Consider the following 56,709-nt stretch of genomic DNA (forward strand, 5'->3'; position numbering starts at 1 on the left):
CCCCCCCCCCCCCCCCCCCCCCCCCCCCCCCCCCCCCCCCCCCCCCCCCCCCCCCCCCCCCCCCCGCTCCCACAGGGTTTCTTTGCACTATTGCAAGCCCGGGCGGTCGTATTCTCACAGGGTCGCCATTCTTGTGGAGATGCAATGAGCCAGGACGTCCTGAGCACTGAAACCAATCGTCGCCAGTTGCAGCAGATCATCGCCGGTCTGTCCGACGGGGTGATTCTGCTCGACCCCGACCAGAGCATCCTGTGGGCCAACGAGGCGGCACTGGCCATGCACGGTGTTTCGCAAGTCAGTGACCTGGGTGCCACGGCCGCGGCGTATGCGAAACGTTTCGCCTTGCGCTATCGCAACAAGCACGGGGTGGCAGTCGAGAGCTACCCGATCAGCCGGGTCGCGCGGGGCGAAACGTTCAGCGATGTGCTGGTGGAAGTGACGCCAGCGGCGGACGAAGCGCGTACCTGGGTCCATCGCGTGCGCAGCTTGGTATTGGCTGACAGCCGTGGCGACCCGGAATCTCTGGTGTTGATCATGGACGATGTCACCGAGTGGGCCAGCGCCGAGCAGCGTTTTGAAAAAACTTTCGCGGCCAATCCGGCACCGGCGGTGATTTGTCGGCTCAGTGATTTGCGCTACATCAAGGTCAACCCGGGGTTCCTCGAAATGACCGGCTATGCCCGTGACCAGGTGATCGGCACTTCGACCTATGAGCTGGACGTGCTGGACCAGGCCGAGCACAAGGAACTGGCCAGGCAGCGTCTGTGCGAAGGGGCGACCATTCCCCAGATGCAGGCCGAGTTGCGCCTGGCCGACGGTGGCAGCAAGCAAGTGATCGTGGCCGGCCAGCCGCTGGAGCTCAACGACGAAGCCTGCATGCTGTTTTCCTTTGTCGACATGGAGCCCCGGCACAAGGCTGAAATCGCCCTGCGCCAAAGCGAAGAACGTTTCGCCAAGGCCTTTCGCCTGTCGCCGGTGCCGATACTGGTATGCGGCGCGGCGGATCAGTTGGTGCTGGATGTCAACGAAGCGTTCTTGGATGCCCTGGGTTATTCCGGTGAAGAGGTGCGCGGGATCGGCATAACGCAGATCGACTTCTTCGAAGACCGGCACGCACGTATCCAGCTGTTCGCCGCCCTGGAAAAAACCGGCAGCCTGGACCGCATCGATGTGCGTGTGCGCAGAAAAGACGCCGGGCTGATCGATTGCACAGTGTCGGCGGACACCGTGAACATTCAGGACACACCCTGTTATCTGCTGGTGTTGATGGACATCACCGAGCGCAAGCGCACCGAGCTGGAGCTGGTGGCGGCCATCGAGGAAGTGATGAAGGACGCCTCCTGGTTCAGCCGTACGCTGATCGAAAAACTGGCCAACGTAAAAAGCGTGAATTCGCCGAAGTTGCCCAGTGCGGCCTTCACCGAGCTGACCGCCCGTGAGCGCGATGTGCTGGGCCTGATTTGCGAAGGCCTGGCCGACAAGGAAATCGCCGCGCGCCTGAAGCTGGCGCCGAACACGGTGCGCAACCATGTGGCTGCGGTGTATTCCAAGCTCGCTATACACAGTCGCAGCGAGGCGATTGTCTGGGCGCGGGAGCGGGGACTGTTCTCCAGCGAGTGGCGGCCCAAGGGGCAGCGTTAAGGTGCAATTGCACTAAGGCGCAGGGTGCAAATTCATGTGTCGACCCGCTGTGATGGCTCTTAGGCTGGTGATGCAGCAGGCGACTTGAAGTCACCTGCGCGCGCCCTGCGTAAACCGCCAACAGGAATAGCCCCATGAGCCCGTTACACCCTGCATCAAGCCGCCAGGGCCCCTCGCAATGATTACGCTGGCGCAGCTGAGGATGCTGATCGAACGCAGTTTTTCACCCTTGGCCTGTGAGTGCAGTATCACCGGCGACCACTGGCTGACCGTGAAGCTCTATCACCCGGTGTCGGGTCAGGTGGACCTGGTGGTCAGTGGCCTGAACATGAGCACGCTGCAAACAGCAGAATCGGTCGCCTCGCTGGTCGAAGAATTGCGCTATGAACTGCAGTGCAATTCCCTGCAACGCCCTGACCCGGTGATGTAAGAACTGCCAGCTTTTACTGGCATTGGCCACTGGCTGGGCTATAAGTGATTCGCAGATATTTATTTTTGTGACAGGTGTATGGATTTTGCGCGCCGGTTTTGTTGTCACAAAAATGTGTCGATCACTTATCGCGGGTCAACCTATGAAAACTCTTGGGAAACGCGTTATCTCACCTTTGTCGCTGGCATTGTGCGTAGCGATTCTCGGCGGCTGTTCCAGCCCGCCACCCCCTCCAGCGGTCACGCCACCCCCACCTGTACGCACCTGCCAGGCCATGGATAAAACCGATGTACTGGGCGATGTGCGGGCTGAAAACGGCGAGGTGACCCGAGTCACCACCACGACTCGCTGTGTTACGCAGTAAACCCGGGCGCGGCTTTCGTTGAACCCCCTGTGTCGAGAGCACCGTACTGATCGCCGACCTTGCCCGCACGGCGGTATTCGCCATTGAAGGGGCGATCAGCACGATGCGCAGCAACCTCGACCTGCCCGGGGTGATGGTGATTGCCTTCATCGTCGCCTTGGGCGACGGGGTGATCTGGAACTCTGACCGGCGCTAGAGCCTCCCGATGCCGTGGCCGACTCGATGCCTCTCTGGCGAGTTACAGCTCCAACCCGGTCACTTCAAGAAACTTGAATGATTTGTAGGCTGTCAGCCGTTTTTATCGCAATTTGTTCTAATTGGTCTAGCATTTGTGGCAGTTTTCGGTATATCGATTTTTCCTGATAGTTCGCGCACTGTTTTTTATGTCCATCGCTGAAAAGGAAATGTTGTCATGACCGACGAACTAAAAGCCGTAACCGTTGCGCCAAGCCCTTGGGAACAAGCCACATTATTGATCAACGGCAAGAAAGTGGAATGGGGGGCGGAACCCGTTTTGCTCCGCGGGCAGGAAAACGTTGTAGAGGTGGAGGCCCCACCCGAAGTCGCCAAGGCACTCAACCTGGGGCTGCCTCAGAATGGCGGTTTGAACATCGTTGCATCGCCAAATTTTGACGATTGGGTTGATCCCGTCAACCGCAAGTTCAATTGGAAGATTACACCGGAGGCTGGCAAGAGCGGTCGTATCACCCTGGTTTTTTTCAGCAGGGAAGTGGAGGAAACGTGGGAGCACCGAAGCCTGGTGATTTCGAGTAACTTGGCTGATGAAGTTGATGTAAAAATTGATGATAAAGATGCTTCAGATGCTCATATCGCTTTTCTTAGAACGAATCGTCGCAACATTAAATTGGTGGCAAAACAAAATAGTCCAGTAGTTGGGCTTGCATTCATTATGCGGTATGAAGTTTTAGGTGAGCAACTCCCTGAGACGGTCGAAAGTGTTCCAGCTATTGGTGATGAGACATTTGATCTTGAGTGGAATGTTGGCTGTGTTGCTGCTGGACGTGGTTTTTTCAGGTTGGAGTTGTACTGTCCGATTCTTGAAAATTCAATTTATATTGGGTGTAAACAAATTGATGTTAACTATAGTGTGGCTGGCAAGAAAGTTGAAATGATTGATGGTGTTGGTCAGGCGGATATTGGGGATTGGGGTAAGCATATTTTTTTAGTTAGTGTGTCTCCAGAAATGGAAGGAGATACTGTTGCGGTTGAAGGCGGTGGGTTTTTAAACGTTCGGCCGACGCCTCCATTTAGTTACACTGTTGGTCCCGGTTCAATGGTGAGTAGAATGGATATAGCAAAGAATTTGCACCCCTGGTCGAGTAAGTTTATGTTTAAGTTTTCAGGTGTTGGCGACCATGTTGATGTCATCAATATCCATATCAGAGACAGATAGATGTGAGTTTGCCTTGTATGAGAAAGGCAGCTACCGCTGCCTTTTTTTCATCAAACTATCGAATCAGGACAAGAACCCACCGTCCACATTCAACGCAACTCCTGTCGTGTAACTCGAAGCATCACTCGCCAAATACAGCGCCGCCCCCGCCATCTCACTCGGGTCCGCCACGCGCTTCAACGGAATCTGCTGCAGCGCTGTATTCAAGATCGCCTACGCAAATTTAGAGTTTTATAGCGTTTTTTTCTATATATACTGTCATTTATGACAGTTATAAACTTGTCGAGTTTTCCTGATAGTTAACGGACCCTGTTTTTTAGTGTCCCCTACTGAGAAGGAATGCGTCGTCATGACCAGCAAATTAAAAACTGCAACCGCCGAATTGAACCCTTGGGAAAAAGCCACGTTGTCGATCAACGGTAATAAAGTGGAATGGGGTATGGCACCTGTTTTGCTTCGCGGGCAGGAAAACGTTGTAACAGTGGAGGCCCCGTCCGACGTCGCCGAGGAACTCAACGTGGGGCTGCCTCAGAATGGCGGTTTGAACATCGTTGCATCGCCGGATTTTGGCGACTGGAATGTTGGCGACGGGGTTGATCCCGACAACCGCAAGTTCGAATGGAAGATTACGCCGGACGCTGGCAAGAGCGGTCGTATTACCCTGGAGTTTTTCAGCAGGGAAGTGGATGAGACGTGGGAGCATCGAAGCCTGGTGATTTCAAGCAACCTGGCTGATGAGGTGGAGGTCAAGATTGGAGGGCAAAGCGTTCCTCCCGGTGGCAGCGTATTCTTCAGGGGCCAAGCTAAAGAGGTGGAGTTGATCCCGAAGTCCGGCAGCCCAATCGCGGGGTACCCGATAGCGCTGGAACGTACGGCCACCAGTCCGCTTCTGCCGACTGATTTGAGCAGTGCACCGGCATTTGATGCACCTCAACCAACCCATAAATGGCGTGTCACCGGGGCGAACAACAAAAGCGGCATCTTTCAATTGCAGCTGACGGCTCAGGGCATGGCCAGGATTAACGTAACGGCCAATAAGTTGCTATCGAGCAACCTGGCCGATGAAGTCGAGGTCAAGATCGGAGGGCAAAGCGTTCCTGCCGGTGGCAGCGTGTTCTTCAGGGGGCAGGCTAAAGACGTGGAGTTGGTCCCCAAGTCCGGCAGCCCAATCGCGGGGTACCCGATAGCGCTGAAACGTACGGCCACCAGTCCTCTTTTGCCGACTGATCTGAGCAGTGCACCGCCATTTGATGACCCTCAACCAACCCATAAATGGCGTGTCACCGGGGCGAACAACAAAAGCGGCATCTTTCAATTGCAGCTGACTGCTGAGGGCATGACCACACCGATTAACGTAACAGCCAATAAATTGCTGTCGACCAATTTGGCCGATGAGTTCACACCGATGATTAATGCTAGCCCGTTTATTGCCAGTCATCGCACTATTGAAGGACAAGCATTTTATCTTTCACTGCGTCAAAAAAATAGTGTGGCTGGAATTCCTGTCATGTTGGAGTGGGTGAGTGGCACGGGAATAAGTAAGGATAATGTTGTTTCTCATCCGGTTTTTGACTCCAGTACGACGGATCCGAATTGGGAGATTTTCACGAATCGGTCTGGGCCAGCCATCGCCAAGTTACTATTCAGGTCATCATTGACCGGGATTACGGGATCACTGGTGTTACCTGAGATAAATATAAGTACTCGACCGAAGCTGTTTGTCGATGGTGTTCCATATTGGCAAAATGGTATGCCGCAGGTGAAAGTAGGTCATCCTTGTAGAATCCGGTTAGAGGTCGGAGACAGTTTTTTTAAAGGGTTAGATATGAAAGTGCAACGGTCTTTTAACGGGTCAAGTTACGGGGTGCTTACCCCGGATTACGAAGTTTGGAGGGGCCTGGAAAATACGCTGGAATGGACGTTTGTTGCTAATGCTAATGCTGTAGGGGAAAATATCGGGTTCAGTATTTATAGTAATGCTTCACGTTATCCGATTACTGTTACTATTGCTGTGATTAATTAGTAGATGGGTAGGTTGTTATTTTTTTTGGTACGGTTACAGGTTGCTTTGCTGTTAATGGTTGCCGGTATATGCATTATGTGCTTGGGACTTATTTGGGGGTTATGTTGTTGGATAAGCACGAAGTGAATTGTGTGCGGGCTAACTTGCGTTTTTAGGGCTCAAATTTTTCCGAGCAGCTGTCTCGCGCAGAGTATTGGACCGATTAGTGTTGACCGCGAAAGCAGAAAGGTAGCCAGACGGCTACCTTTTTTCTATCCAAACTACCCAGTCATGAAAGGAACCCACCATCCACATTCAACGAAACCCCAGTCGTATAACTGGAAGCATCACTCGCCAGATACAGCACCGCCCCCGCCATCTCACTCGGATCCGCCACTCGCTTCAACGGGATCTGCTGCAGCGCAGTGTTCAAGATCGCCTCATTCTTCACCAGCGCCGAAGCAAACTTGGTGTCGGTCAACCCCGGCAGCAGGGCATTGCAACGGATCCCGAACTGCGCGCATTCCTTGGCGAACACCTTGGTCATGTTGATCACCGCGGCCTTGGTCACCGAGTAGATGCCCTGGAAAATTCCCGGCGAAACGCCGTTGATCGAGGCGACGTTGATGATGCTGCCACCGCCGTTTTCGCGCATCAGCTTGCCGGCTTCGACCGACATGAAGAAGTAGCCGCGAATGTTTACGTCGACGGTTTTCTGGAAGGCGCTGAGGTCGGTGTCCAGGACGTTGCAGAACTGCGGGTTGGTCGCGGCGTTGTTGACCAGAATGTCGAGACGGCCGAACTGTTCCTTGATGCCGGCGAAGACCTGGCTGATCTGTTCCATTTCGCCGATGTGGCAGGCGATGGCGGTGGCTTTGCCGCCGGCGGCGATGATCGCGTCGGCGACGTGTTGGCAGCCTTCAAGCTTGCGGCTGGAGACGATCACGTGGGCGCCTTGCTGGGCCAGCAGTTTGGCGATGGCTTCACCGATGCCACGGCTGGCGCCGGAGACGAAAGCGATCTTGCCGTCGAGGTCGAACAACTGAGTCTTGGACATGGGATTCCCTTATGAAAAGTCTTGTTATCGAGTCAAATGCCGTGTGCGGCCAATGCTGTTCAGTTGAAGTCGGTCAGTGCGCGTTATCGTTCACGATCATCGCGAGCAGGCTCGCTCCCACAGGGATCGCGTACGGTCACAGGCTGGATTTCTGAATGACCTGCAGGCTCATCTGCTCCAGCAGCTTGTTCATGTGAATGAACTGGGCGAAGCGTTTGTCCTGGGTCTGGCCGTGGTAGAAGCGGTAGTAGATCTGCTGCACGATGCCGGCCAGGCGGAACAGGCCGTAGGTGTAGTAGAAGTCGAAATTGTCGATCTGGATGCCCGAGCGTTGGGCGTAGTAATCGACGAACTCGCGGCGGGTCAACATGCCCGGCGCGTGGCTTGGCTGGCGGCGCATCATCTGCACCGGTGCCGGATCATCGGCTTCGATCCAGTAGGCGAGGGTGTTGCCCAGGTCCATCAGCGGATCGCCCAGGGTGGTCAGCTCCCAGTCGAGCACGCCGATGATCTGCATCGGGTTGGCCGGGTCGAGGATGACGTTGTCGAAGCGGTAGTCGTTGTGCACGATGCTGGAGGTCGGGTGGTCGGCCGGCATCTTGTCGTTGAGCCAGGCTTTCACCGTTTGCCATTGTGGCGCATCGGGGGTCAGGGCCTTCTCGTAGCGATCGCTCCAGCCTTTGATCTGGCGCGCCACGTAGCCTTCGGGTTTGCCGAGGTCACCCAGGCCGTAGGCGTTGTAGTCGACCTGGTGCAGTTCGACGAACTTGTCGATGAAGCTCTTGCACAGGGCTTCGGTTTTCGCCGAATCCAGCCCCAGCTCCGGCGGCAGGTCGGAGCGCAGGATGATGCCGTTGACCCGTTCCATCACGTAGAACTCGGCACCGATCACCGATTCGTCAGTGCAGTGCACGTAGGCTTTCGGGCAGTACGGAAATCCGTCGCGCAGTTGATTGAGGATGCGGAATTCACGGCCCATGTCGTGAGCCGACTTGGCCTTGTGGCCAAAGGGCGGGCGACGCAGGACGAATTCCTGTTCGGGGTATTCCAGCAAGTAGGTGAGGTTTGAAGCGCCGCCCGGAAACTGGCTGATCGTCGGCAAACCGCTGAGCCCCGGAATATGGGCCTTGAGGTATGGATCGATCAGGCTGGCATCGAGCTCTTCGCCGGTGCGGATACGGGTGGACTGGTCAGTAAGCGCCATGCTTATCCCTTCTGCTTATTCTGGAGGCCTGAAACTATTGGCTAATCTAATGCGCACACACCGCACCCACAACCGCGATCGGCTCTTATAGGTGAGCGTGTTGCCGGCCAATCATTGTTTTTGATACAGCTGTTTGAATTGCCATCAATGAACGACCCGGCTCATGGCTGGCGGCAAGTCGATCGGCGTCAGCACCGGTTGGCTGGAGAAAAACGCCACGAGGTTCTGGCCCACCAGTTCGACGGTGCCCTGGGTGGCTTCCGGGGACAGTCCGGCGACATGGGGCGTGAGGATCACGTTGCTCAGGGGCTTGAGCGCATCCGGCACCTTCGGTTCGGCGTCGAACACATCCAGCGCGGCGCCGGCGATCCGGCGTTGCTCCAGGGCGGTGATCAGGTCGGCGGTGGCAATCACGCTGGCCCGGGCGATGTTGACGATAAAGCCCTTGGGGCCCAAGGCGTCGAGCACCTGGCGATTGATCAGGTGCTTGGTGCCCAGGCCGCCGGGCGTGGCGATGATCAGGAAGTCCGAGGCGCGCGCCAGTTCGGTCGGGGTCGAGCAGAACGTGTAGGGCACATCGCTGCGACGTTGACGGTTGTGATAGCAGATGCTCATGTCGAAGCCGGCACCGGCACGTTTGGCGATGGCCATGCCGACCGCGCCGAGGCCGAGGATGCCCAGGCGTTTGCCGGCGAGGGAAGGGCGCATGATCTTCGGCCACTCGCCGCGCCGAACGGCGGCATCACAGCGGGGCACGTCGCGGACCAGCGACAGCAGCAGCGCCATGGCATGGTCGGCGACGGACGAGGCGTTGACCCCGGCACCATTGGTGACGGTGATGCCCCGGTCGGCGGCGGCCTGCAGGTCGACGTGTTCATAGCCGGCGCCGATCACGCAGATGATCTTGAGTTTGGGCAGCGCGGCGATTTCATCGGCATACAGCCCCAATGGTCCGCGGGTCAGGACGGCGTCGATCTGCCCGGCGTGGCGGGCGATGGCTTCGGCACGCTCGGCGGGCGTCGGGGCCAGGATCAGGTGGAAGCCCTGATGTTCGAGGATAGGCAGGTAATCATTGATGGTTTCAACCAGTACCAGAACGGTTACAGGCATGCTTGGCTCCCTGTGGGCATCGAAAAGTCGGCTCGAACGTCGCTTGAGATTGCTGATTTCAGGATAGCTTGGCAACCGCCGGCGATCGCGGCCTGCGCCATTTCATGCACAGCTGCGTGTGTAGGAACTGGCGAAGCCTGCGATGGTCGTTAACGATAACGCGTGTGAACCGGATAAACGCGGCGCGCTGGAGTCCATCGCCAGCAAGCTGGCTCCTACAGTTTCAGCGTGGGCGCGGTCCCTTGTGGGAGCTGGCTTGCCTGCGATGGTCGTTAACGATAACGCGGGTGAACTGGATGAACGCGGCGTACTTGAGTCAATCGCCAGCAGGAGGGTTCCTGCAGTTTCCCGGGATTGCGTGAAGAACTTTTTATTTCGAAGCCGCGAGTGCTGCCCGGGCAGCCTCGAGGATCTCATCCGAAAGTGGATCGCCGCGGGTCGCCCGGGACAACATCAGCGCGCCGAACATCAGCGAATACTGCACCAGCGCCTGCTGCCGTTTGTCGGCTTCGTCTTCGGTGTCGAGCAGTGAGCCCAGGGAGGCGAGCAGGTTGTTCAGGCCCTGCAGATAGGTTTGACGCAAACCGCTCTCGGCGGCCTCGTGGCACATGTCCCCGGCAAAGGCCACCACCGGGCAGCTGTCACCCGGATTGTCCCGGCTTTCGCTGGACAGGTACGTTCCGATCACGGCGCGACGTGCGGTGTCCTTGCTCTCCTGATCGGCCACCCGTGCCTGCCAGCGTTGCGCAGCCTGCTCGAAGGCCCGACCACTGGCTTCTTGCGCCAGGGCTTCGCGGGATTCGAAGTGGCCGTAGAAGCCGCCGTGGGTCAGGCCCGCGGCGGCCATTACATCGACCACGCTGATCCCGTGCAAACCGCGTTCGCGGAACAGCCGCGTGGCGGCGTCGACGATGGTTTCGCGGTTGAGGTCGGCTTGTTTGCGGGAAACACGGGGCATGGGTCACTCTCGGGTCTGGAGGTTGAACATCAGAGGGCGTATTGGGCAATTCCGTTGCCGAACGACCAGTTCTCTTTTTTGACTTCCACCAGATTGATGAATACATCCTCCAGGCGCACGGCCAGCTCTGTGTGGAGGCTTTCGGCGATGGTTTTGTAGAGGCGTTTTTTCTGCTCGACGGTTCGCCCCTCGCTCATGGTGATCTGGATCACCACCAACTGGTCCGTGCGGTCGATACCCAGGTAACCGGGATCAAAGATGAAATGCTGCTCATCGTGTTCGGCGAGTATCTGGAAATTATCATTCTCCGGCACGCCGATGGTGCTGTGCATGGCGGCGTAGATCAGTTGGCCGATGCGTTTGGCGTGGGTGGGGTCCTGATGTTTTTTGATGTCGACGCGAACCAGTGGCATGGGAAGACTCCAGGAGGAATGCAGGTTGTTTAAAAATACATGATGGTAGACCTTTATCAAGTGCGGACTGCTATTTGGCGATGAAGCACAGGTACCCGACAGATCCTTGTGGGAGCGAGCCTGCTCGCGATGGCTGCGGCACATCCGGCATATTCTTAGGCGGACCCACCGCTATCGCGAGCAGGCTCGCTCCCACAAGGGATTTTCGTCAATCTGGTACCACCGTTCCTCACCTAAGTCTTTGCTTCTGTTCACTAATCCTCCAGAATCGCGCCCCTGTTCCAGTCAGGGCGCTGCCTGTCGGGTATTCCGACGCGTTCTGACCGGGTGGCAAGTGACCGGAATGTGGAGATCCCACCGGATGAATGATCAGGCCAATAGCGTCAACAAACGCTATGTAGCAGCAACACCCGCAACGCTTTCGAGCTGGAATCGCCAGGACACCACGTGGATGCTGGGCCTGTTTGGCACGGCGATTGGTGCGGGCACCCTGTTTTTGCCGATCAATGCGGGCCTCGGCGGATTCTGGCCGCTGCTGATCCTGGCGTTGCTGGCGTTCCCGATGACGTTCTACGCGCACCGCGGGCTGACCCGTTTTGTGTTGTCCGGTCGCGAAGGCGCCGACATCACTGAAGTGGTGGAAGAGCATTTCGGCATCAAGGCCGGCGCGCTGATCACTTTGCTGTACTTCTTCGCCATATTCCCGATCCTGCTGATCTACAGCGTGGCCCTGACCAACACCGTGGGCAGCTTCCTCGAGCATCAACTGCACATCACGCCGCCGCCGCGCGCCGTGCTGTCGCTGGTGCTGATCCTCGGCCTGCTGGCGGTGGTGCGTTGCGGCGAGCAACTGATCGTCAAGGCCATGAGCCTGATGGTCTATCCGTTCATCGTCGCCCTGCTGTTCCTGGCGGTGTACCTGGTTCCGCACTGGAACGGCGGCATCCTGACCACCGCCAGCAGCGTGCCGGCACCGTCGGCGCTGTTGCACACCCTGTGGCTGGCGATTCCGGTGATGGTGTTCTCGTTCAACCATTCACCGATCATCTCGGCGTTCGCCGTGGACCAGAAGCGTCGCTACGGCGATCACGCCGAGGAGCGCAGCTCGCAGATCCTGTCCAGGGCGCACCTGTTGATGGTGGTGATGGTGCTGTTCTTCGTCTTCAGTTGCGTGCTGACCCTGTCGCCAGCGCAACTGGCTGAAGCCAAGGCGCAGAACCTGTCGATCCTGTCGTACCTGGCCAACCACTTCAGCAACCCGACCATCGCCTTCGCGGCGCCGTTGATTGCCTTCGTGGCCATCTCCAAGTCGTTCCTGGGGCACTACATCGGTGCCAGCGAAGGTCTCAAGGGGCTGATCGTCAAGAGCGGCAAGCGTCCGTCCGCCAAGGCCCTGGACCGCATGACCGCCGCGTTCATGCTGGTGGTGTGCTGGATCGTCGCCACGTTGAACCCGAGCATCCTGGGCATGATCGAAACCCTCGGTGGCCCGGTGATCGCGGCGATCCTGTTCCTGATGCCGATGTACGCCATTCGCAAGGTGCCGGCGATGGCACGCTATCGCGGTCAGGCGTCCAACGTCTTCGTGACGGCGGTGGGCCTGGTGGCGATTACTGCGTTGATTTATTCGTTGAGCGCGTAAGATCAAGAGATCGCAGCCTGCGGCAGCTCCTACGGGCTGCAATCTTTTGATTTTCAGCTACAGTGGCCGCTGCACGTGACACGTGCAGCGGTTTTTTTACGCCTGGAGACATTGGGTTGTCGAGCGCCTCATCCCAGCCGAAGGCGGTTAAACCCCTGAGCCAATACGGCAGGCCCAGGTACTAGGTGTTTCAAGTCATTCTTGGTCTAGATCAAGGTGATGGGTACAATCGCGCATCACAGCCGCCTTGCGCCCCAGGTATTGGCTGAAGACTTCCTGCGCAGCGGACTTGACCACCGCGATATCCATGGCATCGACGAACTCCTCTATTGCTGCGACTGCGTGGGCGAAGTGGTTGCTTTCAGTGCCGCCGGTGTGCACGGTTACCCAGGCCACGGTCGCCCGCACTTTATCGGCTGGCATCCCCATGTCGCGCTCGAACCATTGCTTGAACAGCGAGTGGATGAACTCCACTTCACCATGGGTGTAGACCTCGTGAACCAGGGTGGTCAACAGCCCCTGCAACAGGTCGCGGTTACGCAAGCGCTGCGCATCTGTCCAGTCTTTGAATTCCTGCGCCGAAGCCAGGCAGTTTTCTTTTAGCAGCCATTGATCATCGCCGCAGAGCGGCGTAGCCATGTTGTAGAAAAGCTCGGAATGCAGCGTGTTGCCTAGTGCGCCTAAGTCCTCATCCGTGATTCGTTGCAGGCTGCCGCAGACCCGGTAGAGCCGTTGCGCCGTTTCTCCCGTCGGTTCGGAGCGCGCCAGCAGGGTAATCCGGTTGGCCAGGCCGGACACACTGCCGGCCGAGTTGTTGGTTTTTGACCAACTGGCAAAGAATGTACGCAGATACCGTGCACCATGGGGGCGCGAGGTCAGTGTCCGAAAGGAATCTTCGATGTCCGTCAGTGCTGCTTCCTGGCTGCGAAACGAATCGATCAGGGCTTGCTTGAGAACACCGGCAGGCATCAGGTGGAGTACCGGTTCTATCACGTTCAATAACTGGCATTGGGTCGGCATGGTGCTCACGGTCATCTTGTCTTTCCTTGTTGGATGATGAATCACGTGATTTATAAGGTGAATTGACGAAAGGGGCCAATCTCCATTTCTTACCAAATGATGCCCAAGGATGAGGATGATCGACGGCCGTCGACTGCTCTGGCCAAAGCCGATGATTGATTCCACACGAGCCTATCGCAGCCATAAAAAAACGCCGCTCATCTCACGATGGGCGGCGTTTTTCATTGCGTTGCAGCGTTAGGCTTGAACGACCGGGATGTTGGCGTTCGCAGCAGCTTCACGGAACTCGGCGATCTGGTCGAAGGACAGGTAGCGGTAGACATCGGCCGCCATGCTGTCGATCTTGCCAGCGTATTCCATGTACTCCTCGACGGTCGGCAGGCGACCCAGGATGGAAGCCACGGACGCCAGCTCGGCCGAAGCCAGGTAGACGTTCGCGCCGTCACCCAGACGGTTCGGGAAGTTACGGGTCGAAGTCGACACAACGGTCGAGTTCGGCTCTACACGTGCCTGGTTACCCATGCATAGCGAGCAGCCCGGCATTTCCATGCGCGCGCCGGCCTTGCCGTAGATGCCGTAGTAGCCTTCTTCGGTCAGCTGGTGAGCGTCCATCTTGGTCGGCGGCGACAGCCACAGACGGGTTGGCAGCTGACCCTTGACCTGTTCCAGCAACTTGCCGGCAGCGCGGAAGTGACCGATGTTGGTCATGCACGAACCGATGAACACTTCGTCGATCTTCTCGCCAGCAACGCTGGAGAGCAGGCGAGCGTCGTCCGGGTCGTTCGGAGCGCACAGTACAGGCTCCTTGATGTCGGCCAGGTCGATCTCGATGACTTCGGCGTACTCGGCGTCCTTGTCCGCTTCCATCAGCTCAGGGTTGGCCAGCCAGGCTTCCATCGCCTGGGCACGACGCTCCAGGGTACGGGCATCGCCGTAGCCTTCGCCGATCATCCAGCGCAGCAGGGTGATGTTGGACTGCAGGTATTCAGCGATCGACTCTTTGGACAGCTGGATGGTGCAACCGGCAGCCGAACGTTCAGCCGAGGCGTCGGACAGTTCGAACGCTTGCTCGACGGTCAGCTTAGGCAGGCCTTCGATCTCCAGGATGCGACCGGAGAAGGCGTTCTTCTTGCCTTTCTTCTCTACGGTCAGCAGGCCAGCCTGGATCGCGTAGTAAGGAATGGCGTGAACCAAGTCACGCAGGGTGACACCTGGCTGCAGTTCGCCCTTGAAGCGAACCAGGACCGACTCAGGCATGTCCAGTGGCATGACGCCAGTGGCTGCGGCGAACGCGACCAGACCGGAACCGGCCGGGAACGAGATGCCGATCGGGAAACGGGTGTGGGAGTCACCACCGGTACCGACGGTGTCTGGCAGCAGCATGCGGTTCAGCCACGAGTGGATGATGCCGTCGCCCGGACGCAGGGAAACACCGCCGCGGGTCATGATGAAGTCAGGCAGGGTGTGGTGGGTGGTCACGTCGATCGGCTTTGGATAAGCCGCGGTGTGGCAGAAGGACTGCATCACCAGATCGGTCGAGAAGCCCAGGCACGCCAGGTCTTTCAGTTCGTCACGGGTCATTGGACCGGTGGTGTCCTGGGAACCCACGGTGGTCATCTTCGGTTCGCAGTAGGTGCCCGGACGCACGCCGGTCACGCCGCAAGCCTTGCCGACCATTTTCTGCGCCAGGGTGAAACCCTTGGTGCTTTGAGCCGGAGCTTCAGGCTTCTTGAACAGGGTCGAAGGTGGCAGGCCCAGCTCAGTGCGAGCCTTCTCGGTCAGGCCTCGGCCGATGATCAGCGGAATACGGCCGCCGGCACGAACTTCGTCCAACAGGACAGGGGTCTTCATTTCGAAGGTGGTCAGGACTTCGTCGGTGCCGTGTTTGCAGACTTTGCCAGCATGCGGGTACAGGTCGATCACGTCGCCCATGTTCATGTTGGAAACGTCGAATTCGATTGGCAGTGCGCCAGCATCTTCCATAGTGTTGTAGAAGATCGGAGCGATCTTGTTGCCGAAGCAGAAACCGCCGGCACGCTTGTTCGGCACGTAAGGAACGTCGTCGCCGAAGAACCACAGCACCGAGTTGGTCGCCGATTTACGCGAAGAACCGGTACCGACCACGTCGCCGACGTAGGCGATCGGGAAGCCGGCGTTGCGCATTTCTTCGATCTGCTTCATCGGACCGGTGACGCCTTGTGCGTCCGGCACGATGCCGTCGCGCGCCATTTTCAGCATGGCCAGGGCGTGCAGCGGGATGTCCGGGCGGGACCAGGCATCCGGAGCAGGGGACAGGTCGTCGGTGTTGGTTTCGCCGGAGACCTTGAACACGCGCAGGCTGATCTTGTCGGCCAGGGTAGGGCGCTTGACGAACCACTCGCCGTCAGCCCAGGACTGCAGCACGCCTTTGGCGTGAACGTTGCCGTTCTTGGCTTTTTCCGCGACGTCGTGGAAGGCATCGAACATCAGCAGGGTGTGCTTGAGTTCTTCGGCGGCTACTGGCGCCAGTTCGGCGTCGTCCAGCAGGTTCACCAGGGTCACGATGTTGTAGCCGCCCTGCATGGTGCCGAGCAGTTCAACAGCGCGCTTCTTGTCGATCAGGGGGGAGTTGGCTTCGCCTTTGGCGATGGCGGACAGGAAGCCGGCCTTGACATAGGCTGCTTCGTCCACTCCAGGCGGAACGCGATTGGTGATCAGGTCAACGAGGAATGCTTCTTCGCCAGCCGGGGGATTTTTCAGCAGCTCGACCAGGCCTGCAGTTTGTTCGGCGTTTAGCGGCTGGGGAACGATACCCAGTGCTGCGCGCTCTTCGATATGTTTGCGGTAGGCTTCAAGCACAGTTATTACCCTCATCAGTGGTCCCAAATGGGTGTCCGGGACGCTCATCCCGAAATTGCCGTACTCATGCGCTGCATGGCGTTGTGAGCCACTTAGCCAGAATTACCGACAATTCCTTACAGAAGCTGCTTTCAAAGTTTTACGCCTGCAGAACGGGAGCTGATGAGGGTTGGCGTTGGGCTTTTCCCCGCTGGAAAAACCCCTCGCCAACACCGCTCTGAAGGAACGACTGTGCTCGTGACGCTTTGAAAACAGCTTCTAACGGACATTGGCGCCTAAAAAGGCAGGCTGATTCTACGGCAAAAAAAAATTTAAGGTAAGTCAGCTTTTATTGGACTTTGGTGGCGGCCGCTAAACGCCGATTTAGCCATGGCCCTGAACTTTGAGGGGTGATCAATGGTGGACAAAGGTCTAACATGCCGGCCTGTTCTGCTTTTTCGCGTTTTGCCTACCTATGCCCAATCAGACCATCAAGACGCCGTGCGTCGGCCTTTGCTCCACTGTTTACGGTGACCTGGTGTGCCGTGGCTGCAAGCGTTTCCACCACGAAGTCATCCACTGGAACGGTTACAACGAGGAGGAAAAGCGCGCTGTATGGCTGCGTCTTGAGCAATTGCTGTCGCAAGTGATGGCCGCCAAGGTGGAAATTTTCGATCCGGCGCAGCTGCGAATGCAGCTGGAGCAACGCAAGATCCGTTTCGTGCCCCATCAGTCGGAATATTGCTGGGCCTACCAGTTGATCGCCCGGGGCGCGCGGGTGATCAACAACCTGGAAGCCTACGGGATGGTGTTGCTGCCGGAGTTTCGCGACTGGAACCTGCCGGAGTTGCGCGATGCCATTGATCGGGAATTTTTCCTGCTCTCCGAGGCGCATTACCAGCGCTACATTGCGCCGGGGTTCCTGAAAGACGCCTTTGGCGGCTGAAAAGATCGCAGCCTGCGGCAGCTCCTACATTGACGGTGTTTTTCTGTAGGAGCTGCCGCAGGCTGCGATCCTTTGATCTGCCCTCACTGCTTGCCGGCAATTTCCTCAAGATGATCCTCGATCTCCTGCGGCTTGAGCACCAATACGTCACTTTCAACCGAATCGAGCACCACTTCCGCCGTATTGCCGATCAACGCGCCTGACAACCCGCTACGCGCCACGGTGCCGATGACGGTCACGGCCGCCTGCAGCTTGTGCACCATGAACGGAATCAGCACGTCCGCCGGGCCTTCCTCGATGTGCAGGTGATCATCGTCGATGTCGAACTCGGCCTGGAACGACTGGCATTGCTCGCGGTAGCGCGCCTGGATGGTTTCGCTGAGCTGAAACGTCGGGTCGGCCGACGACAGCATCGGTGACGGGTGGGCGCTGATCACGTGCAAACGGGCCTTGGCCAGGGTTGCGATGTCATAGCCATGATCAATGATGGTGTTGTGCAGGTGGCGGTGTTCGAGGTCGGAGTTGCCGACGTCGACAGCCGCCAGGATCACTTTGTCTTTCCATGAGCCAGCGGTTTTCACCAGCAGTACCGGGGAAGGGCATTCGCGCAGCAATTTCCAGTCCTCGGGTGTCAGCAGGGCCTTTTTCAGGGCGCTGTCGGGAAAGTGCTGCTTCACCACAAGACCGCAGCCTTCGGCTTGCTGCACCTCGACGATGGTTTGATGCAGGCTGTGATTCCAGGCCTGCTCGGTGGTGACGCTGAAGCCATCCTCCGTCAAAGCGGCCTTGAGCACACTCAACAGGCTACTGTGATCATGCTTGGGGTCGCACACCAGCAGATGCAACTGTGCCTGGGTCACGCCGGCGATCAGCTTCGCCCGTTTGAGCGCGAGGCTTTCGGAGTGTTCGGGGTCGATGACCACCAGAATGCTGCGTACGGCTTGCATGAGCGCGATCTCCTGAAAATAAAAAAGGCACGGCGTTGCACAACTATAGTTGCTGCCTGCGATTCGGGGACTTGATGCATATCAACGGTTGGCGACTGGTGGTCTGCGGGCAGGCCGGTATAATCGGCGCCCTTCGTTTTGAACCTATTTGTCCGTGAGCCCCATGATCCTTCCCGAAATTCACGAGTTCCTTGGCTGCCGCACCCCCGACGGCTGGGTTCAAGCCGCGCTGGCCGATCAGGAAACCTTGCTGATCGACCACAAGAACTGCGAATTCAAGGCCGCCAGCACCGCGTTGAGCCTGATCGCCAAGTACCATTCCCACGTCGACCTGATCAACATGATGTCGCGCCTGGCCCGGGAAGAACTGGTGCACCATGAGCAGGTCATGCGCCTGATGAAGCGCCGCAAGATTGCCCTGCGCCAACTGTCCGCCGGGCGTTATGCGTCGGGCCTGCGCAAGGTGGTGCGCAGTCATGAGCCGGTGAAGCTGGTGGACACCTTGGTGGTGGGCGCCTTCATCGAGGCCCGCAGTTGCGAGCGTTTCGAAGCGCTGGTGCCGCATCTGGACGAAGAACTGGGCAAGTTCTATTTCGGCCTGCTCAAGAGCGAGGCCCGGCATTTCCAGGGTTACCTTAAACTGGCCTACCAGTATGGCGACGCCAGGGACATCGCCCAGGTGATCGACAGGGTCCGCGCCGCCGAACAGGAACTGATCGAATCCCCGGATGTGGAATTCCGTTTTCATAGCGGTGTACCGGTCGCGGCATAATCAACGCAAACCCGGGAAACTGTAGGAGCCAGCTTGCTGGCGATGGACTCGAGTGCGCCGCGTTCATCCAGTTCACCCGCGTTATCGTTAACGACCATCGCTGGCAAGCCAGCTCCCACAGGGGACGGTGACCTCCAAACCAGTGAATGTCCCCTCCAAAAAAACCGGCCTTTCTGGCTAATGCCGATCAGTTAAGGCCCGGACATTGTGGGAGCGAGCTTGCTCGCGATGGCAGACTGTCAGGCACCCCTTGTTTGACTGTCCAGCCGCCATCGCGAGCAAGCTCGCTCCCACAAGGTTTGCGGTGATCAAACGCTTAACTGACTGGCATTAGGCCTTTCTGGCCGGTTTTTTGTCAGGTCTTCAGCTTCAGAAATCCCACGTGGTGGTCAGCATCACGTTACGCGGTTCGCCGTAGTACGTGGTGTCGAAGTTGCCCAGGCCCGTCAGGTAGCGTTTGTCGAAGACGTTGTTGGCGTTGACGGTGAAGCTCAGGTTCTCGTTGAACTGGTAGCGGCTCATCAGGTCGACGAGGGTGTATCCGCCTTGCTTGATGCGGGTGTAGTCGCCCACGGTCGGGCTGTAGATCTTGCCGTAGAACGCGCTCTGCCAGCTGATGCCGCCTCCGATGGTCACCTTGTCCAATGCGCCGGGCAGGCGGTAGGTGGTGAACGTACGCACGACGTGTTCCGGTTTGCTGGTGGACAGCGGGAAGCCGAAGATGCGCTGTTCATCGGCGTCACGGGTGCGGGCGTAGGTGTAGCCGGCCGACACGTTCCAGCCTTCGGCCAATTCACCGGCCAATTCCAGCTCCACGCCTTTGGTGGTCGCGCCGTCAACGGCTTTGTAGATACCTTCGTTGGTCACCGGGTTGGTGCCGATCGATTCGGCGAGGTTGTCTTGCTCGATGCGGAAGAAGGCCAGGCTGGCATTCAGTCGCCCGTCGAAGTAGGCGGCTTTGAGGCCGGCTTCGTAGCTGTCGCCTTCGACCGGTGCCAGGGTCGAACCGTTGCTGTCCTTGTAGGTTTGCGGCTGGTAGATGCTGGTGTAGCTGGCGTAGGCCGAGTAGGTGTCGTCCAGGTCATAGACCACACCGGCATAAGGCGTGACCACGCCATGCTCCTTGTAGCTGGCATGGGTGTCATCGAGTCCCGCACCCGGATAGTACGAATAGTCTTCGTTGTACTTGAAGGTGCTCAAGCGGCTGCCGAGGATGATCGACAGGTCATCGGTCGCGTGCAGGCGCGTGGCCAGGTACAGGCCGTTCTGGCTTTGGGTGCGTTCGTACTTGCCGTTCTTCGGGAAGTCCTGTTCCGGCAGATCGCCATTCCAGTCGTAAATGCTCCCGGGGACCATGGCGAAGGCGCTGGTGTCGAAGGTCGCGCCGGTCTGGCGTGAGTGGGAGGCCATGAAGCCGGCCACCAGTTCATGCTCGCGGCCACCCAGGGAGAAGGGGCCGGTGACGTTCACGTCAGCGGTGTTTTGCACGCGGTGACCTTCCCAGCGACCCCAGTACAGGAACATGCCTTCGCCGGTGGCGCGGTCCGGGTTGCCGCCACTGGCCGAGGCCAGGCGAGTGTCGTGATCGGTGGTTTTCTGGTCGACGGTGGCCTTGAACGTCCAGTCATTGGCCAGGGCCTGTTCCAGGGAGGCGAAGTAGGTGATGTCGTCGAAGTCGCGACGACTCCAGTCGGCGCCCGGGTTGAAGTGACGCGGGAAGTCGGTACGGCCGCCGTCCGAGAAGTACACCGGGTTGCCGGTCCAGGACGAACCTCGCGGGGTGGCGCTGGACTTGTCGACGCCGAAGGTCAGCAGGGTGTCGGGTGTCAGGTCGGCTTCGAGGACGCCGTAGAACAGGTCCTTCTTCTGGCTGTAGTGATCCTGGTAGGAGTTCTTGTCGGAATAGGCGCCGACAAAGCGGCCACGCACGCTGCCGGAATCGTTCAGCGAACCGGAAATGTCGCCGACGCTGCGATAGGCATCCCACGAACCGACGGTGCCGCTGATCGACGCCTTGAATTCCTTGGTCGGCTTCTTGCGGATCAGGTTGACGGTGGCGGACGGGTCGCCCGAACCGGTCATCAGGCCGGTCGCACCCTTGACGATTTCGATGCGGTCCAGGCTGGAGGCGTCGTCGCCATTGCTGGGGTTTTCACCGTAGACGCCGTCATACGGAATGTTGATGCCGTCGTACTGGAAGTTGGTGATGGCAAAACCACGGGCGGAAAACTCGGTGCGGTCACTGTCGTACTTCTGCGTCGAAATGCCGGGGGTGTTGCGTAGCGCGTCGCCGATGGTCTGCACGCCGCGGTCGTCCATCTGCTGGCGGGTGATGACGGTCACCGATTGCGGCGTTTCGCGGATCGACAGGGGCAGGCCGGTGGCCGAAGACGTTGAGCCGGTGGTGTAGGAGTGGGTGCCTTCGGTGGTGGCGCCCAGCGCCTGGGCGGAAATGTTCGTTGCGCCCAGTTGCAGTACGCCGTCGTCTTTCGCCGGCTTCTTCTCGGCATCGGTTTCAGCGGCGTGGGCGGTGAGGCTCAGCAAGGCGGCGGGCAGGGCCAGGGCCAGAGGGCACAGGGCAAAACGGAAACGGGCGACAAGCGGGTGCGACATGGGGATCCCTTTGCATCGAATCGATCGGTAGTTGAAGTGCTTCTGAGGGGTTAACCGAACGAAACATGCAAAGGGGAACTGCCGCCTGAAAAAATTGATAATTATTCTCAGCGAGCCAGGCCGAGACGCTGATGCCACTGGGCGATGGATTCTTCAGGGTACAGATCGAACTGCTGATCCCCGGGCTGCACCTGGACCTCCACCCACGGCGCTTTCGAGCCGAGCATCAGGTGCGTGTGCTCCGGCGGCACCGGCAGCGGTGTGTCGATGGCGGAGGCGAACGGGTGAATCAATTCCGGCCACTGCGGGCTGAACAGCCACAGGCCCGAGCCGCAGACCGCACAGAAATGCCGCTCGGCGCTGCTGCTGTGGGCACGTTTGTCGCCGTCTTCCTTGAGCCGCGCATGGTAAATCGCGATGTGCTTGCGCCCGCGCACCTTGAGGCTGGCGGCATCGCCCCCGAGGTTGATCGCATAGCCGCCACCGCCCTGGGTCTTGCGGCAGATCGAGCAGTAGCAACGCTGGTACGGGTAGGGGTGGGCGCAGGTCAGGCTGAACAACACCGCGCCGCAATGGCAGGAACCTTCGAGTTGCATGGGAGCCTCCGGCTGTCTTGAGCGTACCCGGGACAGCCTAGACCCTTAGCGTGACTCGACAGGCACCAGAATCGCGTCGCCGGTCGCCACCAGTTTCAACTGATCGCCGGTTTGCGCGAACAACTCGGCGCGGACGAATACCTGTTTCTTGCCGGCCTTCACCACGTGCCCCCGGGCGATGAACACTTCACCCACCGCGGGCGAAAGGCAATTGACCGAGAAGTGCGAGGCCAGCACGTTGCCCGCCACGGTGCCGGCGGCAAAACCGCAGGCGGTATCGAGCATCGCGCCAATCAGGCCGGCATGCAGGAAGCCGGCGTATTGCGCCATGTCGGCTTCGCGAAAAGCCAGGGTGAGCTCGGCTTCGCCGCTTTGTGCGCGGGTCACTTCAATGCCCGCCCAGCGGTTGAAGGCCGAGGTCGAGTTGATCTGTTTGAGTGTGTCGAGCATGGTGGATCCCTCCGGTTGAGGCTTCAACATGCGCCGGGTGCGGGGGAGTGTCATCGTTGATCAGCCCGCGTGATAGCGCGGTGACTTTATGGTGAATATGCTGGCCCCATCGCGAGCAGGCTCGCTCCCACAGTGGATCTGTGTTCGACGCGCCCCCTGTGGGAGCGAGCCTGCTCGCGAAGAACGATAACGCGGTCCTACTGGACGCCCGGCAAAGGCCAAGTCAGCATGTCCCCCTCGAAACCGGGACACGACCTGATGCGACGATTACCTTCCCTGGCAGCCCTGCGAACCTTCGAATGCGCCGCCCGCCATGCCCATTTCGGCCGGGCGGCGGCCGAGTTGTGTGTCACCGACAGCGCGGTCAGCCACCAGATTCGCCAGCTCGAGGAGCAGCTCGGTGTGCCGCTGTTCGTGCGCGAAGGCCGGCAGATTCGCCCGACCCTGGCCGCCGGGCGCCTGATGCAGAGTTTGCAGCAGGCGTTCGAACTGATTGGCGACGCCTGCGATGAACTGCGCGATCCTTCATCGCTCGCGGTGCTGCGTCTGGCGGTGACCGCCGAGCTGGCGCAAAAGTGGCTGATGAGCCGTCTCACGGACTTCTATGCGCGCTATCCGCACATCACCCTGCATCTGTACGAACAGCCGATCGACGCCACGGCCCCGGGGGAAGACATCGACCTGGCGATCACCTACGGCACCGGCCCGGTGGACAGCAGCGCGTATTTCGTCCGGCCGCTGCCGGCGTTGCAGTTCTTCCCGGTGTGCAGCCCCGGCCTGTTCAACCAGGGCTCGTTGAAAACCCCGAAGGACCTGGTCCGTCACTGCCTGCTGCACGACGACCAGGACGGCAAGACCTGGACCGCGTGGCTCACCAGCCATGCCGGTGACCAGCGCCCCGACCGCCAGCTGTATTTCGCCCATGCGGGGCTTGCGCTGGAGGCGGCGGCGCAAGGGCAGGGCGTGGCCATGGGCGACAACCTGACGGCCCAGGAAGATTTGCTCAGCGGCCGCCTGGTACGGCCGTTTACCTCGAGCATGACTGCCCTGGGCCAATACGCGCTGGTGTGCGAGCGGGTGCGGCTGGAACGTCCGGCCGTGGCGCAGATGCTGGAATGGTTCAACGATCAGTTGCTCGATTGATGAGTTGAATTCAAGTATTCCGAAATAATCATCGTTGGCGAGCCAGTCGCCAACGCCCTTAGCCTGTGGTCATTCCAATCCCTGCTGAAGAGGTTTGACCATGGCCCGTTTGCTCGACACCACTCCCAAACAGGACGGTTTCCGTCTGCCCGGCGAATTCGAAGCCAAGTCCGGTTGCTGGCTCGGCTGGCCGGAGCGCACCGACGTCTGGCGCAACGGTGCCAAGCCGGCGCAGAAAGTCTGGGTGCAGATCGTCACCGCCATTTCCATGAGCGAACCGGTCACCGTGTGCGCCTCGGCGGCACAGTTCGCCACCGCGCGCCGCCAGTTGCCGCCGCAGGTGCGTGTGGTGGAAATGACCTGCAACGACACCTGGTTCCGCGACAGCGGCCCGTGCTTCGTGGTCAATGACCAGCGCGGCGAAGTGCGCGGTGTCGACTTCGAATTCAATGCCTACGGCGGCCTCGACGGCGGCCTGTACTACCCGTGGGACAAGGACGACCAGATCGCGAGCAAGATCCTCGAAATCGAACGCTTCGACCGCTATCGCGCCCCCTTGATTGCCGAACTGGGCGGCATCCAGAGCGACGGCCAGGGCAGCATCCTCACAACCGAGCAGTGTTTGCTCAATCGCAACCGCAACCAGCATCTGGGCAAGGACGAAGTCACCCGTCGCCTGACCGACTACCTCGGCGCCGAGCAGGTGATCTGGCTGCCGCGGGGCTGCAAGTTCGACGAAACCGATGGCCACGTCGACGACCTCGCCTGCTTCGTGCGCCCCGGTGAAGTGGTGCTGCAATGGACCGACAACCGCGACGACCCGCAGTGGGAAATCTATCAGGAAGCCTATGACATCCTGCGCAGCACCCGCGACAGTCGCGGCCGCGAGCTGATCGTGCACAAGCTGCCGCAGCCGGACGTGCTGGAATGGACGGCCGAAGAAGCCGAAGGGCTGGACCAGCAGGACAGCACCCATACCCGCCAGGCCGGGACGAAGATCTGCGCGTCGTACATCAACTACTACGCCGGCAATAGCGCCATCGTGGTACCGATGTTTGGTGATCGCAACGACAAGGTGGCGCTGGCGACCCTGGCCGAGCTGTTTCCGAAACACAACATCGTCGGCATCGAAAACTCCCGGGAAATCCTCCTCGGCGGCGGCAACGTCGCATGCATCACCATGCCGCAGTACGCTGGCAAAGGAGTGTGACCATGGGCCTGCACAAACTGACTCAAGCAATACTGCTGGTGCTTTCACCCCTGTGTGTGCAGGCCGCCGACACCGCCAGACCGGTGGTCAACCTGTACATCTGGGGCGAGTACCTGGCCCCGGATACCCTGAAAAACTTCGAGGAAAAAACCGGCATCCATGTGGTGGCCGATCATTTCGACTCCCTGGAAACCGTCGAGACCAAGCTGCTTACCGGCCGCAGTGGCTACGACCTGGTGTTGACGGCGGGGCAGCACCTGTCGCGCGCCATCGAGAGTGGCGCGGTGCAGACGGTGGACAAGCAGCAACTGCCGCATTTCGCCGGCGTCGGCGAGGAGTTCCGCCAGCACATGGCGGTGTTCGATCCGGGCAACCGCTATGCCGGGATCTACGCCTGGGGCACCACGGGCGTGGGCTATCAGGAACAGGCCGTGAAACAGCGCCTGCCCGACGCGCCGACCGACAGTTGGGCGATGCTGTTCGACCCGGCCGTGGTCTCGAAATTCGCCGATTGCGGGGTCAGCCTGCTCAACGATCCCAATGAAGTGTTTGCGGCGGTCATGAAGTACATGGGGCTGGACATCAATCGCCAGAACCTCGACGACCTGAAACTCGCCGAGCAGCAACTGGCGAAGATTCGGCCGTACATTCGCTACTTCGACAACGACCTGAACATCAGCGACCTGGCCAACGGCAACACCTGCGTGGCGATGTCGTGGAATGGCAACGTGGGCATCGCGGCGGGCCAGGCCGAGGCGGCGGGCAAACCGTTTTCGCTCAAGTACCGGATTCCGAAGGAGGGCACGTTGATCTGGTTCGATGCCATGGTCATTCCCAGGGATGCGCCGCATCCAAAGGCCGGTCTTGCCCTGATGGACTACCTGATGACCCCGGAAGTGATCGCGCCGATCACCGACACCATCCATTACGCCAATGCGATCACGGCGGCGGATGGCTTGATCGACCCGGCGATCCGCAATGATCCGGGGACGTATCCACCGGCCGCGGTGAAGGCTTCGCTGTACAGCAAGAATGACAATGGCAAAGCGTTCAACCGGGCATTGATCCGGGCGTTCAGCCGGTTGAAGTCGGGGTTGTAAGATAAACCCGATTTTTGTAGGAGCTGCCGAAGGCTGCGATCTTTTGATTTTGCTTTTAAAAATCAAAAGATCGCAGCCTTCGGCAGCTCCTACAGTGGTCTAGCGGGTGGGCACCCGCCATAGATACCAGGCCGCCACCGTCCGGTAAGGGCTCCACGCCGAGCCGATCTCGATCATCTGCTTGCGTGTCGGCTGCACCTCCAGTCCCTTGAGCCGTCGATAACCCTCGCGCACGCCAAAGTCATCGGCCGGCAAGATGTCCGGGCGTTCCAGGCTGTAGATCAGCAGCATTTCCACCGTCCAGCGCCCGACGCCGCGTAACGTGATCAACCGTTCGATCAACGCTTCATCGTCCATGGCCAGCGCCGTGGCGTAATCCGGCACCACACCGTCCAGCGATGCCTGGGCGATACCCTGGATGGTCGCGATCTTGCTCGCGGAAAACCCGCAACTGCGCAATCGGTCGAAATCCGTGGCGACGATCTGTTCAGGCCGGGGAAAGGCACCCGAACCGAACAGCGCCAGCAGCCGCCCGACAATCGCATCGCCGGCCTTGGCGTGCAGTTGCTGATAGGCAATCGCCCGCACTAGCGACTCATACGGATCACGCGCCGCATGCGGCTGGTGCAGGCACGGGCCGATGGCGTCGATGTGGCGGCGCCAGTCGTCATCGATGGCGGCCAGGAACTCACTGGCGGCCCGATAGCCGTCGGCCATGGGCTCAGGCGTTCCCGGACGGTTTCAACAGGGCGTTGATTTCGCCATAGGTGAAAGCCTTCAGGTTGTGGCTGTCGAACTTGCCGGTTTGCAGAAAGCTTTGGGCGATGCCGGCCATGGCGCCGTAGAGGAACTCGGCGATGCCGGAGCCGGCGCTCAGACGGCGTACGCCGAGCGCTTCAAGCGCTTCGGGCGATGGCAGGCCCGGGAACCCCAGTACATTCAATGGCAGCGAGGTGCCATGGCACAGCGCCTTGATCTCGTACTCGGCGGTAACGCCCGCCGCAAACAGGCCATTGGCACCGGCCGCCTGATACAGCGCGGCGCGCCTGAGGGTTTCGGCGACGCGGTCTTCGGCAGGCACCAGGCCGCGCAGGTAGACATCGGTGCGCGCATTGATGAACAGGTTCACGTTACGTCGATCGGCCACCTGGCGCGCGGTTTCAATCTTGCGTACCAGCAACTCCGGCGGCGAGGAACCGTCCTCGATATTGATCCCGACCGCGCCGGCGGCGATCACCGCGTCAACCACCTGTGCCACCCGTTCCAGGTCATCGGAGTAACCGGCTTCGATGTCCACGGTCAGCGGCACCGAAATGACCCGGGCAATCGACTCGACGGTCGAAACCAGGCGCTCAAGGGGCAGGGTGTTGCCGTCCGGATAGCCATGCACCCAGGCCACCGCGGCGCTGCTGGTGGCCACCGCCTTGTTGCCCAGTTGCTCCACCAGCCGCGCCCCGGCGGCATCGGCGACGTTGGTGAGGATCAGCAAACCTTCGTGATGCAGTTGATGCAGTTGATTGTCGAGCCTGTCCATCGAGTTTCCTTCCTTATGAAAAGCCTGTGGGGGGATCAGAGCGCCAACTGCTCCGTGAGCTGCACCGCAGCGTTTTCCAGCCTGAGCAGAAACGCCTTGCGCGGCTGGCCTCCAGCGTAGCCGGTCAGCGAGCCGTCGGCGCCGATCACGCGGTGGCATGGCACGACAATCGATAAGCGGTTATGCCCGTTGGCCAGGCCCACCGCCCGGCTGGCACCGGGCTTGCCCAACGTCGCTGCAATGGTGCCGTAGGTGGTGGTCTGGCCGTAGGGGATCTTCGCCAGTTCAGCCCAGACGCGGCGGGAGAACTCGCTGCCGGGCATGTGCAGGGCAACGCTGAACTCAGTCAGCGTCCCGGCGAAGTACGCCGACAATTGCGCTTCGATCTGCTGCAAATGCGTGTTGTGCCCCGGGGCCACGGCGTAACCGAATCGGTTTTGCAACGCTTCGACCGAAGGGCTCAGTGAGGCCTGATCGAGAAACTCCAGCAACACTAGCCCACGCCGTTCGGCCATGGCGATCATCGGCCCCAGCGGCGTGGTCAGGCGCGTGAACAGCAGCGGCTCGCTGTTGGCCGCGCGGCCCGGGGTGATGTGAAATGACTTTTGAAAGGCATCGCGAAAGCCGCTCAGGGACTCGTAGCCGGAATCGAAGGCGACGGCGTCGATGGAGTCGCCCTGTTTGATCCCGCCCAACGCCGTGCCCAGGCGCCGGGCGCGCAGCCACGCGTGGAAGGTCATGCCGAAATGCTGCTTGAACCAGCGGCGCAGTTTCAGCGGCTCGATGCCTGCGGCCAGTAGCTGGGCGTCGGTCCAGCGCTGTTCCGGGTCGGCCTCTACCGATTTGAACAGACTCTGCACCCAGTCCGGCGCGCTGGCGGCGGTGTCCAGCGGTTTGCAGCGCAGGCAGGCGCGGTAGCCCGCCGCCAGGCATTGCTGCGCGTTGGCAAAGAACTCGACATTCTCAGGCTTCGGGCTGCGGGCGGTGCAGCCGGGGCGGCAGAAGATGCCGGTGGTCTTGACCGCCGTGAAGAACACGCCCTCGTAGGAGGTGTCTCGTTCGAGCATGGCGCGAACCATCTCGGCGCGGGGCGGGAGCAGCGTTTTTTGTAGGTTCATGGGCGCAGCATAGAGGGCGTCATGGGTGGCCTCCACCGGAAAATCGACAGCGAATTCCAGTTGTTTCCAATCAGGTGTGGGATGGCTCGCGATCGGCCAGTTCTTCCAGCAGATCGGCCGAAGGCACAAAGAACAAGCCGCCCGTGACTGCCGTGCTGAAATCCAGCAGGCGATCGTAATTGCCAGGCGGCTTGCCGACAAACATGTTCTCGAGCATTTGTTCCATAGGCTCGGGCGAACGGGCATAGCCGATGAAATACGTGCCGAACTCACCGGCACCGGGCCGGCCAAACGGCATGTTGTCGCGCAGGATTTTCACTTCCTGCCCGTCCTTGGTGATCGTCGTCAAGGCGCTGTGGGAGCAACTGGGTTTGACCGAGTCATCCAGTTCGATATCGGACAATTTCGTGCGCCCGATCACCCGTTCCTGAGCTTCGACGGAGAGCGCGTTCCAGTCCGTCATGTTGTGCAGGTATTTCTGCACCAGCACATAGCTGCCTGCGGCAAACAGCGGGTCTTCATCGCCGACCATCGTGAAGTGGGCAGCCTTGCGACCGACCGGGTTTTCGGTGCCATCGACAAAGCCGATGATGCTGCGCATATCGAAATAGCGAAAGCCCTGAACTTCATCGACGACCGTGACCGCGTCTCCAAGGGACGAGAGCAGTTGCGTGGCCAGTTCGAAGCACAGGTCCATCTGCTCGGCACGAATGTGCAGCAAGATGTCGCCCGGTGTTGCCAGCGCTCGACGTCCTTCGGCGCCGAACTCGCGAAACCCGTGCAGCGAAGCCGGGCGCGGGCTGCCGAACAAGGTGTTCCAGGCACTGGAGCCAAAGCCACAGATGCACGACAAATTGCCGGAGGGAACACGTTTGCCGACCGACCGCGTGAGGGCCGCGATGTCTGCACACCAGGCCCGCACTTTAGCGGCCGCATCGGCGCCGGGTGCCAATGTGGCGACGATGAAAATCGCGCTGCCGGTGATGGGGCTGCATACCGCTTGAGGTTCTGGTGTTGGGTGATCCATTGGCATTGCACTCCATGAGCAGGGGGGGATGTTCAGGCGCGTCGCGCCATGAGCAACACCGAAGCCGCCGCCGACAGCAACCCGGCGCAGCAGCGGTTGAACAGGCGCTTGCCGGATGGCCTGGCGAACCAGCGGCGCATATGCAGGCCCATGTAGGCATAGGCGCCGATGGCGATCCATTCCAGCACCAGGAACAGCGCGCCCAATACGACGAACTGCGGCGCAATGGCCTGGGTCGAGTCGACGAATTGCGGCAGGAAAGCGGTGAAGATCAGGATCGCCTTGGGGTTGCCGGCCGCCACCAGGAACTCCTGCCGGGCCAGTGCCAAGGTGCCCGCTGGCGCGCTGGTGACCAGGTTCTCGACAGCGGGATCGGCGCGCCACAATTGCCAGGCGAGGTAGAACAGATACGCCGCACCCAGGATCTTGATGGCGTAGAACAACAGCTCTGAGGTTTGCAGCACCACCGCCAGCCCCGCCGAGGCCAGGGCAATCATCCCGGCGAACGCCAGCAACCGGCCGATGCCGGCCACGCACGCGGTGCGGTAGCCATAGCGGGTCGAATTGCTGACCGACAGCAGGTTGTTGGGGCCGGGTGCCATGTTGAGGGCAAAGCAGGCCGGCAGAAACAGGGTGAGGGTGGCGAGGTCCATGGTCGGCTCCTGAAGCAAGAGCGCTATTTTTATCACAGCCCTGCGGTGGTCAGACCCATACAGTGATGGGCGTAAACCACCGTATCAGGGCTCATTTGGCGAATTTTTTCGCCCCGGCGACGCACAGGATCACCGCGACGGTCACACCCAGCATGCCAACGCTGACCTGTTCATGCAGCAGGGTCGCCGCCAGGGTCAACCCGAAAAACGGCTGCAGCAACTGCAACTGCCCAACCGCGGCGATGCCTCCTTGGGCCAGGCCGCGATACCAGAACACGAAACCGATCAGCATGCTGAACAGCGAGACGTACGCCAGGCTGAACCAGGCTGGCGTGCTGATGCCGCTGAACGAAGCCGGCATGCGCATCCAGCTCAGCAGCGCCACGACCGGCAGCGACAGCACTAGCGCCCAGGAAATCACCTGCCAGCCACCGAGGGTGCGCGACAGCTTCGCGCCTTCGGCATAACCCAGGCCACAGGCAAGGATCGCCAGCAGCATCAGGATGTCGCCCTGCGGGGAGGCGCTCAGCCCCTGGGACAGGGCAAAGCCGACCACCAACAGGCTGCCCAGCACCGAGAAAATCCAGAACGCCGCCCGTGGCCGTTCGCCGCCGCGCAGCACGCCAAATACCGCCGTCGCCAGGGGCAACAGGCCGACGAAGACAATGGAGTGCGCGGACGTCACGTATTGCAGCGCCAGGGCTGTCAGCAGGGGGAATCCGATGACCACGCCGAGGGCGACTATGATCAGCGGGACCAGTTGCTGGCGCGCCGGGCGTTTTTCCTTGAATAACCCCAGCAGGCACAGCGCCAGGATCGCAGCGATGGTCGCCCGCGCAACCGTCAGGAATACCGGGTCGAATTCCAGCACCGCCACCCTTGTCGCCGGCAATGAGCCGCTGAAGATCACCACGCCGATCAGGCCGTTGATCCAGCCGCTGGTGCTGTTTTCCAGCGTCCGGTGTTGCAGGTTCGAAGTCCGTTCCATTTGGCTCACGCTCATTGTCTGATTGCACGAAACCCATCGTATGAGCGAGTATCGGTACAATCAAAAAATTGTCATGGATACATCTCGACATGCCTCGATCCCGCTATAAAACGCTGGTGGATGCCTTTGCCGCCGACATCCGTTCCGGGTGTTTGCCGCCGGGCACGCGCCTGCCGACACACCGGCAACTGGCAACCGAGCACGGTCTGGCGCTGGTCACCGCCAGCCGGGTCTATGCCGAGCTGGAGGGCATGGGCCTGGTCAGTGGCGAAACCGGTCGCGGGACCTTTGTCAGGGAGACCTCGCTGCCGCCGGGGCAGGGTATTTCGCAGCACGTGGTGGCGGCGGGGATGATTGACCTCAATTTCAACTACCCGTCATTGCCCGGCCAGGCCGACCTGCTGCGCCATGCCTTGCGTCAACTGGCGCTGTCCGGTGACCTGGAGGCGCTCCTGCGTTACCAGCCCCACGCAGGGCGCCTGCATGAACGGGCCTCGGTCGCGCGTCATCTGGTCGAGCGCGGGCTGAACGTGCCGGCCGAGCAGGTGTTGATCGTCAGCGGTGCCCAGCATGGCCTGGCGGTGACGATGATGACGCTGCTCAAGCCCGGCGATGTCATCGCCGCCGATGCGCTGACCTACCCCGGGTTCAAGACGCTGGCCGAAACCCTGCATCTGGAAGTCTTGCCCATTCCGGTCACGGATTCCGGGCCTGATCTGCCCGCGCTGGCAAGACTCTGCCGCAGCCGATCGGTGCGCGCCGTTTATTCGATGCCGACCTTGCATAACCCGCTGGGCTGGGTGATGGACGCCGATCAACGCGAGCAACTGGTGGCGATAGCGCGCCAGCATGACCTGACGATCATCGAGGACGCCGCCTACGCCTTCCTGGCCGAAAACGTACCGCCACCCCTGGCCGAGCTGGCGCCGGAGCGAACGGTGTACGTGTCCGGTCTGTCGAAGAACATCGCCACTGGCTTGCGCGTCGGCTTTATCGCCGCACCCGTGCAATGGATCGCCGCGTTCGAGCGCACCATCATGGCGACCACCTGGAACACCCCCGGCGTGATGACGGCCATCGCCACGGCCTGGCTCGACGATGGCACCGTCCTCCAGCTGGAAGCGCAAAAACGTTCGGACGCCCGGGCCAGGCAAGCCCTGGCCCGCGAAGTGTTGGCGGGACTCAGGACCATCAGTCACCCCAATTCCTACTTCATCTGGTTGCCGTTGGCGGAAGACGCCCGGGCCGACCAGATCGCCATGGCGCTGATGCGTGAGCAAGTGTCGGTGTCGCCGGCCGAGCCCTTTGCGATTTCAGCCCATGTGCCCCACGCGATACGCCTGGCGTTGGGCTCGGTGGACATGGAGTCGCTGCGCATTGCCCTGACCAAGGTGAAAAGCGTCGTCGGTTATTACTCATAGCGCTGCAGGGCAGTTTTGTTCAATACGCGAATCGTTTGGCTCTTTACCTTGAGGGCCTTGTTCAACTCGATGGAAGAAGGTGTGCAATGAATCTGATGATGTCCATGGCGGCGTTTGCGCTGGTCGCGTCCATCACGCCGGGGCCGGTCAATATTGTGGCGTTGAGCGCCGGCGCGCGGTTTGGCTTCCGGGCCAGCCAGCGTCACGTGGCCGGGGCCACGCTGGGGTTTGTCCTGCTGTTGGTGCTGATGGGGCTGGGCCTGCATGAGTTGTTGCAACAGTGGCCGGCGTTGACGCAGTGGGTGCAATGGGCCGGCGTAGCCTTTCTGTTGTACATGGCCTTCAAGCTGACGGCCGACAATGGGCAGGTGCAAACCAGTGAATCGGCGCAGGCTCCGTCGATGTTGTATGGCGCCATCATGCAATGGCTCAACCCCAAGGCCTGGCTGGCCTGCGTGGCCGGCATGGGCGCGTTTGTCGCCGATGGCGAGGCACGTCTGGTCTGGCAGTTTGCCGCGATTTATTTGGTGATCTGTTATGTGTCGGTGGGTTGCTGGGCCTATGCCGGGACGTTTTTGCGCGGCTTTCTGAACAACCCGGTGGGGATGCGGTTGTTCAATCGGGTCATGGCGGCGTTGTTGGTGGTGAGTGCGGTGTATCTGGTGTTGCCGTAGCGAAAAAGCTTGCAACACAGCTTATGTGGCGAGGGAGCTTGCTCCCGCTGGGCTGCGTAGCGGCCCCCGCTTTTCTTCAGACAAATCTTGCATGCAGGTTTTGCGACGGCTTCGCCGCCGAGCGGGAGCAAGCTCCCTCGCCACAGATTTAACCGAACCACAGATCTAGGTAAACCTCGGGTATTACCCCCGATACTGCCCCGGTGTCGCCGCCAAATGCTGTTTGAACGCCCGTTGAAAATGCGCCTGATCGGCAAACCCCGCTTCCAGTGCCACGTCCGCAATCAGCTTGCCGCTGCGCAATTGATCCTGGGCAAACTGGATGCGCCGGTTCACCAGAAACGCGTGGGGCGTCATGCCGTAATGCTGTTTGAAGGCGCGGATCAGGTAGGACGGCGACAGTTGCGCGGCCTCGCAAATGACTTCGAGCCTGAGGGTTTGGGTGCAGTGGTCGCGGATGTAATCGGCGGCACGCTCGAGCTTGAAATTGGGTTCGCGCAGCGGTTGATCGACCGGGTTGAGTCGTAGCTGAACGTCAGTGAAATACTCCACGGCCACGCTGTGTTTGCGCAGCACATCCTGCTGGGGATCGACCAACACTTCATACAACTGCGCGAGGCCGGCAAACAGATGGACATCCCGCGTATGGGTCGCTGAAAAACAGCGAAACGCCGCGTCATCGCTGAACCCGAGCTGGTGCTGCAAATCGGTCAGCCACGGCGTATCGACGTACAGCATCAGGTACGACCAGGGCTGGTCTTCGATCGGGTTGCAGGCGTGGACGTCGCCGGGGTTCATCAGCACCACCGTGCCGGCGCTGACCTCGAAGGCTGACTGCTCATGGAGATAAGTGCTGCGCCCGGCGGTGATCGCCCCGATGGAAAAGTGTTCGTGGGCGTGCCGGGTGTAGCAGACCTCGCGCCCGTCGGCGATGGCGCGGGCTTCGATGAAGGGCAGGGCGTCATCGCGCCAGAAGCGCGGGGCCTTGTCGGCGTTCTTGGCAACGGCGTGCTTCATGCTCACTCCTCGGCAGGTCAGCGCCCGAGTGTATTAGCTCTCGCCGTCAAAGGCTCGTTGCAGTGTGGCGATATCGAGTTTTTTCATTTGCATCATCGCCTGCATGGCCCGCTGGGACTTTTTCGTGTCGGGGTCTTTGATCATGTCCATCATCGCGACGGGGACGATCTGCCACGACAGCCCGAACTTGTCCCTGAGCCAGCCACATTGCTGGGCCTCGGGTGCGCCACCGGCCGACAGGTTGCCCCAGTAATGGTCGACTTCTTCCTGGCTCAGGCAATTGACCTGAAACGAAACCGCCTCAGTGAACTTGAACAGGGGGCCGCCGTTGAGGCCGGTGAAACTCTGGCCGTCGAGCTCGAAACTGACGGTCATGACCGAGCCTTCGGGCCGGCCGTGGAACTCGAAACCGGCGTGGCCGTAATGGGTGACGGCGGTGATTTTCGAATGGTCGAAGATCGAACAATAGAATTTCGCCGCTTCTTCGGCCTGATCGTCGAACCACAGGCAGGGCGTGAGTTTTTGTACGCGTTGCATGGCGGACACTCCTCGGCAGGTTATGCATGCAGGAATACAGCGTAGCCAGCCTGAGTGGGGTCGGCAGTACCGTAGATCGCCAAACAGCCGTTTCAGGGCGCGGTCAGAACGCCCACCGGGTGGTCAGTTGCACGGTGCGCGGTTCGCCATAGAACCCGGTGCCGAAGTTGCCCAGCCCGGTGTAGTAGGTTTTATCGAACAGGTTCTTCACGTTCAGCGTAGTGCTCAGGTGCTCGTTGAAGCGATAGCGCGCCATCCCGTCCACCAGGGCGTAACCCGGTTGGGTGATCGTCGTGTACTGACCGAAGTTCACCGTATCGGTGGGGTCGGGACGGAACACCTTGCCGAAGAATTCGCTTTGCCAGTTCACGCCGGCGCCGACGGTGAGCCCGTCCCACGCGCCTGGCAGGCGGTAGGTGCTGAAGACCCGCACCAGCTGTTCCGGTGCAGTGGTTTGCAGCACCGAACCGTAGACGTAATCGCCCTTGGCATCGCGGGTGTGGTTGTAGGTGTAGCCGGCCGACAGGTTCCAGCCGTCGCGCAACTCGCCGGCCAGTTCGAACTCGAAGCCTTGGGTGGTGGCGCCCTGGACGGCGCGGTACACCGACTCGGTATCAACGCCGCTGACATATTCGGCGATGTTGTCCTGTTCGATGCGGTACAGGGCGAAGCTGGTGTTCAGGCGTCCGCCAAAGTATTCGGCCTTGATGCCCGCTTCAAGACTTTTGCCCTGTACCGGATCGAGCAGTTGCCGGTTGGCATCCTTGCTCATTTGCGGCTGATAGATGCTGGTGTAGCTGGTGTACACCGACCAGGTGTCGTCGAGATCATAGACAAGCCCGGCGTAAGGCGTGACGACACCGCTCTGGCGATAGCTGTCGCGCAGGTCGGCGCTGTGCGGGTCACTGTAGTCCAGGTCGTCGTGTCCGCTGAAGTTGCTGACGCGCGCGCCGAGGATCAGCGCCAGGTCGTCGACGGGTTTGAGCCGGGCGGCCAGGTAGGCGCCGGTCTGGCGCTGGACGATGTCGTCGCTGCCCACCCGCGGGATCTCGGGTTTGGCAAACTCGCCGCGCCAGTCGAAGATGCTGCCGTCCAGAGGCGGGTACACCGAGCCGTACACCGGGATGTCCTGGCGCGTGTTCATCGACATGAACCCGGCGATCAGTTCGTGCTCGCGACCTGCCAGGGTGAACGGACCGCTCAGGTTGACGTCGACGTTGTCCTGCACCTGGTCGCCCTTGAACTTGCCCATGTACATGAACATGCCGTCACCGCTGACCGGGTCCGGGTTGCCGCCACTGGCGGAGGCGAGGAAGGTATCGTGCTGGCGGTGCTTGCGGTCGTAACTGACCTTGAATGCCCAGTCGTTGGCCAGTTGTTGCTGCACGGTGGCGAACAGCGTCTGGTTGGTGAAATCGCGACGGCTCCAGTCGGTGGCCGGGTTGAAGGAACGGGAGAAATCGCTGCGCGAACCGTCGCTGTAGTACATCGGAAAACCGGTCCAGCTGGCGCCCCGGGAGCGGGTGTCTTGCTGGTCGATACCGAGGGTGACGAGGGTGTCCGGGGTCAAGTCGGCTTCGACAATGCCGTAGGCGATGTCCCTGGTGTTGCGGTAGTGATCGATGTAGGCGCTGCGCTCCTGATAGACCCCGACCAGGCGCCCGCGGACATTGGCGCTGGCGCTCAACGGTCCGGAGATATCGCCTTCGCTGCGATAGTTGTCCCAGGAGCCGACGGTGCCGCTGACCGAGGCTTTGAATGCCGGGGTCGGGCGCTTGCGAATCAGGTTGACGGTCGCCGAGGGATCGCCCGCGCCGGTCATCAGGCCGGTCGCGCCCTTGATGATTTCGACGCGGTCATAGGGGGCCATGTCGGTGCTGGTGGTGCCGTAGTCGTAGACACCGTCGTAGTCGGTATTGACGCCGTCGTACTGGAAGTTGGTGATCGGCAGGCCACGGCTGGAAAACTCCCAGCGCTCGCTGTCGTAGTTTTGCACGCTGATGCCGGGCGCGCGGCGCAGGGCGTCGACGATGCTGGTGGCGCCCTGGTCGTCCATGAGTTGGCGGGTGATGACGGTGACCGATTGCGGCGTCTCGCGCAGCGACAGCGGCAGGCCGGTGGCTGAAGACGTCGAGCCGACGGTGTAGGCGTGGGAGTCTTCGCTGATCGTCCCGGGGGCCTGCCCGGAAATGTTGGTCGCCCCCAGTTCCAGCGCATCTTGTGCCACGGGGGCGGCGTGCAGCACATACCCGCCGCTCCCCTGGCGTTGCGCTTGCAAGCCGCTGCCTTGCAGCAGTCGTTGCAACGCTTGCTGCTGACTGTAGACACCGTTGAGGCCAGGGCTGCGTTTGCCGGCAGCGAGTTCATTGTGTCCGGCGAGGAAAATTCCGGCCTGTTCGGCAAAACGGTTGAGCACGCTCACCAGCGATCCGCCGGCGATTGCGTAATGGCGTGTCTGGCTGCCGGGTTGTTCGCTCTCGAGGAGAGGGGCGGCTTGACTGCGGGACACGTCCAGGCCCGGCAGGACCACCGCCAGCGCCAGCACCAGCGGATGCAAGGCGAAGCGCTGGCGGGTAAGGGTGGCGCGCGGCATGGAGTTCCCGGAAGTCGGATCAATCTGCATTCGAAGTGCTTGAAGGATTAACCGAACGAAAAAGGCAAAAGGGAACCGACGCGCCGGAAAAAAACCTCATCAGGTTTTCGGGCCTACGTTGACCCACCACTCCAGCGGCTTCTGCACCCGGACCGGCAATGCCGCTTCCAGCAGGCGCAAGGCCTGGTCGGTGTCCTTGAGCGGGAACGCACCCATGACCGGCAGGCCGGCCACCGCCGGGTCACATCCCAGATGCCCGGGGCGATAGCGGCTCAGTTCTTCGAGCAACTGCCCCAGCGGCAGGTTGTCCGCCAGCAACAGGCCGCGGCGCCAGGCTTCGCGGCCGGCCGACGCCGCGGTCGGTGTCGGCGTGTGGTCTTGTGTAAAACACAACTGCTGTCCGGCCTTGACCACCTGCACCTGACCCTGGGTGGTGCGGACTTCAACTGCGCCTTCGTAGACATTCAACAGCGTTTGCCGGTCTTCCTGGCGCACGCTGAAACGCGTACCCAGCGCGCGCAGGCGGCCCTCGACGGTTTGCACCACCAGTGGGCGATTCGTGTCGCGGGCGGTGTCGATCAACACCTCTCCGGCCTGCAACAGCAACAACCGTTGTTCGGTGTCGAAACGTACGTTCAGTGCACTGAGGGCGTTGAGCCAGATCCGGCTGCCATCGCTGAGCCGCGCTTCCCGGTTTTCGCCGGTGCCGGTGGAGAGGTCGGCGGTCCAGCGGGCCAGGGTCAGCGGCAGGGCGCTTTGCCGCCACGCGCTCCAGCCGAGCCAACTGCCCGACACCAGGACCAGCAGGCTCTTGACCGTCTGGCGGCGGCTGATGGAAGCGCGCCCGCTGTTGCGTAATACGTGGCCGGCCGCTTGCTGATGATTGTCCTGTAGCGCGGCAAAGCGCTGGCTCACACGCTCGACATAGTGCCACGCGGCCTGATGCTCGCCGCTTTGCGCCAGCCAGGCTTGCCAATGCTCGCGTTCCTGCTCGCTGGCGTGCTGGTCGTTGAGTTGCACGTACCAGCTGGCCGCCTGTTCGAGGCTGGCGTGGCTGATGGCGTGGGTGGCGGCGCGGGTCATTGAATCAGCAGGCCGTCGAGTTCGGCTTCGAGCATTGCGCAATGCATCAGCGCCTGGGCCAGGTACTTTTTCACCATGCGCTCGCTCACGCCGATTTCTTCGGCAATGTTTCGGTAGGGCAGTCCATGCACCTGCGCCAGAACGAACGCATCACGCACCCGCTGGGGCAAGCGCTGCAGCATGGCATCCACTTCGTACAGGGTTTCGACGATGATCGCCCGTTGCTCTGGCGATGGCTGGACGGCCTGGGGCTGCGCGGCCAGGGTCTCGAGCCAGGCCTGTTCCAGCTGGCGACGACGCCAGTGGTCAATGCACAGGCCGCGGGCGATGGTCGCCAGGTAAGAGCGTTCGTGGGTTTCCCCGTCAAACACCTGAGGACGCTTGAGCACCCGAATGAAGGTGTCATGGGCCAGGTCGGCGGCATCGAACGCATTGTTCAAGCGTCGGCGCAGCAACTCGTGCAGCCAGTGGTGGTGGCTGGCGTAGAGGTTCTGGACGCTGGAGGAGTCGGCAACCGTCATCGTGAGCACATGTCCATGGGCGATCCAAATGCTTATGTAAATAAGAATTGATCGCGATTAAAGCAAAAGGCCTATGACTGTGCAAATGATATTGGTTTGCTTTTACAGGGTTCGAATGAATTTGCAGTCTTTATGACACCTGTGTGGGTCATAAGGACTACTGCTGCTATGAGTCAAATTGACTGCGACTCCCTGAGGTCATTGATTTACCGGGAGTTACTTCATTGGCACGAAACATGAAGCAGGCCACGTACAACTGAACGCCTTCAGGAGTACGCAAAATGTCCGACTTCTTCAGCAACCCTCAGAACGTTCTTCAATTGTCTAGTCGTGGGCTCGGCTTTGGCCTGGCGATGCTGCTGGCCGGCATCTACGGTGCCTATCTCTACGACGGTCAGTTGTCGATCGTCGTGCTGGTGAGCCTGCACGCCATGACCATTCTCGGCCCGACCCTGTTGAAAATCGGTTATGTCATGCGCCTGCTTTCCCAATATCGCCTGAGCCGAGGCTTGGTCCGGGTGGTGGTTTGATGCGTAAGCTTGGCGCTGCAGCGCTTTTCAGTGTTGGTTTTCGGCCGTTCTTCCTGGCCGGGGCCGGTTTCGCCACCCTCGCCGTCGCGGTCTGGGCACTGTGGCTGTACGGCCGTTTGCCCCAGGCGCAGCCCGTGGGCGGCATGTTGGCCTGGCATCGACATGAAATGCCCTTCGGATTTGCCGCGGCCATCATTGCCGGGTTCCTCCTGACCGCAGTGCCGAACTGGACAGGTCGACCGGGGCTCAAGGGCTGGCCGCTGATCGGCCTGGTACTGGTGTGGCTGCTGGCGCGACTGGCCTGGTGCCTGCCGATGCCTGCATCCCTGCTTCTGGCCTTGCAGGTGCCTTTTCTGCCGCTGCTGGCGTGGGCGTTGGGGCGCGACCTGCTGACTGCGGGCAAGCGCGAGAATTATCCGATTCTGTTGATGGTGTCGCTGCTGGCCGGGTGTCAGGCGTTGACGCTGCTGGGGTTTGCCGTTGATGACGGCAACCTGCAGCGCCATGGCGTGCTGGCCGCCCTGTGGCTGGTGGGTGCGCTGATGAGTGTGATTGGCGGGCGGGTGATCCCGTTCTTTATCCAGCGCGGCTTGAACCGCCCGGCAACGGCTGCGGCCCTTCCGTTGCCGGGCAAGGTGCTGCTGGTCAGCGCCATGCTGGCGGCGCTGTCCTTTGCCGCCGGTTTGAATGACGTACCCCGTATGTGGCTGGCGCCGCTGTTTGCGTTGATCAGTGCTTTGCATCTACTGCGCCTGTGGCGCTGGCATGACCGCGGCCTGTGGCGCGTGCCGCTGCTGTGGTCGTTGTACCTGGCTTACGCCTGGCTCGCCGTGGCGACGCTGGCCATGGCGCTGTGGCACCTGGGCTGGCTGGCGCAACAAAGCCTGGCCACCCATGCGCTGGCCGTCGGCGCTATCGGCGGGTTGATTCTGGCGATGATCGCGCGGGTCAGCCTGGGGCATACCGGGCGTTTGCTGCAGCCGTCCGGGGCGGTCGTCGCGGGGTTTGTCCTGGTGTTGCTGGCGGGGGCGTGCCGGGTAGGGCTGGTGCCTTTTTCCGGTCTTGGATTGGCGCTGTCGGCGCTGCTGTGGTGTAGCGCTTTTGGCGTTTTTGTCTGGCGCTACACCGGGATTCTATTGGGGCCAAGGCTCTAGCGAAGGGTTCCAGGGCCGCCCATCGAGGCGGCCTTTGCATGACCGGTGGTCGATGCACCGAGGTCTGGCGGCAAATCTGCGCTTAGCTGAAGGGATAACCCGAGGCGCGCGCAGGTTGTACAAGGCTGCAGCGACGCCCCTTCAGATCACCGTGAGTCTGAGGAACCGCGCCATGCTCACCCTGAACATCAATGGCCAGGATCAGGAGCTGGATGTCCCCGCCGACATGCCGTTGCTCTGGGTCTTGCGCGATGTCGCCCACCTCACCGGCACCAAGTTCGGTTGTGGCATGGCCCAATGTGGAGCCTGCACGGTGCATGTCGACGGCGCGCCGCTACGCGCCTGCATCACACCGGCCACCGCCGTCGCCCATGGACAAAAGATTCTAACCATCGAGGGCCTGTCGGCGGACGGTTCGCACCCGGTGCAACAGGCCTGGGCGGAGCTCGACGTGGTCCAGTGCGGTTACTGTCAGTCCGGGCAGATCATGTCGGCGGCGGCGCTGCTGGCGAAAATTCCCAAACCGACCGACAGCGACATCGATCAGGCGTTGTCCGGCAACATCTGCCGCTGCGGCACTTACCCGCGGATTCGCGCGGCGGTCAAGCGCGCCGCCGAGCTGGGTTGAGGTGGCCATGAACAGCATCAACGCATTATCGCGGCGTGGTTTTCTCAAGGGCAGTGCTGTGCTGGGCGGCGGACTGGTGGTGGCGTTTGTCATGCCCGGCACCCATCGGTTCGCCATGGGTGCGGAAAATCAGGGCAAGGTGTTTGCGCCCAACGCTTTCCTGCGCATTGGCAATGACAACAGCGTCACCGTGTTGCTCGGCCATTCGGAAATGGGCCAGGGCATCTGGACCGGCCTGACCATGCTGATTGCCGAGGAACTGGACGCCGACTGGTCGAAGATCCGCGTCGAGCATTCCCCGGCATCGGCCGCCGACTACGGCATGCCCGGATTTGGCGGAATGCAGATTACCGGCGGCTCGACCTCGACCTGGATGGAATTCGATCGCTATCGTCAGGCCGGCGCGGCGGCGCGCTTGATGTTGATCGATGCCGCGGCCAAGCGTTTCAACGTTGCTCCCTCCGAAATTCATACAGAGTCGGGCGTGGTGGTTGCCGGTGAGCATCGCGCCACCTACGGCGAGTTGGCCGATGACGCCGGACAGCTGCCACCGCCGGACCCGGCCTCGATCAAACTCAAGGACGCGAAAGACTGGCGGCTGATCGGTAAACCCACAAAACGTCTGGACACACCGGAGAAAATCACCGGCCGGGCGAAATTCGGCATGGACGTGCAGTTCGAGGGGCTGATGACGGCGATGGTCGCCCGTTCGCCCACCTTCGGCGGCAGCGTCAAATCCTTTGAAGGCGCCGAGGCGCTGGCGATTCCCGGCGTGCACAAAGTGGTGCAAGTGCCGACGGGCATTGCGGTGATTGCCGATCATTACTGGGCGGCGAAGCTGGGGCGCGATGCGCTGAAAGTCGAGTGGAACCCGGGGCCAAACGCGGGGCTCAATAGCCAGGCGCTGCTGGAAAGCTTCCGCAAACTCGCCACCACCCCTGGCCTGAACGCCGGTCAGGCAGGCGATACCCCGGCTGCGCTGACGAAAGCGGCCAAGACCATCGACGCCGAATACAGCGTGCCCTATCTGGCCCACGCGCCGATGGAACCGCTCAACTGCACCGTGAGCATCAGCAAGGACAAGTGCGAAATCTGGACCGGCACCCAGTTTCAGACCCTGGACCAGATGGTCGCCGGGCAAATCACCGGGCTCAAACCCCAACAGGTCGAGATCCATACCGAGTTTCTCGGCGGCGGCTTCGGGCGCCGCGCCAATCCGACCTCGGACTTCGTCAGCGAAGCGGTGCATGTCGCCAAGGCCGCCGGGATGCCGGTGAAAACCGTATGGGCGCGGGAGGACGACATCCGTGGCGGCTATTATCGCTCGGCGTTCCTGCACCATGCGCGTATCGGGCTGGGTGCTGACGGCCTGCCGCTGGCCTGGAAGCATGTGATGGTCGGGCAGTCGATCATGGCCGGGACCTCGCTTGAAGCGAGCATGGTCAAGGACGGGATCGACAAGACCTCGGTCGAAGGCGTGGCCGATAGCCCTTACTTCGAAGGACTGGCCAATCACCAGATCGAACTGCACTCGCCGCAAACCGGGATCAGCGTGTTGTGGCTGCGTTCGGTGGGACACACCCACACCGCGTTTGTCATGGAGTCGCTGATCGATGAGCTGGCGACGGCGGCCGGCAAGGATCCGGTGGAGTACCGGCGCACCTTGCTCAAGGACCATCCGCGCCACCTCGGTGTGTTGAACCTGGCGGTGGAGAAGGCCAACTGGAAGGCGCCGCTGCCGGACGGCCATGCCTTGGGTGTGGCGGTGCATGAATCCTTCGGCAGTTACGTGGCCCAGGTGGCCGAGGTGTCCCAGGACAACCTCGCCATCCGCGTGCACCGGGTGGTGTGTGCGGTGGATTGCGGCATTGCGGTCAACCCGCAGAGCATCGCCGCGCAGATGGAGTCGTGCATCACCTTTGGCCTGAGCTTCGCCTTGCACAGCAAGCTGACGCTCAAGGACGGGCAGGTGGTGCAGTCCAACTATCACGACTATCAGGTGCTGCGGCTCAACGAAATGCCGGTGGTCGAAGTGCATATCGTGCCCAGCAATGAGAAACCCGGCGGTATCGGCGAAACCGGTGTGCCACCCACGGCGCCGGCGGTGGCCAACGCGGTGTTTGCCCTGACCGGGCAGCGCCTGCGCGAGCTGCCCTTGCAGCTGTCGGGGGTGTGAGATGAAACGTCATCACTGGTTGCTTGGGGCGGTGATCCTGGTCTGTCTCATCGCCTATGCATCGCACGTGTTCGCCGATGACCGCGAGGCCTTGCAGGCGTTCGACACCGTGCAGAAGGTCTTCCAGAGCCCGCGTTGCCAGAACTGCCACATTCCCGGGGATTCGCCGCTGCAATTCGATGCCGGCGTGCCCCATGCGATGAATGTCGTGCGTGGCATGGACGGCAAGGGCGCGGCCGCGTTGCCCTGTGCAACCTGCCATGCGCAAAGCAATCCACCGGCCAGTTATGGTCCTCATGCGCCGCCCGGGGCGCCACACTGGAGCCTGCCGCCGGCAGCGCAGCGGATGGCCTGGATCGGCCTGCCGGCCGACCGGCTGTGCGCGATGATCAAGGATCGCGCCAGCAACGGCGACCGGGATTTCGCCGCGCTGATCAAGCACGTCAGCGACGACAAGCTGGTGCTGTGGGGCTGGAACCCGGGCGGCAATCGCGCGCCGGTGCCGGTGCCGCACGACATCTTCGTCAGCCAATTCAAACGCTGGGCCGACGCAGGAGGGCCGTGCCCGGTGGCGGGTAGCTGACCAACGGCACGCTTGCAGGGAGTCAATGCGGGTATGGGCGACTCTAAAGTGCATACCTGCAATGGGAGTGAACGATGTTGATCTCAGGCAAAACGGGCAAATCGGGTCGATCCGCGAGCCCGTTGCTCACGCCACAGCAAGAACGGGAGCGGCTGCGTGAAATGGCGCGCCAGGCCGAGCGAGAGCTGGCGGGCGTGCAAATGGCAAGCATGGATGAGCTGACGCTGCTGTCCAATCGCCATGGCTTCACCGCGCTGGCCCGACTCGGGCTGGAGGCTTGCCGGGCGCTGGAGACGCCAGCGACGCTGCTGTACTTCTCCCTCGATGAGTTCAAGCGCATCAGCTATCTGTATGGCCGGGCCAAAGGTGACGATGCGCTCAAGACCTTCGCCGATGTCCTGCGTATCGGTTTTCGTGAAAACGATGTGGTTGGCCGGCTTGAGGGCGACCGCTTCGTGGCGTTGCTGACAGGGTCTGGCAGCGTTGAAATTGCAGCGATCAAGGCACGACTCAATGAGATACTCGATGAGCGCAACGCTGCGGCGCATCGCAGTTATGACATTCGTTTCAGTGTTGTGCAGGTTGAATATGACCCGGTTGTTCATGGTTCGATTGAGGAGCTGCTGGGGGAGGCTGAGCGTGTGATGAGCCGTTAGTATGAGGCTGGCTGGGCGGGCCCAATCGCGAGCAGGCTCGCTCCCACATTGACCGGCGTTGGCCACCCACTAACCCCTGTGGGAGCGAGCCTGCTCGCGAAGGCGTCCTGACAGACACCACCTATTTGGCAAACAACTGCCCAATATCCTTGAACGCCTTGAATTCCAGCGCATTCCCGCAAGGATCGAACAGAAACATTGTCGCCTGTTCCCCCACCAGCCCCTGAAAACGAATCCCCGGCTCAATCACGAAGCGAGTTCCCAGCGACTTCAGCCGCTCGGCCAGCGCTTCCCACTCCGCCATCCCGAGCACCACGCCAAAATGCGGCACTGGCACATCGTGGCCATCGACGGCATTGGTGTGGGCTGCTTCTTGCGAAGGGTTTTTCGGCGCCAGGTGAATCACCAATTGATGGCCGAAAAAATTGAAATCGACCCAGTGGTCGCTCGACCGACCTTCTTCCAGGCCAAACACCGCACCATAAAAGTGCCGGGCGGCGGGCAAGTCGTAGACCGGAATGGCCAGGTGAAAAGGGGACAGTTGCATCGGGCGAACCTCGGTGGTGAGTGGGCGTGTGTTGAGTTTAGATCTGTGCTTTTTGATTGAAAGACGATAATTTTTGCGTCGAGCTCAAATTATTTCGATCAATCGAGGCCGCCATGTTGCGAGAACTGAAAACCTTTGTCGCGGTGGCGCGTCACGGCACGTTCGCCGCGGCCGGCATGCATATCGGTCTGACGCAGTCGGCCGTGAGCGCGCAGATTCGCAACCTGGAACAGGCCCTGGGCATCCGTCTGTTCGACCGCACCGGGCGTCAGGCGCTGCTCAATGCGGCGGGGCAGCGTGCGTTGCCGATGGCCAGGGAAATGCTCGAAACCTTCAACCGCATGGCGGTCAGTGACGATGTCAGCGAGTACCGTGGTGAGTTGAAAATCGGCGCGGTGGCGACCGCCCAGACCGGGCTGCTGCCTCAGGCGCTGCTGCGATTGCGCGAGCAGGCGCCCTTGCTGGAGCCCAAGCTGGTGCCCGGTGTGTCACTGAACCTGTTGAGTCAGGTGGACACCGGAGAAGTGGACCTGGCGATCCTGATCAAGCCGCCATTCGAGTTGCCCAAGGAGTTGTCCGCGCAGGTGATACGCCGGGAGCCGTTCGTGCTGATCGTCCCGGCGGACCTGGACGGCGATGATCCGTTGCAACTGCTCGCCGAGCACCCGCATGTGCGCTACGACCGCAATTCGTTTGGCGGGCGACTGGTGACGCGGTTTTTGCGCGAACAGCAGATCGAGGTGCACGGGGCACTGGAGCTGGATGAGCTGGAGGCCATTGTCAAAATGGTCGAGTGTGGGTTGGGGATTTCCCTGTTGCCGGAGGCCGGGTTGTGGCTTGAGCATGGGGCCGGGGTGCGAGTCATCCCCTTGGGCGAGTTGACGTTTTATCGGGAGATTGTGTTGTTGCAGCGGTACAGCCAGCGAATGCAGCCGATTCAGCAGTTGTTCGCCAAATGTCTGGCATAGCACAGACCTTGTGGGAGCGAGCCTGCTCGCGAAAGCGGTGTATCAGCCAGAAGAGGTGTTGAATGTGATTGCCTCTTCGCGAGCAGGCTCGCTCCCACAGGGGGGCTGCATCGGCCGGGGAAATCGCAGGCATAAAAAACCCGCCAATCAAGGCGGGTTTTTTATTGGCTGACCGAAGATTACTCTTCGAGGCTGCCCATGGCCGTGGTGTTGAAGCCACCGTCCACGTACATGATTTCACCGCTGATGCCGGACGCCAGGTCCGAGCACAGGAAGGCGCCGGCGTTGCCGACTTCTTCGATGGTGACGTTGCGGCGCAGCGGAGTCTGCGCTTCGTTGGCGGCCAGCATCTTGCGGAAGTTCTTGATGCCGGAAGCGGCGAGGGTGCGGATCGGGCCGGCCGATACGCAGTTGACGCGGGTGCCGTCCGGGCCCAGGGAACCGGCCAGGTAACGTACGCCGGCTTCCAGGGAAGCCTTGGCCATGCCCATCACGTTGTAGTTCGGCATGGTGCGCTCGGCGCCCAGGTACGACAGTGTCAGCAGGCTGCCGTTGCGGCCTTTCATCATTTCGCGGCCGGCCTTGGCCAGGGCCACGAAGCTGTAGGCGCTGATGTCGTGAGCGATGCGGAAACCTTCACGGGTGGTGGCTTCGGTGAAGTCGCCGTCCAGTTGGTCGCCCGGGGCGAAGCCGACGGAGTGCACGATGCAGTCCAGGCCGTCCCACTTTTTGCCCAGCTCAACGAAGACCTTGGCGATTTCTTCATCGCTGGCCACGTCGCACGGGAAGCACAGGTCAGGGTTGGAACCCCAGCTCTGTGCGAACTCTTCGACACGACCCTTGAGTTTGTCGTTCTGATAAGTGAAGGCAAGCTCAGCGCCCTCGCGATGCATGGCGGCAGCAATGCCGGATGCGATGGACAGCTTGCTGGCGACACCGACGATCAGTACGCGCTTACCGGCGAGAAAACCCATGTGTTGCTCCTCTTTCAGGTTATTGCGCAGTGGCCGGAGCCAAAAAAGCGGCTTCCAGCAACTGCTGTGTATACGGATGTTGGGGGGCGGCAAAAATGCTTTGCGCGTCTCCCTGTTCGACCACTTGGCCATGCTTGACCACCATCAACTGGTGGCTGAGCGCTTTCACCACAGCCAGGTCATGGCTGATAAACAGATACGTCAGGTTGTACTTGGTTTGCAGCGAACGCAAAAGCTCCACTACCTGGCGTTGTACCGTGCGGTCGAGGGCCGAAGTCGGCTCGTCCAGCAAAATCAACGCCGGTTTTAACACCAATGCCCGGGCAATGGCGATTCTCTGCCGTTGCCCGCCGGAAAATTCGTGGGGGTAGCGGTGCCGGGTTTCCGGATCCAGGCCTACCTCCTTGAGTGCTGCAATGATCGCTTGTTCCTGTTCCGCCTCGGTGCCCATCTTGTGGATCCGCAGGCCTTCGCCAACGATGTCGTTCACGCACATCCGTGGGCTCAGGCTGCCGTACGGGTCCTGAAACACCACTTGCATCTCCCGCCGCAGCGGCCGGACCTGTTGCTGTGTCAGGCTGTCCAGCGGCTGGCCTTCAAAGCGAATGGCGCCTTTGCTGGCGATCAACCGCAAAATCGCCAGGCCCAGGGTCGACTTGCCGGAACCGCTTTCACCCACTATCCCCAGGGTCTGGCCCTGGGGCAGGCTGAAGTTGATGCCGTCGACCGCCTTGACGTAATCCACCGTGCGCTTGAGCAAGCCTTTCTTGATCGGAAACCAGACTTTCAGGTCCTCGACCGCCAGCAGGGGCGGGCCGATCACGTTGCTTGCAGGCTTGCCGCCGGGCTCCGCTGCCAGCAGTTCCCGAGTGTACGGATGCTGCGGTGCGTGGAACAATTCTTCGCACGATGCCTGTTCGACGATGCAACCTTGCTGCATGACACATACGCGATGCGCAATTCTTCGCACAAGGTTCAAATCATGGCTGATCAGCAGCAGCGCCATGCCCAGTCGGGCCTGCAATTGCTTGAGCAATTCGAGGATTTTCAGCTGAACGGTCACGTCCAGCGCGGTGGTCGGCTCGTCGGCGATCAGCAGTTCCGGTTCGTTGGCCAGGGCCATGGCGATCATCACCCGCTGACGCTGGCCGCCGGACAATTCGTGGGGCAGGGCCTTGAGGCGCTTGTGCGGCTCGGGGATGCCGACCATCTCCAGCAGTTCCAGGGTGCGTTTGGTCGCGACCTTGCCGCTCAGGCCCTTGTGGATGCCCAGCACCTCGTTGATCTGCTTTTCGATCGAGTGCAGAGGGTTGAGCGAGGTCATCGGCTCCTGGAAGATCATCGCAATCCGGTTGCCACGAATGTGGCGGATGGTTTTTTCTTTCAGGTCCAGCAGGTTCTGCCCGGAATATTCGATGGTGCCGGAGGGATGGCGGGCGAGCGGGTAGGGCAGCAGGCGCAGGATCGAATGCGCGGTCACCGATTTACCGGAACCGCTCTCACCGACCAGGGCCAGGGTTTCGCCGCGCTTGATGTCGAAGCTGACGCCTTCGACGGCCCGCTGACAACGATTGCCGACGACAAATTCGACGGACAGGTTGCGCACTTCGATCAGATTGTCCTGATTCATTTCACTTCCTCGGGTCGAAGGCATCGCGAGCGGATTCGCCGATGAACACCAGCAGGCTCAACATCAGGGCCAGCACCGCAAAGGCGCTGATGCCCAGCCACGGCGCTTGCAGGTTGGACTTGCCCTGGGCCACCAGTTCACCCAGCGACGGGCTGCCCGCCGGCAGACCGAAACCGAGGAAGTCCAGGGCGGTCAGTGTGCCGATGGCGCCGGTGAGGATGAACGGCATGAAGGTCATGGTCGAGACCATCGCGTTGGGCAGGATATGGCGGAACATGATCGCGCCGTTCTGCATGCCCAGGGCGCGGGCGGCGCGCACGTATTCCAGGTTGCGCCCGCGCAGGAACTCGGCGCGCACCACGTCCACCAGGCTCATCCACGAGAACAGCAGCATGATCCCCAGCAGCCACCAGAAGTTGGGTTGCACGAAGCTGGCGAGGATGATCAGCAGGTACAGCACCGGCAGCCCGGACCAGATCTCCAGGAAGCGCTGCCCGGCCAGGTCCACCCAGCCGCCGTAGAAACCCTGCAAGGCCCCGGCGATCACGCCGATGATCGAGCTGAGCACGGTCAGGGTCAGGGCGAACAACACCGAAATGCGGAAACCGTAGATCACCCGGGCCAGTACGTCGCGGCCCTGGTCGTCGGTGCCCAGCAGGTTGTCTGTCGAGGGCGGAGCCGGGGCCGGAACTTTCAGGTCGTAGTTGATGCTCTGGTAGCTGTAGGGAATCGGCGCCCACAGCACCCAGGCGTCCCTGGCCTTGAGCAGTTCGCGGATGTACGGGCTCTTGTAGTTGGCTTCCAGCGGGAATTCGCCGCCGAAGGTGGTTTCCGGGTAGCGCTTGAGCGCCGGGAAGTACCAGTTGTTGTCGTAATGCACCACCAGCGGCTTGTCGTTGGCGATCAGCTCGGCGCCCAGGCTGGCGCCGAACAGGATCAGGAACAGCCACAGCGACCACCAGCCACGCTTGTTGGCCTTGAACAGTTCGAAGCGCCGACGATTGAGAGGGGACAGGTTCATCTCAATGCTCCCGGCTTTCGAAGTCGATGCGCGGATCGACAAAGGTGTAGGTGAGATCGCCGATCAGTTTCACCACCAGCCCCAGCAACGTGAAGATGAACAGCGTGCCGAACACCACCGGGTAATCACGGTTGATCGCTGCCTCGAAACTCATCAGGCCCAGGCCGTCGAGGGAGAAGATCACCTCCACCAGCAGCGAGCCGGTGAAGAAGATACCGATGAAGGCTGAAGGGAAACCGGCGATCACCAGCAGCATGGCGTTGCGGAACACGTGGCCGTACAGCACGCGGTGGTTGGTCAGGCCCTTGGCCCTGGCGGTGATCACGTACTGCTTGTTGATCTCGTCGAGGAAGCTGTTTTTGGTCAGCAGGGTCATGGTCGCGAAGTTGCCGATCACCAGCGCGGTCACCGGCAGCGCCAGGTGCCAGAAGTAGTCGAGGATCTTGCCGCCCATGCTCAGTTCATCGAAGTTGTTCGAAGTCAGCCCGCGCAACGGGAACCAGTCCAGATAACTGCCGCCGGCGAACACCACGATCAACAGGATGGCGAACAGGAACGCCGGGATCGCGTAGCCGACGATGATCGCCGAACTGGTCCAGACGTCGAAATGGCTGCCGTGTCGCGTGGCCTTGGCGATCCCCAGCGGGATCGACACCAGGTACATGATCAGGGTGCTCCACAGCCCGAGGGAGATCGAGACCGGCATCTTTTCCTTGATCAGGTCGATGACCTTGGCGTCGCGAAAGAAGCTGTCGCCGAAATCCAGCGACGCATAGTTCTTGACCATGATCCACAAGCGTTCCGGCGCCGATTTGTCGAAGCCGTACATGTGCTCGATTTCCTTGATCAGCGCCGGGTCCAGGCCCTGGGCGCCGCGATAGGCCGAGCCTGCCACCGAGACTTCGGCACCGCCGCCGGCGATGCGGCTGGTGGCGCCTTCGAAGCCTTCGAGCTTGGCGATCATCTGTTCCACCGGCCCGCCCGGGGCGGCCTGGATAATCACGAAATTGATCAGCAAGATGCCGAACAGGGTCGGAATGATCAGCAACAGTCGACGAAAAATGTACGCCAGCATCTGATTACTCCGTGCCCGCAGGATCGGCCTGCAGTATGGTTTCGACTTCTATCGCCGGCTTGATGTCGGGCTTGACCCACCAGGTGGACGTGCCGATGTCGTACTTGGGCGAGACCTTCGGGTGGCCGAGGTGGTTCCAGTACGCCACGCGCCAGGTCTTGATGTGCCAGTTGGGTATTACGTAATAGCCCCATTGCAGAACGCGGTCCAGCGCGCGGGCATGGGCCACCAGGCTTTTGCGCGAATCGGCGTTGATCAGTTGCTCGACCAGTTGATCGACCACCGGATCCTTGAGCCCCATGGAATTGCGACTGCCGGGTTTGTCGGCGGCGGCCGACATCCAGAATTCCCGTTGTTCGTTACCCGGTGAGTTGGACTGCGGGAAGCTGCCGACGATCATGTCGAAGTCCCGGGAGCGCACGCGGTTGATGTACTGCGAGACATCGACCCGGCGGATCACCAGGTCGATGCCCAGGTCGCTCAGGTTGCGCTTGAACGGCAACAGCACTCGTTCGAATTCGGTCTGGGCCAACAGGAACTCGATGACCACCGGCTTGCCGGTGGCGTCGACCATTTTGTCATCGACGATGCGCCAGCCGGCTTCCTGCAGCAGTTGATAGGCTTGCCGTTGCTGGGCGCGGATCATGCCACTGCCGTCGGTGGTCGGGTTCTGGAAGGCTTCGCTGAACACTTGCGGTGGCAGCTTGGCGCGGAACGGCTCGAGGAGCGCCACCTGATCGGTGTCAGGCAGGCCGGTGGCGGCCATTTCCGAGTTCTCGAAGTAACTGCGGGTACGCACATAGGCCCCGTTGAACAGTTGCTTGTTGGTCCATTCGAAATCCAGCAACAGCGACAGGGCCTGGCGGACGCGCACATCCTGGAACACCGGGCGGCGCAGATTGAACACGAAGCCTTGCATGCCGGTCGGGTTGCCGTTGGGAATCTGCTCCTTGACCAATCGGCCCTCGGTGACCGCCGGGATGTTGTAGGCATTGGCCCAGTTCTTCGCGGTCATTTCCAGCCAGTAGTCGAACTGCCCGGCCTTGAGTGCTTCCAGGGCCACGGTGTTGTCGCGGTAGTAATCGGTGGTCATCACGTCGAAGTTATAGAAGCCCCGATTGACCGGCAGGTCTTTGCCCCAGTAGTCCTTGACCCGCTCGTAGCGCACCGAGCGCCCGGCCTTCACTTCGCCGACCTTGTAGGGGCCGCTGCCCAACGGGATCTCCAGGTTGCCCTTGTTGAAGTCGCGGTCGGCCCACCAATGCTTGGGCAGCACCGGCAACTGGCCGAGGATCAGCGGCAGCTCGCGGTTGTTGGTGTGCTTGAACTTGAACAGCACGGTCAGCGGGTCTTCGGCGATCACTTCGGCCACGTCGTTGTAGTAACCGCGGTACATCGGTGCGCCGTCCTTGGTCAGCATCTGGAAGCTGAACACCACGTCTTCGGCGCGTACCGGATGGCCGTCATGGAAGCGAGCTTCGGGGCGCAGGTAGAAGCGCACCCAGCCGTTGTCCGGGGCTTTCTCGATCAGTCGGGCGATCAGGCCGTACTCGGTGAACGGCTCGTCCAGGCCTTGCTTGGCCAGGGTGTCGTAGATGATGCCGATATCATCCGCCGGCACGCCTTTGCTGATGAACGGGTTGAGGCTGTCGAAGCCACCGAACCCGGCCTGGCGGAAGATCCCGCCCTTGGGCGCGTCGGGATTGACGTAGTCGAAGTACTTGAAGTCGGCCGGGTATTTCGGCGGCTCGTTGTACAGGGTCACGGCGTGTTGCGGGGCGGCGCAGGCCAGCCCGGCGAACAACAGGCCGCTGGCCTGCAGGAGCAGGGTGCGGATGGGCTTCATTGATCTTTCTCCGAAGATTTCAGCCACCACGCATTCAGGCCCAGGGTGTAAGGCGGCGTGGTGACAAAGGCGAGCCGGTTGCGGTACGCCAGACGGTGATAATTGAGGTACCAGTTGGGAACGATGTAGTGCTGCCACAGCAGCACGCGGTCCAGGGCCTTGCCGGCGGCGACTTGCTGGTCTCGGGTCTGGGCGGCCAGCAACTGTTCGAGCAGATGGTCGACCACCGGGTTGGCAATGCCGGCGTAGTTCTTGCTGCCCTTGACCCCGGCCTGGCTGGAATGAAAGTACTGCCATTGTTCCAGGCCCGGGCTGAGGGTCTGGTTGAGGGTCATCAGGATCATGTCGAAATCGAACTGGTCGAGGCGCTGCTTGTATTGCGCGCGATCGACCGTGCGCAGCCGCGCATCGATGCCGATGCTGGCGAGGTTCTCGACGTAGGGCTGGAGGATGCGTTCCAGGTTCGGGTTGACCAGCAACAGCTCCAGGCGCAAGGGTTGGCCTGCGGCGTTTTGCAGGTGCTGGCCATTGAGCTTCCAGCCGGCTTCGGCGAGCAGGCCGAGGGCTTTGCGCAAGGTCTCCCGGGGGATAGCTCGGCCATCGGTCTGCGGCAGGCTGAACGGTTCGGTAAAGAGCCTGGCCGGCAGCTGGTCACGATAGGGCTTGAGCAACAGCCATTCATGCCCGACCGGCAAGCCGCTGGCCGAGAACTCGCTGTTGGGGTAATAGCTCATGGCGCGTTTGTAGGCACCGCTGAACAGCGCGCGGTTGGTCCATTCAAAGTTGAACATCAGCCCCAGTGCTTCACGGACCCTGGCGTCCGAGAAAGTCGGCCGGCGGCCGTTCATGAACAGGCCCTGGGTCTGGGTCGGGATCTGGTGGGGGATCTGTGCCCTGATCACGTCACCGCGGCGCAGGGCGGGAAAGTTGTAGCCGGTGTCCCAGTTCTTCGCCTGATGCTCGATATAGATGTCGAATTCACCGGCCTTGAACGCCTCGAACGCGACGTCGCTGTCGCGGTAGAACTCGACTTCCATGCGGTCGACGTTGTACTTGCCGCGATTGACCGACAGGTCCTTGCCCCAGTAATCCTTGACCCGTTCGAAGACGATCTGCCGTCCTGGCGTGACCGACGTGATGCGATACGGTCCGCTGCCCAGCGGCGGTTCGAATGTGGTGGCCTTGAAGTCACGGCCTTTCCAGTAGTGCTGTGGCAACACCGGCATTTCGCCCAGGCGCAGGATCAGCAGCGGATTGCCGGCGCGCTTGAACACGAAACGGATGCGCTGTGGGTTGAGGATGTCGACCCGCAGCACCTCCTGAAGGTTGGTGCGGTACAGCGGATGCCCTTCCTTGAGCAGCGTGCGGTAGGAGAACGCAACGTCGAAGGCGGTAATCGGCGTACCGTCATGGAAGCGTGCTTCAGGACGCAGGTTGAACACCACCCAACTGCGGTCCTCGCTGTACTCCACCGTCTGGGCGATCAGGCCATAGCTGGACGCGGGCTCGTCACCCGAAGGCGCGTACTGCCCGGTGCCGACCATCAGCGGTTCGTTGAGTTCGTTGATACCGTATTGCAGGAAGTTCGGTGTGGTGACCGGGCTGGTGCCCTTGAAGGTGTACGGGTTGAGCGTATCGAAGGTGCCAAACGCCATCACCCGCAACGTACCGCCCTTGGGCGCTTGCGGGTTGACCCAGTCGAAGTGGGTAAATCGGGCCGGGTACTTGAGCGTGCCGAACTGCGCATAACCATGGCTTTCGCTGATCGTCGCGCTTGCGGTGGAGCTCAAGGCCAGGCTGATCAGGAGCAGGGGCAGGGGACGCTTCAAATAGGAGATCCGATCCAGGCGGCTTGGGCTTTGTGGACCGTACAGTAACAGCTTGTATGGACAGGAAAAAGACGGGGGTATCGGTCGAGCCACAATCCCTGTGGGAGCGAGCTTGCTCGCGATGAGGGCTTATCAGTTTGCATTGATGTCGACTGACACACCGTCATCGCGAGCAAGCTCGCTCCCACAGGTTTTTGCACTGCCCACAAAAACTGAGCAGGCATAAAAAAGCCCCTGAAATCAGGGGCTCTTTTTAATGCGGATTGGCCACCGTCAACATCTGGCCGGGTTTCAGCGCCTGGCCGACACGAGGATTCCAGCGCTTGAGGTGCTGCATCTCGACGTTGAAGCGCTTGGCCACGATGGCCAGCGAATCGCCTCGCTGGACCTTGTACTTGGTCTGCTGCTTTTTGGAGTTGGCGGCAATCACGGTGTTGACGCGCCCGGAGCTGCGTTTGCTGTTGTCCTGCATGACCAGGGTCTGGCCGGGCTTGAGATTCTTGCCGGTCAGTTTGTTCCAGCGTTGCAGGTCCTTCACGTCAACGTTGTTGGCCTTGGCGATGGAGCCGAGGTTGTCACCCCGTTTGACCCGGTAGGAGCGCCTGGCGCTGGCGACCTGGGTGTCGTCGGCGCCTTCGAAGACCGGCTTGAGCGACTTCTTGCTGATCAGCTCTTCAGGGCGCATGGTCTGCAGGCTGCTGGTCAGCAGTTGCGCCTTGGAGGTCGGCACCAGCAGGTGCTGCGGGCCGTCGATGGTGGTGCGCTGTTTGAAGGCCGGGTTGAGCTGGAACAGTTCATCTTCGTCGATGTTGGCCACTTCAGCGACCTTGGACAGGTCCATGCGCTGGTTGATTTCGACGACCTGGAAATAGGGTTGGTTGGCGATCGGGTTGAGGTTCACGCCGTAGGCTTCCGGCGCCATCACCACTTGCGACAGTGCCAGCAACTTCGGCACATAGGCCTGGGTTTCGGAGGGCAGCGGCAGGTTCCAGTAGTCGGTCGGCAGGCCGAGACGCTCGTTGCGCTCGATGGCCCGGCTGACGGTGCCTTCGCCGGCGTTGTAGGCCGCCAGGGCCAGCATCCAGTCGCCGTTGAACATGTCGTGCAGGCGGGTCAGGTAATCCAGCGCGGCGGTGGTCGACGCGGTGATGTCGCGACGGCCATCATAGAAACGGGTCTGGCGCAGGTTGAAGTAACGCCCGGTGGAGGGGATGAACTGCCAAAGACCCACCGCGTTGGCCCGGGAGTAGGCCATCGGGTTGTAGGCACTTTCAATCACTGGCAGCAGGGCCAGTTCCAGCGGCATGTTGCGTTCTTCAAGGCGCTCGACAATGTAGTGAATGTAGAGGCTGCCACGTTCGCCGGCGTTTTCGAGGAAAGATGGATTGCTGGCGAACCACAGGCGCTGCTGCTCGATGCGTGGGTTGACACCCAGCCCGTCCTGCAACTGGAAGCCCTGGCGCATACGCTCCCAGACGTCCTGTGGAATTTGCGGGCTGGGCTTTTCGCTGAGCCAGATCGGCTTCTGCTTGGCACGCGCGGCGATGTTCTGCGTGTGCGCTGCATCGGTCTGCGGCGCATGGCTGGAACAGCCCGCCAGGGTGGCGGACACAGCCACCGCAATGGCTTGAGCCAGGCGGGTCAATGCGTCGGAACTGATGGCTTTGCGAATAGGTGACGACATTGGCTGGAAGTAAGTTCCGGGCAAAAATGTCGGGCGATTCTAGAAAGCGCACCCTGCGCGGTCAACCTTTCAGAATTGTTACAGCCTTGGCGGACCCCTTTAGAACGTGTCTTTCCAAGCGCGAAGCGCAGCAAAAACCATATCGGGCGCCGAGTTATCGGTGCCGGTCCGTTCGTCCGCTTTTTCTTTAACGGATGTTTCACGGGCGCGCAAGAACGGGTTTGTGAGCTTTTCCAGTGCCAGTGTCGACGGCAGCGTCATGATCCCGGACTCCCGTTGGCGGGCGACTTTGGCCAGGCGTTCGGCCGTGTCCGGATTGTTCGGTTCGACGGCGGCGGCGAACTTCAGATTGCTCAGGGTGTATTCGTGGGTGCAGTAGACCAGCGTGTCTTC

The 56,709-nt window shown here is 60.9% G+C and carries 51 protein-coding genes and 1 pseudogene (1 of these 52 only partly in view); 20 read left to right on the forward strand and 32 right to left on the reverse strand.

Annotated elements, in window-relative coordinates; translation table 11 throughout:
* Positions 1-144 precede the first annotated feature (144 nt).
* From AC3WJW_RS27325 to AC3WJW_RS27340, 4 genes are all read left to right on the forward strand, one after another.
* Complete coding sequence (locus AC3WJW_RS27325; protein ID WP_493728152.1) at positions 145-1,641, forward strand: helix-turn-helix transcriptional regulator; 1,497 nt, start codon at positions 145-147, stop codon at positions 1,639-1,641.
* Positions 1,642-1,819: 178 nt separating this feature from the next.
* Positions 1,820-2,071 carry a DUF1652 domain-containing protein gene (locus tag AC3WJW_RS27330; protein WP_493728153.1) on the forward strand — a complete coding sequence of 84 codons (252 nt, stop codon included), beginning with the start codon at positions 1,820-1,822 and terminating at the stop codon, positions 2,069-2,071.
* Between the two features lie 467 nt (positions 2,072-2,538).
* On the forward strand, positions 2,539-2,631 hold the full coding sequence (locus AC3WJW_RS27335) for a hypothetical protein (RefSeq protein WP_493728154.1): 93 nt from the start codon (positions 2,539-2,541) through the stop codon (positions 2,629-2,631).
* 216 nt (positions 2,632-2,847) lie between these two features.
* Positions 2,848-3,849, forward strand: coding sequence for a hypothetical protein (locus AC3WJW_RS27340; RefSeq protein WP_493728155.1), 1,002 nt, complete (start codon positions 2,848-2,850; stop codon positions 3,847-3,849).
* Positions 3,850-3,912: 63 nt separating this feature from the next.
* On the opposite strand, the pseudogene AC3WJW_RS27345 reads toward AC3WJW_RS27340, so the two are convergent.
* Positions 3,913-4,062, reverse strand: a pseudogene (locus tag AC3WJW_RS27345) (SDR family oxidoreductase); the annotation flags it as partial.
* Positions 4,063-4,198: 136 nt separating this feature from the next.
* Here AC3WJW_RS27345 and AC3WJW_RS27350 point away from each other — a divergent pair.
* A complete protein-coding gene (locus AC3WJW_RS27350) occupies positions 4,199-5,872 on the forward strand; it encodes a hypothetical protein (protein WP_493728156.1) in 1,674 nt (557 codons plus the stop codon).
* A 268-nt stretch (positions 5,873-6,140) separates the two neighbouring features.
* Here the strand turns inward: AC3WJW_RS27350 and AC3WJW_RS27355 are convergent, their stop codons facing one another.
* The 5 genes from AC3WJW_RS27355 to AC3WJW_RS27375 form a co-directional block, all read right to left on the reverse strand.
* A complete protein-coding gene (locus AC3WJW_RS27355; RefSeq protein ID WP_007976320.1) occupies positions 6,141-6,908 on the reverse strand; it encodes an SDR family oxidoreductase in 768 nt (255 codons plus the stop codon).
* A gap of 136 nt (positions 6,909-7,044) precedes the next feature.
* On the reverse strand, positions 7,045-8,112 hold the full coding sequence (locus AC3WJW_RS27360) for a phosphotransferase family protein (protein WP_493728157.1): 1,068 nt from the start codon (positions 8,110-8,112) through the stop codon (positions 7,045-7,047).
* A 144-nt stretch (positions 8,113-8,256) separates the two neighbouring features.
* Positions 8,257-9,222: a 2-hydroxyacid dehydrogenase gene (locus tag AC3WJW_RS27365; protein WP_493728158.1), complete on the reverse strand. Its 966-nt coding sequence runs from the start codon at positions 9,220-9,222 to the stop codon at positions 8,257-8,259.
* Between the two features lie 370 nt (positions 9,223-9,592).
* The gene (locus tag AC3WJW_RS27370; protein ID WP_493728159.1) at positions 9,593-10,180 is read right to left on the reverse strand and encodes a TetR/AcrR family transcriptional regulator; all 588 of its coding nucleotides are present in this window, start codon (positions 10,178-10,180) and stop codon (positions 9,593-9,595) included.
* A gap of 29 nt (positions 10,181-10,209) precedes the next feature.
* A complete protein-coding gene (locus tag AC3WJW_RS27375) occupies positions 10,210-10,593 on the reverse strand; it encodes a tautomerase family protein (RefSeq protein ID WP_493728160.1) in 384 nt (127 codons plus the stop codon).
* A gap of 361 nt (positions 10,594-10,954) precedes the next feature.
* Between AC3WJW_RS27375 and AC3WJW_RS27380 the strand changes: the two genes are divergently transcribed.
* Positions 10,955-12,235: a serine/threonine transporter gene (locus AC3WJW_RS27380; protein WP_102674538.1), complete on the forward strand. Its 1,281-nt coding sequence runs from the start codon at positions 10,955-10,957 to the stop codon at positions 12,233-12,235.
* A gap of 195 nt (positions 12,236-12,430) precedes the next feature.
* Here the strand turns inward: AC3WJW_RS27380 and AC3WJW_RS27385 are convergent, their stop codons facing one another.
* Complete coding sequence (locus AC3WJW_RS27385; protein ID WP_493728161.1) at positions 12,431-13,270, reverse strand: hypothetical protein; 840 nt, start codon at positions 13,268-13,270, stop codon at positions 12,431-12,433.
* A gap of 222 nt (positions 13,271-13,492) precedes the next feature.
* Complete coding sequence (acnB, locus tag AC3WJW_RS27390; protein WP_493728199.1) at positions 13,493-16,093, reverse strand: bifunctional aconitate hydratase 2/2-methylisocitrate dehydratase; 2,601 nt, start codon at positions 16,091-16,093, stop codon at positions 13,493-13,495.
* A 454-nt stretch (positions 16,094-16,547) separates the two neighbouring features.
* On the opposite strand from acnB, the gene AC3WJW_RS27395 reads away from it, so the two are divergent.
* Positions 16,548-17,018 (forward strand): DUF1289 domain-containing protein, encoded by a 471-nt coding sequence (locus AC3WJW_RS27395; protein WP_218504125.1) that lies wholly within the window; start codon positions 16,548-16,550, stop codon positions 17,016-17,018.
* Between the two features lie 83 nt (positions 17,019-17,101).
* Here the strand turns inward: AC3WJW_RS27395 and AC3WJW_RS27400 are convergent, their stop codons facing one another.
* Positions 17,102-17,965 carry a universal stress protein gene (locus AC3WJW_RS27400; protein ID WP_493728162.1) on the reverse strand — a complete coding sequence of 288 codons (864 nt, stop codon included), beginning with the start codon at positions 17,963-17,965 and terminating at the stop codon, positions 17,102-17,104.
* A gap of 163 nt (positions 17,966-18,128) precedes the next feature.
* On the opposite strand from AC3WJW_RS27400, the gene AC3WJW_RS27405 reads away from it, so the two are divergent.
* Entirely contained in the window at positions 18,129-18,737 is a 609-nt protein-coding gene (locus AC3WJW_RS27405; RefSeq protein WP_493728163.1) for a MiaE family protein, read from the forward strand.
* A 369-nt stretch (positions 18,738-19,106) separates the two neighbouring features.
* Here the strand turns inward: AC3WJW_RS27405 and AC3WJW_RS27410 are convergent, their stop codons facing one another.
* From AC3WJW_RS27410 to AC3WJW_RS27420, 3 genes are all read right to left on the reverse strand, one after another.
* Entirely contained in the window at positions 19,107-21,350 is a 2,244-nt protein-coding gene (locus tag AC3WJW_RS27410; RefSeq protein WP_493728164.1) for a TonB-dependent siderophore receptor, read from the reverse strand.
* Positions 21,351-21,457: 107 nt separating this feature from the next.
* Positions 21,458-21,946 (reverse strand): GFA family protein, encoded by a 489-nt coding sequence (locus tag AC3WJW_RS27415; RefSeq protein ID WP_493728165.1) that lies wholly within the window; start codon positions 21,944-21,946, stop codon positions 21,458-21,460.
* Between the two features lie 45 nt (positions 21,947-21,991).
* On the reverse strand, positions 21,992-22,396 hold the full coding sequence (locus tag AC3WJW_RS27420; RefSeq protein WP_493728166.1) for a PaaI family thioesterase: 405 nt from the start codon (positions 22,394-22,396) through the stop codon (positions 21,992-21,994).
* Between the two features lie 258 nt (positions 22,397-22,654).
* Here AC3WJW_RS27420 and AC3WJW_RS27425 point away from each other — a divergent pair, with 258 nt between their 5' ends.
* The 3 genes from AC3WJW_RS27425 (at position 22,655) to AC3WJW_RS27435 (ending at position 25,849) form a co-directional block, all read left to right on the forward strand.
* Positions 22,655-23,539, forward strand: coding sequence for a LysR substrate-binding domain-containing protein (locus AC3WJW_RS27425; RefSeq protein ID WP_116579211.1), 885 nt, complete (start codon positions 22,655-22,657; stop codon positions 23,537-23,539).
* A 100-nt stretch (positions 23,540-23,639) separates the two neighbouring features.
* A complete protein-coding gene (gene aguA, locus AC3WJW_RS27430; RefSeq protein WP_493728167.1) occupies positions 23,640-24,749 on the forward strand; it encodes an agmatine deiminase in 1,110 nt (369 codons plus the stop codon).
* 2 nt (positions 24,750-24,751) lie between these two features.
* On the forward strand, positions 24,752-25,849 hold the full coding sequence (locus AC3WJW_RS27435) for an extracellular solute-binding protein (protein ID WP_493728168.1): 1,098 nt from the start codon (positions 24,752-24,754) through the stop codon (positions 25,847-25,849).
* A gap of 99 nt (positions 25,850-25,948) precedes the next feature.
* On the opposite strand, the gene AC3WJW_RS27440 is transcribed toward AC3WJW_RS27435, so the two are convergent.
* The 6 genes from AC3WJW_RS27440 to AC3WJW_RS27465 form a co-directional block, all read right to left on the reverse strand.
* Positions 25,949-26,566, reverse strand: coding sequence for a DNA-3-methyladenine glycosylase family protein (locus AC3WJW_RS27440; protein ID WP_493728169.1), 618 nt, complete (start codon positions 26,564-26,566; stop codon positions 25,949-25,951).
* Between the two features lie 4 nt (positions 26,567-26,570).
* Entirely contained in the window at positions 26,571-27,383 is an 813-nt protein-coding gene (locus AC3WJW_RS27445; RefSeq protein ID WP_493728170.1) for an isocitrate lyase/PEP mutase family protein, read from the reverse strand.
* Between the two features lie 35 nt (positions 27,384-27,418).
* A complete protein-coding gene (locus AC3WJW_RS27450; protein WP_493728171.1) occupies positions 27,419-28,501 on the reverse strand; it encodes a bifunctional transcriptional activator/DNA repair enzyme AdaA in 1,083 nt (360 codons plus the stop codon).
* 70 nt (positions 28,502-28,571) lie between these two features.
* On the reverse strand, positions 28,572-29,528 hold the full coding sequence (locus AC3WJW_RS27455; protein ID WP_493728172.1) for a Dyp-type peroxidase: 957 nt from the start codon (positions 29,526-29,528) through the stop codon (positions 28,572-28,574).
* 32 nt (positions 29,529-29,560) lie between these two features.
* Entirely contained in the window at positions 29,561-30,181 is a 621-nt protein-coding gene (locus tag AC3WJW_RS27460) for a LysE family translocator (protein ID WP_493728173.1), read from the reverse strand.
* Positions 30,182-30,272: 91 nt separating this feature from the next.
* Entirely contained in the window at positions 30,273-31,169 is an 897-nt protein-coding gene (locus AC3WJW_RS27465) for a DMT family transporter (RefSeq protein WP_493728174.1), read from the reverse strand.
* Positions 31,170-31,258: 89 nt separating this feature from the next.
* Between AC3WJW_RS27465 and AC3WJW_RS27470 the strand changes: the two genes are divergently transcribed.
* Together AC3WJW_RS27470 and AC3WJW_RS27475 are read left to right on the forward strand one after the other, a co-directional pair.
* On the forward strand, positions 31,259-32,590 hold the full coding sequence (locus AC3WJW_RS27470) for an aminotransferase-like domain-containing protein (RefSeq protein WP_493728175.1): 1,332 nt from the start codon (positions 31,259-31,261) through the stop codon (positions 32,588-32,590).
* Positions 32,591-32,676: 86 nt separating this feature from the next.
* Complete coding sequence (locus AC3WJW_RS27475; RefSeq protein ID WP_493728176.1) at positions 32,677-33,264, forward strand: LysE family translocator; 588 nt, start codon at positions 32,677-32,679, stop codon at positions 33,262-33,264.
* 183 nt (positions 33,265-33,447) lie between these two features.
* Here the strand turns inward: AC3WJW_RS27475 and AC3WJW_RS27480 are convergent, their stop codons facing one another.
* The 5 genes from AC3WJW_RS27480 to AC3WJW_RS27500 form a co-directional block, all read right to left on the reverse strand.
* A complete protein-coding gene (locus tag AC3WJW_RS27480) occupies positions 33,448-34,281 on the reverse strand; it encodes an AraC family transcriptional regulator (protein ID WP_493728177.1) in 834 nt (277 codons plus the stop codon).
* Between the two features lie 33 nt (positions 34,282-34,314).
* A complete protein-coding gene (locus tag AC3WJW_RS27485; protein WP_102700582.1) occupies positions 34,315-34,818 on the reverse strand; it encodes a VOC family protein in 504 nt (167 codons plus the stop codon).
* Between the two features lie 103 nt (positions 34,819-34,921).
* Positions 34,922-37,411, reverse strand: a complete 2,490-nt coding sequence (locus tag AC3WJW_RS27490) for a TonB-dependent siderophore receptor (RefSeq protein ID WP_493728178.1) — start codon at positions 37,409-37,411, stop codon at positions 34,922-34,924.
* Between the two features lie 99 nt (positions 37,412-37,510).
* Positions 37,511-38,494 carry a FecR domain-containing protein gene (locus AC3WJW_RS27495; protein ID WP_493728179.1) on the reverse strand — a complete coding sequence of 328 codons (984 nt, stop codon included), beginning with the start codon at positions 38,492-38,494 and terminating at the stop codon, positions 37,511-37,513.
* Positions 38,491-39,015, reverse strand: coding sequence for a sigma-70 family RNA polymerase sigma factor (locus AC3WJW_RS27500; RefSeq protein ID WP_429517432.1), 525 nt, complete (start codon positions 39,013-39,015; stop codon positions 38,491-38,493). Before AC3WJW_RS27500 ends, AC3WJW_RS27495 begins: the two co-directional genes overlap by 4 nt.
* A gap of 281 nt (positions 39,016-39,296) precedes the next feature.
* On the opposite strand from AC3WJW_RS27500, the gene AC3WJW_RS27505 reads away from it, so the two are divergent.
* The 6 genes from AC3WJW_RS27505 (at position 39,297) to AC3WJW_RS27530 (ending at position 44,742) form a co-directional block, all read left to right on the forward strand.
* Positions 39,297-39,545, forward strand: a complete 249-nt coding sequence (locus tag AC3WJW_RS27505; protein WP_493728180.1) for a transmembrane sensor/regulator PpyR — start codon at positions 39,297-39,299, stop codon at positions 39,543-39,545.
* A complete protein-coding gene (locus AC3WJW_RS27510; protein WP_493728181.1) occupies positions 39,545-40,699 on the forward strand; it encodes an NnrS family protein in 1,155 nt (384 codons plus the stop codon). Before AC3WJW_RS27505 ends, AC3WJW_RS27510 begins: the two co-directional genes overlap by 1 nt.
* 172 nt (positions 40,700-40,871) lie before the next feature.
* Positions 40,872-41,327 carry a (2Fe-2S)-binding protein gene (locus tag AC3WJW_RS27515; protein WP_007976259.1) on the forward strand — a complete coding sequence of 152 codons (456 nt, stop codon included), beginning with the start codon at positions 40,872-40,874 and terminating at the stop codon, positions 41,325-41,327.
* 7 nt (positions 41,328-41,334) lie between these two features.
* Complete coding sequence (locus AC3WJW_RS27520; RefSeq protein WP_493728182.1) at positions 41,335-43,503, forward strand: xanthine dehydrogenase family protein molybdopterin-binding subunit; 2,169 nt, start codon at positions 41,335-41,337, stop codon at positions 43,501-43,503.
* 1 nt (position 43,504) lies between these two features.
* Positions 43,505-44,086, forward strand: coding sequence for a hypothetical protein (locus tag AC3WJW_RS27525; RefSeq protein ID WP_493728183.1), 582 nt, complete (start codon positions 43,505-43,507; stop codon positions 44,084-44,086).
* 74 nt (positions 44,087-44,160) lie between these two features.
* Complete coding sequence (locus AC3WJW_RS27530; RefSeq protein ID WP_493728184.1) at positions 44,161-44,742, forward strand: GGDEF domain-containing protein; 582 nt, start codon at positions 44,161-44,163, stop codon at positions 44,740-44,742.
* Between the two features lie 121 nt (positions 44,743-44,863).
* On the opposite strand, the gene AC3WJW_RS27535 is transcribed toward AC3WJW_RS27530, so the two are convergent.
* Positions 44,864-45,289 (reverse strand): VOC family protein, encoded by a 426-nt coding sequence (locus AC3WJW_RS27535; RefSeq protein WP_015095381.1) that lies wholly within the window; start codon positions 45,287-45,289, stop codon positions 44,864-44,866.
* A 113-nt stretch (positions 45,290-45,402) separates the two neighbouring features.
* Between AC3WJW_RS27535 and AC3WJW_RS27540 the strand changes: the two genes are divergently transcribed.
* Entirely contained in the window at positions 45,403-46,257 is an 855-nt protein-coding gene (locus AC3WJW_RS27540; protein WP_493728185.1) for a LysR family transcriptional regulator, read from the forward strand.
* Between the two features lie 179 nt (positions 46,258-46,436).
* Here the strand turns inward: AC3WJW_RS27540 and fabI are convergent, their stop codons facing one another.
* The 8 genes from fabI to gloB all read right to left on the reverse strand — a co-directional run.
* Positions 46,437-47,231 carry an enoyl-ACP reductase FabI gene (gene fabI / locus AC3WJW_RS27545; RefSeq protein ID WP_008028639.1) on the reverse strand — a complete coding sequence of 265 codons (795 nt, stop codon included), beginning with the start codon at positions 47,229-47,231 and terminating at the stop codon, positions 46,437-46,439.
* Positions 47,232-47,250: 19 nt separating this feature from the next.
* Positions 47,251-48,861: an ABC transporter ATP-binding protein gene (locus tag AC3WJW_RS27550; protein ID WP_493728186.1), complete on the reverse strand. Its 1,611-nt coding sequence runs from the start codon at positions 48,859-48,861 to the stop codon at positions 47,251-47,253.
* A gap of 1 nt (position 48,862) precedes the next feature.
* Positions 48,863-49,882 carry an ABC transporter permease gene (locus AC3WJW_RS27555; RefSeq protein ID WP_493728187.1) on the reverse strand — a complete coding sequence of 340 codons (1,020 nt, stop codon included), beginning with the start codon at positions 49,880-49,882 and terminating at the stop codon, positions 48,863-48,865.
* A gap of 1 nt (position 49,883) precedes the next feature.
* Positions 49,884-50,957, reverse strand: a complete 1,074-nt coding sequence (locus tag AC3WJW_RS27560) for a microcin C ABC transporter permease YejB (RefSeq protein WP_007979116.1) — start codon at positions 50,955-50,957, stop codon at positions 49,884-49,886.
* 4 nt (positions 50,958-50,961) lie between these two features.
* Positions 50,962-52,803 (reverse strand): extracellular solute-binding protein, encoded by a 1,842-nt coding sequence (locus AC3WJW_RS27565; RefSeq protein ID WP_493728188.1) that lies wholly within the window; start codon positions 52,801-52,803, stop codon positions 50,962-50,964.
* On the reverse strand, positions 52,800-54,620 hold the full coding sequence (locus AC3WJW_RS27570; RefSeq protein ID WP_493728200.1) for an extracellular solute-binding protein: 1,821 nt from the start codon (positions 54,618-54,620) through the stop codon (positions 52,800-52,802). The genes AC3WJW_RS27565 and AC3WJW_RS27570 overlap by 4 nt, the downstream gene beginning before the upstream one ends.
* Positions 54,621-54,885: 265 nt before the next feature.
* Entirely contained in the window at positions 54,886-56,316 is a 1,431-nt protein-coding gene (locus tag AC3WJW_RS27575; protein ID WP_493728189.1) for a transglycosylase SLT domain-containing protein, read from the reverse strand.
* A 99-nt stretch (positions 56,317-56,415) separates the two neighbouring features.
* A protein-coding gene (gene gloB / locus AC3WJW_RS27580; protein WP_493728190.1) for a hydroxyacylglutathione hydrolase crosses the window boundary here: on the reverse strand, positions 56,416-56,709 show its 3' end. 474 nt of this gene lie beyond the right edge of the window; the window shows 294 of its 768 coding nt (coding positions 475-768); its start codon lies beyond the right edge, outside the window; it ends in the stop codon at positions 56,416-56,418.

The sequence above is a fragment of the Pseudomonas sp. GW821-FHT07G06 genome, from assembly GCF_058986625.1.

Coding starts and splice junctions, on each gene's coding strand:
- AC3WJW_RS27440 (WP_493728169.1), bottom strand. CDS start 26,566: ATGGCCGACGGCTATCGGGCCGCCAGTGAGTTCCTGGCCGCCATCGAT.
- AC3WJW_RS27525 (WP_493728183.1), top strand. CDS start 43,505: ATGAAACGTCATCACTGGTTGCTTGGGGCGGTGATCCTGGTCTGTCTC.
- AC3WJW_RS27510 (WP_493728181.1), top strand. CDS start 39,545: ATGCGTAAGCTTGGCGCTGCAGCGCTTTTCAGTGTTGGTTTTCGGCCG.
- AC3WJW_RS27485 (WP_102700582.1), bottom strand. CDS start 34,818: ATGCAACGCGTACAAAAACTCACGCCCTGCCTGTGGTTCGACGATCAG.
- AC3WJW_RS27540 (WP_493728185.1), top strand. CDS start 45,403: ATGTTGCGAGAACTGAAAACCTTTGTCGCGGTGGCGCGTCACGGCACG.
- AC3WJW_RS27360 (WP_493728157.1), bottom strand. CDS start 8,112: ATGGCGCTTACTGACCAGTCCACCCGTATCCGCACCGGCGAAGAGCTC.
- AC3WJW_RS27490 (WP_493728178.1), bottom strand. CDS start 37,411: ATGCCGCGCGCCACCCTTACCCGCCAGCGCTTCGCCTTGCATCCGCTG.
- AC3WJW_RS27515 (WP_007976259.1), top strand. CDS start 40,872: ATGCTCACCCTGAACATCAATGGCCAGGATCAGGAGCTGGATGTCCCC.
- fabI (WP_008028639.1), bottom strand. CDS start 47,231: ATGGGTTTTCTCGCCGGTAAGCGCGTACTGATCGTCGGTGTCGCCAGC.
- AC3WJW_RS27405 (WP_493728163.1), top strand. CDS start 18,129: ATGATCCTTCCCGAAATTCACGAGTTCCTTGGCTGCCGCACCCCCGAC.
- AC3WJW_RS27445 (WP_493728170.1), bottom strand. CDS start 27,383: ATGGACAGGCTCGACAATCAACTGCATCAACTGCATCACGAAGGTTTG.
- AC3WJW_RS27365 (WP_493728158.1), bottom strand. CDS start 9,222: ATGCCTGTAACCGTTCTGGTACTGGTTGAAACCATCAATGATTACCTG.
- AC3WJW_RS27550 (WP_493728186.1), bottom strand. CDS start 48,861: ATGAATCAGGACAATCTGATCGAAGTGCGCAACCTGTCCGTCGAATTT.
- AC3WJW_RS27535 (WP_015095381.1), bottom strand. CDS start 45,289: ATGCAACTGTCCCCTTTTCACCTGGCCATTCCGGTCTACGACTTGCCC.
- AC3WJW_RS27385 (WP_493728161.1), bottom strand. CDS start 13,270: ATGACCGTGAGCACCATGCCGACCCAATGCCAGTTATTGAACGTGATA.
- AC3WJW_RS27355 (WP_007976320.1), bottom strand. CDS start 6,908: ATGTCCAAGACTCAGTTGTTCGACCTCGACGGCAAGATCGCTTTCGTC.
- AC3WJW_RS27325 (WP_493728152.1), top strand. CDS start 145: ATGAGCCAGGACGTCCTGAGCACTGAAACCAATCGTCGCCAGTTGCAG.
- AC3WJW_RS27460 (WP_493728173.1), bottom strand. CDS start 30,181: ATGGACCTCGCCACCCTCACCCTGTTTCTGCCGGCCTGCTTTGCCCTC.
- AC3WJW_RS27470 (WP_493728175.1), top strand. CDS start 31,259: ATGCCTCGATCCCGCTATAAAACGCTGGTGGATGCCTTTGCCGCCGAC.
- AC3WJW_RS27425 (WP_116579211.1), top strand. CDS start 22,655: ATGCGACGATTACCTTCCCTGGCAGCCCTGCGAACCTTCGAATGCGCC.
- AC3WJW_RS27415 (WP_493728165.1), bottom strand. CDS start 21,946: ATGCAACTCGAAGGTTCCTGCCATTGCGGCGCGGTGTTGTTCAGCCTG.
- AC3WJW_RS27555 (WP_493728187.1), bottom strand. CDS start 49,882: ATGAACCTGTCCCCTCTCAATCGTCGGCGCTTCGAACTGTTCAAGGCC.
- AC3WJW_RS27350 (WP_493728156.1), top strand. CDS start 4,199: ATGACCAGCAAATTAAAAACTGCAACCGCCGAATTGAACCCTTGGGAA.
- AC3WJW_RS27330 (WP_493728153.1), top strand. CDS start 1,820: ATGATTACGCTGGCGCAGCTGAGGATGCTGATCGAACGCAGTTTTTCA.
- AC3WJW_RS27375 (WP_493728160.1), bottom strand. CDS start 10,593: ATGCCACTGGTTCGCGTCGACATCAAAAAACATCAGGACCCCACCCAC.
- AC3WJW_RS27400 (WP_493728162.1), bottom strand. CDS start 17,965: ATGCAAGCCGTACGCAGCATTCTGGTGGTCATCGACCCCGAACACTCC.
- AC3WJW_RS27495 (WP_493728179.1), bottom strand. CDS start 38,494: ATGACCCGCGCCGCCACCCACGCCATCAGCCACGCCAGCCTCGAACAG.
- AC3WJW_RS27370 (WP_493728159.1), bottom strand. CDS start 10,180: ATGCCCCGTGTTTCCCGCAAACAAGCCGACCTCAACCGCGAAACCATC.
- AC3WJW_RS27565 (WP_493728188.1), bottom strand. CDS start 52,803: ATGAAGCCCATCCGCACCCTGCTCCTGCAGGCCAGCGGCCTGTTGTTC.
- aguA (WP_493728167.1), top strand. CDS start 23,640: ATGGCCCGTTTGCTCGACACCACTCCCAAACAGGACGGTTTCCGTCTG.
- AC3WJW_RS27560 (WP_007979116.1), bottom strand. CDS start 50,957: ATGCTGGCGTACATTTTTCGTCGACTGTTGCTGATCATTCCGACCCTG.
- AC3WJW_RS27410 (WP_493728164.1), bottom strand. CDS start 21,350: ATGTCGCACCCGCTTGTCGCCCGTTTCCGTTTTGCCCTGTGCCCTCTG.
- AC3WJW_RS27395 (WP_218504125.1), top strand. CDS start 16,548: ATGCCCAATCAGACCATCAAGACGCCGTGCGTCGGCCTTTGCTCCACT.
- AC3WJW_RS27500 (WP_429517432.1), bottom strand. CDS start 39,015: ATGACGGTTGCCGACTCCTCCAGCGTCCAGAACCTCTACGCCAGCCAC.
- AC3WJW_RS27575 (WP_493728189.1), bottom strand. CDS start 56,316: ATGTCGTCACCTATTCGCAAAGCCATCAGTTCCGACGCATTGACCCGC.
- AC3WJW_RS27450 (WP_493728171.1), bottom strand. CDS start 28,501: ATGAACCTACAAAAAACGCTGCTCCCGCCCCGCGCCGAGATGGTTCGC.
- AC3WJW_RS27340 (WP_493728155.1), top strand. CDS start 2,848: ATGACCGACGAACTAAAAGCCGTAACCGTTGCGCCAAGCCCTTGGGAA.
- AC3WJW_RS27335 (WP_493728154.1), top strand. CDS start 2,539: ATGCGCAGCAACCTCGACCTGCCCGGGGTGATGGTGATTGCCTTCATC.
- AC3WJW_RS27475 (WP_493728176.1), top strand. CDS start 32,677: ATGAATCTGATGATGTCCATGGCGGCGTTTGCGCTGGTCGCGTCCATC.
- AC3WJW_RS27380 (WP_102674538.1), top strand. CDS start 10,955: ATGAATGATCAGGCCAATAGCGTCAACAAACGCTATGTAGCAGCAACA.
- AC3WJW_RS27480 (WP_493728177.1), bottom strand. CDS start 34,281: ATGAAGCACGCCGTTGCCAAGAACGCCGACAAGGCCCCGCGCTTCTGG.
- AC3WJW_RS27465 (WP_493728174.1), bottom strand. CDS start 31,169: ATGGAACGGACTTCGAACCTGCAACACCGGACGCTGGAAAACAGCACC.
- AC3WJW_RS27530 (WP_493728184.1), top strand. CDS start 44,161: ATGTTGATCTCAGGCAAAACGGGCAAATCGGGTCGATCCGCGAGCCCG.
- AC3WJW_RS27505 (WP_493728180.1), top strand. CDS start 39,297: ATGTCCGACTTCTTCAGCAACCCTCAGAACGTTCTTCAATTGTCTAGT.
- AC3WJW_RS27420 (WP_493728166.1), bottom strand. CDS start 22,396: ATGCTCGACACACTCAAACAGATCAACTCGACCTCGGCCTTCAACCGC.
- AC3WJW_RS27455 (WP_493728172.1), bottom strand. CDS start 29,528: ATGGATCACCCAACACCAGAACCTCAAGCGGTATGCAGCCCCATCACC.
- AC3WJW_RS27435 (WP_493728168.1), top strand. CDS start 24,752: ATGGGCCTGCACAAACTGACTCAAGCAATACTGCTGGTGCTTTCACCC.
- AC3WJW_RS27520 (WP_493728182.1), top strand. CDS start 41,335: ATGAACAGCATCAACGCATTATCGCGGCGTGGTTTTCTCAAGGGCAGT.